Annotated in this window: 51 protein-coding genes and 2 pseudogenes (1 of these 53 running past the window's edge); 32 read left to right on the top strand and 21 right to left on the bottom strand. The window is 46.2% G+C overall.

What is annotated here, in order from left to right; genetic code table 11:
- The 4 genes from AB5Y92_RS16250 to AB5Y92_RS16235 all read right to left on the bottom strand — a co-directional run.
- Positions 1-112, bottom strand: the 5' end (the start) of a protein-coding gene (locus tag AB5Y92_RS16250; protein WP_368227143.1) for an ATP-binding protein. 1457 nt of this gene lie to the left of the window's left edge; the window shows 112 of its 1569 coding nt (coding positions 1-112); its start codon is at positions 110-112; its stop codon lies beyond the left edge, outside the window.
- Positions 113-129: 17 nt separating this feature from the next.
- Positions 130-1680, bottom strand: coding sequence for an NAD-dependent malic enzyme (locus AB5Y92_RS16245; RefSeq protein WP_368227142.1), 1551 nt, complete (start codon positions 1678-1680; stop codon positions 130-132).
- A gap of 23 nt (positions 1681-1703) precedes the next feature.
- Positions 1704-3020, bottom strand: a complete 1317-nt coding sequence (locus tag AB5Y92_RS16240) for a 2-hydroxycarboxylate transporter family protein (RefSeq protein WP_368227141.1) — start codon at positions 3018-3020, stop codon at positions 1704-1706.
- Between the two features lie 517 nt (positions 3021-3537).
- Entirely contained in the window at positions 3538-3708 is a 171-nt protein-coding gene (locus AB5Y92_RS16235) for a hypothetical protein (RefSeq protein ID WP_174218983.1), read from the bottom strand.
- A gap of 298 nt (positions 3709-4006) precedes the next feature.
- On the opposite strand from AB5Y92_RS16235, the gene AB5Y92_RS16230 reads away from it, so the two are divergent.
- The 5 genes from AB5Y92_RS16230 (at position 4007) to AB5Y92_RS16210 (ending at position 8099) form a co-directional block, all read left to right on the top strand.
- Positions 4007-4519 (top strand): MarR family transcriptional regulator, encoded by a 513-nt coding sequence (locus AB5Y92_RS16230; protein WP_005349886.1) that lies wholly within the window; start codon positions 4007-4009, stop codon positions 4517-4519.
- A gap of 1 nt (position 4520) precedes the next feature.
- On the top strand, positions 4521-5576 hold the full coding sequence (locus AB5Y92_RS16225; protein ID WP_005338431.1) for an HlyD family secretion protein: 1056 nt from the start codon (positions 4521-4523) through the stop codon (positions 5574-5576).
- Positions 5566-6663, top strand: a complete 1098-nt coding sequence (locus AB5Y92_RS16220; RefSeq protein WP_368227140.1) for a DUF2955 domain-containing protein — start codon at positions 5566-5568, stop codon at positions 6661-6663. Before AB5Y92_RS16225 ends, AB5Y92_RS16220 begins: the two co-directional genes overlap by 11 nt.
- A 208-nt stretch (positions 6664-6871) precedes the next feature.
- On the top strand, positions 6872-7600 hold the full coding sequence (locus AB5Y92_RS16215) for a transporter substrate-binding domain-containing protein (protein WP_338454184.1): 729 nt from the start codon (positions 6872-6874) through the stop codon (positions 7598-7600).
- A 142-nt stretch (positions 7601-7742) separates the two neighbouring features.
- A complete protein-coding gene (locus AB5Y92_RS16210; RefSeq protein ID WP_042055249.1) occupies positions 7743-8099 on the top strand; it encodes an MliC family protein in 357 nt (118 codons plus the stop codon).
- Positions 8100-8155: 56 nt separating this feature from the next.
- On the opposite strand, the gene AB5Y92_RS16205 is transcribed toward AB5Y92_RS16210, so the two are convergent.
- The 5 genes from AB5Y92_RS16205 to nrdD all read right to left on the bottom strand — a co-directional run bounded on the left by AB5Y92_RS16205 (position 8156) and on the right by nrdD (position 12476).
- The gene (locus tag AB5Y92_RS16205; protein WP_368227139.1) at positions 8156-8548 is read right to left on the bottom strand and encodes a TonB family protein; all 393 of its coding nucleotides are present in this window, start codon (positions 8546-8548) and stop codon (positions 8156-8158) included.
- A gap of 177 nt (positions 8549-8725) precedes the next feature.
- Positions 8726-8896, bottom strand: coding sequence for a YqaE/Pmp3 family membrane protein (locus tag AB5Y92_RS16200; protein ID WP_005338440.1), 171 nt, complete (start codon positions 8894-8896; stop codon positions 8726-8728).
- A gap of 64 nt (positions 8897-8960) precedes the next feature.
- Positions 8961-9470, bottom strand: coding sequence for an anaerobic ribonucleoside-triphosphate reductase-activating protein (gene nrdG / locus AB5Y92_RS16195; RefSeq protein ID WP_042055243.1), 510 nt, complete (start codon positions 9468-9470; stop codon positions 8961-8963).
- Positions 9471-9482: 12 nt separating this feature from the next.
- Positions 9483-10310, bottom strand: a complete 828-nt coding sequence (locus AB5Y92_RS16190; RefSeq protein ID WP_139732991.1) for a hypothetical protein — start codon at positions 10308-10310, stop codon at positions 9483-9485.
- A gap of 48 nt (positions 10311-10358) precedes the next feature.
- Positions 10359-12476, bottom strand: a complete 2118-nt coding sequence (gene nrdD, locus AB5Y92_RS16185; RefSeq protein ID WP_042079841.1) for an anaerobic ribonucleoside-triphosphate reductase — start codon at positions 12474-12476, stop codon at positions 10359-10361.
- Between the two features lie 444 nt (positions 12477-12920).
- Between nrdD and AB5Y92_RS16180 the strand changes: the two genes are divergently transcribed.
- Complete coding sequence (locus AB5Y92_RS16180; RefSeq protein ID WP_005338444.1) at positions 12921-13895, top strand: ABC transporter substrate-binding protein; 975 nt, start codon at positions 12921-12923, stop codon at positions 13893-13895.
- Between the two features lie 79 nt (positions 13896-13974).
- Here AB5Y92_RS16180 and ligA read toward each other — a convergent pair.
- Positions 13975-14841: pseudogene (gene ligA, locus AB5Y92_RS16175) on the bottom strand (NAD-dependent DNA ligase LigA); the annotation flags it as partial.
- A gap of 245 nt (positions 14842-15086) precedes the next feature.
- Between ligA and AB5Y92_RS16170 the strand changes: the two are divergent.
- The 4 genes from AB5Y92_RS16170 to AB5Y92_RS16155 are packed head-to-tail and all read left to right on the top strand — an operon-like array spanning position 15087 to position 21476.
- Positions 15087-17555, top strand: coding sequence for a hypothetical protein (locus tag AB5Y92_RS16170; RefSeq protein ID WP_323941367.1), 2469 nt, complete (start codon positions 15087-15089; stop codon positions 17553-17555).
- Positions 17556-19589 carry a hypothetical protein gene (locus AB5Y92_RS16165; RefSeq protein ID WP_368193056.1) on the top strand — a complete coding sequence of 678 codons (2034 nt, stop codon included), beginning with the start codon at positions 17556-17558 and terminating at the stop codon, positions 19587-19589.
- The gene (locus tag AB5Y92_RS16160; protein ID WP_323941365.1) at positions 19582-20112 is read left to right on the top strand and encodes a hypothetical protein; all 531 of its coding nucleotides are present in this window, start codon (positions 19582-19584) and stop codon (positions 20110-20112) included. The genes AB5Y92_RS16165 and AB5Y92_RS16160 overlap by 8 nt, the downstream gene beginning before the upstream one ends.
- Complete coding sequence (locus AB5Y92_RS16155; RefSeq protein ID WP_368227138.1) at positions 20112-21476, top strand: tyrosine-type recombinase/integrase; 1365 nt, start codon at positions 20112-20114, stop codon at positions 21474-21476. Before AB5Y92_RS16160 ends, AB5Y92_RS16155 begins: the two co-directional genes overlap by 1 nt.
- A 149-nt stretch (positions 21477-21625) precedes the next feature.
- Here AB5Y92_RS16155 and AB5Y92_RS16150 read toward each other — a convergent pair whose 3' ends face one another.
- Complete coding sequence (locus AB5Y92_RS16150; RefSeq protein WP_236279766.1) at positions 21626-22207, bottom strand: hypothetical protein; 582 nt, start codon at positions 22205-22207, stop codon at positions 21626-21628.
- Between the two features lie 118 nt (positions 22208-22325).
- Between AB5Y92_RS16150 and AB5Y92_RS16145 the strand changes: the two genes are divergently transcribed.
- From AB5Y92_RS16145 to AB5Y92_RS16130, 4 genes and pseudogenes are all read left to right on the top strand, one after another.
- A complete protein-coding gene (locus tag AB5Y92_RS16145; protein WP_080631368.1) occupies positions 22326-22532 on the top strand; it encodes a helix-turn-helix domain-containing protein in 207 nt (68 codons plus the stop codon).
- Between the two features lie 355 nt (positions 22533-22887).
- The gene (locus tag AB5Y92_RS16140; protein ID WP_368227137.1) at positions 22888-23880 is read left to right on the top strand and encodes a DUF3289 family protein; all 993 of its coding nucleotides are present in this window, start codon (positions 22888-22890) and stop codon (positions 23878-23880) included.
- A gap of 609 nt (positions 23881-24489) precedes the next feature.
- Positions 24490-24723: pseudogene (locus AB5Y92_RS16135) on the top strand (DUF4172 domain-containing protein); the annotation flags it as partial.
- Positions 24724-24789: 66 nt separating this feature from the next.
- Positions 24790-25617: a Fic family protein gene (locus AB5Y92_RS16130; RefSeq protein WP_368227154.1), complete on the top strand. Its 828-nt coding sequence runs from the start codon at positions 24790-24792 to the stop codon at positions 25615-25617.
- A gap of 75 nt (positions 25618-25692) precedes the next feature.
- Here AB5Y92_RS16130 and AB5Y92_RS16125 read toward each other — a convergent pair whose 3' ends face one another.
- From AB5Y92_RS16125 to AB5Y92_RS16110, 4 genes are all read right to left on the bottom strand, one after another.
- The gene (locus AB5Y92_RS16125; RefSeq protein WP_368227136.1) at positions 25693-25953 is read right to left on the bottom strand and encodes a hypothetical protein; all 261 of its coding nucleotides are present in this window, start codon (positions 25951-25953) and stop codon (positions 25693-25695) included.
- A 49-nt stretch (positions 25954-26002) separates the two neighbouring features.
- Entirely contained in the window at positions 26003-27883 is a 1881-nt protein-coding gene (locus AB5Y92_RS16120) for a hypothetical protein (RefSeq protein ID WP_368227135.1), read from the bottom strand.
- Positions 27884-27951: 68 nt separating this feature from the next.
- A complete protein-coding gene (locus AB5Y92_RS16115) occupies positions 27952-28362 on the bottom strand; it encodes an H-NS family nucleoid-associated regulatory protein (protein WP_241278963.1) in 411 nt (136 codons plus the stop codon).
- Between the two features lie 598 nt (positions 28363-28960).
- Positions 28961-29152 carry a hypothetical protein gene (locus tag AB5Y92_RS16110; RefSeq protein ID WP_368227134.1) on the bottom strand — a complete coding sequence of 64 codons (192 nt, stop codon included), beginning with the start codon at positions 29150-29152 and terminating at the stop codon, positions 28961-28963.
- Between the two features lie 476 nt (positions 29153-29628).
- On the opposite strand from AB5Y92_RS16110, the gene AB5Y92_RS16105 reads away from it, so the two are divergent.
- The 4 genes from AB5Y92_RS16105 to AB5Y92_RS16090 all read left to right on the top strand — a co-directional run bounded on the left by AB5Y92_RS16105 (position 29629) and on the right by AB5Y92_RS16090 (position 33765).
- Positions 29629-30072, top strand: coding sequence for an antitoxin Xre/MbcA/ParS toxin-binding domain-containing protein (locus tag AB5Y92_RS16105; RefSeq protein ID WP_081100790.1), 444 nt, complete (start codon positions 29629-29631; stop codon positions 30070-30072).
- A 666-nt stretch (positions 30073-30738) separates the two neighbouring features.
- Positions 30739-32229: a SulP family inorganic anion transporter gene (locus tag AB5Y92_RS16100; RefSeq protein ID WP_368227133.1), complete on the top strand. Its 1491-nt coding sequence runs from the start codon at positions 30739-30741 to the stop codon at positions 32227-32229.
- Between the two features lie 19 nt (positions 32230-32248).
- Positions 32249-33094, top strand: coding sequence for a universal stress protein (locus AB5Y92_RS16095; protein ID WP_042024862.1), 846 nt, complete (start codon positions 32249-32251; stop codon positions 33092-33094).
- A gap of 260 nt (positions 33095-33354) precedes the next feature.
- On the top strand, positions 33355-33765 hold the full coding sequence (locus tag AB5Y92_RS16090; protein WP_368227132.1) for a hypothetical protein: 411 nt from the start codon (positions 33355-33357) through the stop codon (positions 33763-33765).
- 314 nt (positions 33766-34079) lie between these two features.
- On the opposite strand, the gene AB5Y92_RS16085 is transcribed toward AB5Y92_RS16090, so the two are convergent.
- Positions 34080-34955 carry a LysR family transcriptional regulator gene (locus AB5Y92_RS16085; protein WP_080768715.1) on the bottom strand — a complete coding sequence of 292 codons (876 nt, stop codon included), beginning with the start codon at positions 34953-34955 and terminating at the stop codon, positions 34080-34082.
- Between the two features lie 99 nt (positions 34956-35054).
- On the opposite strand from AB5Y92_RS16085, the gene AB5Y92_RS16080 reads away from it, so the two are divergent.
- Positions 35055-36116, top strand: coding sequence for a YeiH family protein (locus tag AB5Y92_RS16080; protein WP_050070479.1), 1062 nt, complete (start codon positions 35055-35057; stop codon positions 36114-36116).
- 309 nt (positions 36117-36425) lie between these two features.
- A complete protein-coding gene (locus AB5Y92_RS16075) occupies positions 36426-36869 on the top strand; it encodes a CopD family protein (protein ID WP_042084603.1) in 444 nt (147 codons plus the stop codon).
- A 152-nt stretch (positions 36870-37021) separates the two neighbouring features.
- Here the strand turns inward: AB5Y92_RS16075 and AB5Y92_RS16070 are convergent, their stop codons facing one another.
- Positions 37022-37693 carry a response regulator gene (locus AB5Y92_RS16070; RefSeq protein ID WP_080768714.1) on the bottom strand — a complete coding sequence of 224 codons (672 nt, stop codon included), beginning with the start codon at positions 37691-37693 and terminating at the stop codon, positions 37022-37024.
- Positions 37694-37766: 73 nt separating this feature from the next.
- Complete coding sequence (gene norR / locus AB5Y92_RS16065) at positions 37767-39293, bottom strand: nitric oxide reductase transcriptional regulator NorR (RefSeq protein ID WP_082037433.1); 1527 nt, start codon at positions 39291-39293, stop codon at positions 37767-37769.
- A 170-nt stretch (positions 39294-39463) separates the two neighbouring features.
- On the opposite strand from norR, the gene norV reads away from it, so the two are divergent.
- The 4 genes from norV to AB5Y92_RS16045 all read left to right on the top strand — a co-directional run bounded on the left by norV (position 39464) and on the right by AB5Y92_RS16045 (position 43841).
- The gene (gene norV / locus AB5Y92_RS16060) at positions 39464-40945 is read left to right on the top strand and encodes an anaerobic nitric oxide reductase flavorubredoxin (protein WP_368227131.1); all 1482 of its coding nucleotides are present in this window, start codon (positions 39464-39466) and stop codon (positions 40943-40945) included.
- Entirely contained in the window at positions 40942-42111 is a 1170-nt protein-coding gene (gene norW / locus AB5Y92_RS16055; protein WP_042024864.1) for an NADH:flavorubredoxin reductase NorW, read from the top strand. Before norV ends, norW begins: the two co-directional genes overlap by 4 nt.
- A 62-nt stretch (positions 42112-42173) precedes the next feature.
- Positions 42174-42515, top strand: coding sequence for a DUF1971 domain-containing protein (locus AB5Y92_RS16050; protein ID WP_017408673.1), 342 nt, complete (start codon positions 42174-42176; stop codon positions 42513-42515).
- A 108-nt stretch (positions 42516-42623) separates the two neighbouring features.
- Positions 42624-43841 carry a 4Fe-4S binding protein gene (locus AB5Y92_RS16045; RefSeq protein ID WP_368227130.1) on the top strand — a complete coding sequence of 406 codons (1218 nt, stop codon included), beginning with the start codon at positions 42624-42626 and terminating at the stop codon, positions 43839-43841.
- Positions 43842-43919: 78 nt separating this feature from the next.
- On the opposite strand, the gene narL is transcribed toward AB5Y92_RS16045, so the two are convergent.
- Entirely contained in the window at positions 43920-44597 is a 678-nt protein-coding gene (narL, locus tag AB5Y92_RS16040; RefSeq protein ID WP_017408671.1) for a two-component system response regulator NarL, read from the bottom strand.
- Between the two features lie 9 nt (positions 44598-44606).
- Positions 44607-46229: a histidine kinase gene (locus AB5Y92_RS16035; RefSeq protein ID WP_159143394.1), complete on the bottom strand. Its 1623-nt coding sequence runs from the start codon at positions 46227-46229 to the stop codon at positions 44607-44609.
- Positions 46230-46676: 447 nt separating this feature from the next.
- Between AB5Y92_RS16035 and AB5Y92_RS16030 the strand changes: the two genes are divergently transcribed.
- Genes AB5Y92_RS16030 through narI form a run of 5 tightly spaced genes read left to right on the top strand, consistent with a single transcriptional unit; the run spans position 46677 to position 54814 of the window.
- Complete coding sequence (locus tag AB5Y92_RS16030) at positions 46677-48092, top strand: NarK family nitrate/nitrite MFS transporter (protein ID WP_058055685.1); 1416 nt, start codon at positions 46677-46679, stop codon at positions 48090-48092.
- A 38-nt stretch (positions 48093-48130) separates the two neighbouring features.
- Positions 48131-51895 (top strand): nitrate reductase subunit alpha, encoded by a 3765-nt coding sequence (locus AB5Y92_RS16025; RefSeq protein WP_042024866.1) that lies wholly within the window; start codon positions 48131-48133, stop codon positions 51893-51895.
- A gap of 2 nt (positions 51896-51897) precedes the next feature.
- Positions 51898-53436, top strand: a complete 1539-nt coding sequence (gene narH, locus AB5Y92_RS16020) for a nitrate reductase subunit beta (RefSeq protein ID WP_042084597.1) — start codon at positions 51898-51900, stop codon at positions 53434-53436.
- Positions 53433-54140, top strand: coding sequence for a nitrate reductase molybdenum cofactor assembly chaperone (gene narJ / locus AB5Y92_RS16015; RefSeq protein ID WP_224968194.1), 708 nt, complete (start codon positions 53433-53435; stop codon positions 54138-54140). The genes narH and narJ overlap by 4 nt, the downstream gene beginning before the upstream one ends.
- Positions 54137-54814 (top strand): respiratory nitrate reductase subunit gamma, encoded by a 678-nt coding sequence (narI, locus tag AB5Y92_RS16010; protein ID WP_050555280.1) that lies wholly within the window; start codon positions 54137-54139, stop codon positions 54812-54814. The genes narJ and narI overlap by 4 nt, the downstream gene beginning before the upstream one ends.
- 561 nt (positions 54815-55375) lie before the next feature.
- Here narI and AB5Y92_RS16005 read toward each other — a convergent pair.
- Complete coding sequence (locus tag AB5Y92_RS16005) at positions 55376-55798, bottom strand: MarR family winged helix-turn-helix transcriptional regulator (RefSeq protein WP_080768711.1); 423 nt, start codon at positions 55796-55798, stop codon at positions 55376-55378.
- A 102-nt stretch (positions 55799-55900) separates the two neighbouring features.
- Here AB5Y92_RS16005 and AB5Y92_RS16000 point away from each other — a divergent pair, with 102 nt between their 5' ends.
- The 3 genes from AB5Y92_RS16000 to AB5Y92_RS15990 form a co-directional block, all read left to right on the top strand.
- Complete coding sequence (locus AB5Y92_RS16000) at positions 55901-56482, top strand: flavin reductase family protein (protein ID WP_159143395.1); 582 nt, start codon at positions 55901-55903, stop codon at positions 56480-56482.
- Positions 56483-56545: 63 nt separating this feature from the next.
- Positions 56546-56908, top strand: coding sequence for a putative zinc-binding protein (locus AB5Y92_RS15995; protein ID WP_080768709.1), 363 nt, complete (start codon positions 56546-56548; stop codon positions 56906-56908).
- 170 nt (positions 56909-57078) lie between these two features.
- On the top strand, positions 57079-57671 hold a 593-nt coding region (locus AB5Y92_RS15990; protein ID WP_368227129.1), incomplete at its 3' end, for a GAF domain-containing protein.

Below are 57671 nucleotides of genomic sequence, written 5' to 3'. Positions count from 1 at the left end.
GATTGCTCTCCAGCAGATGGCGGATAAAGAGGGCCAGCAGACTGCCCAGAATGAGGATCAGCAGCAGGGAGAGCCCAAGAGAGAGGGTGACCAACTGGTGGCGAAGTTTCATGCACATACCTTAAAACGTCAGGACGCTGCCCAATAGTGCGGATGCCACCAGGTCTGGTCAATCAAAGGTGCCGGATCGCCGACAAAATCGGCCAATCCTTCCTCGCGGGCACAGAGTGCCACCGCTCTGGCGACGGCGCGGGCCACCTCCCCCACCTGTTCGATGGGGGGCAGCAGCCGACCCGCCAACAGCGGATAGGCACCGACCGCCCGTACCGCGGCCAGCAACATGCCATCGCTGATGCGGCGCGCCTTCACTGCGCAGGCACCAAGACCAATCCCCGGGAATACATAGACGTTATTGCACTGGGAGACCACCCGCCGCTCACCCGCCACCGTCACCGGCGCAAAAGGGCTGCCGGTGGCCAGCAGGGCGCGGCCATCTGTGGCGGCCCACACCTGCTCGGGGGTGGCCTCGGCGCTGCGGGTCGGGTTGGAGAGTGGCAGGATCACCGGCTGATCGCACACCTCCCCCATCGCCTGCAGCACCTCGCCAGTAAAGAGGCCACCCTGCCCGCTCACGCCAATCAAGACCGCCGGACGCACCTGCCGGATGGTCTCCAGCAGCGAACTGCTCCCCTCCTCCACGGCACGGGCAAACGGCTGTTGAGCGCGGGTCAGGTTGGGACGATCGGCGCAGACCACCCCGTCCTGATCAAACAGCCAGACGCCGTTGTGGCTCCCCGCCACCTGGGCCAGCATGGCGGCGATGCCGCAACCGGCAGAGCCCGCTCCGACGATCAGCACCGGGGCATCACTGAGGGTGGTCCCCGCCTGTTGCAACCCGGCCAGCACGCAAGCGGAGGCGACCGCCGCCGTGCCCTGAATATCGTCGTTGAACATGCAGAGCTCGTCCCGATAACGGGTCAGCAGGTTGGCGGCATGCTTGCCGGCAAAGTCTTCAAACTGCAGCACCACCTGCGGCCAGCGCTTGCGAATGGCGGCCACCACCTTGTCCATGAAGTGGTAGTAGCTCTCGCCGTCGATGCGCGGGGATTGCCAGCCGAGGTAGGAGTCATCCTCCAGCAGCTCGGGGTTGTTGGTGCCCACATCGACGCAGAGTGGCAGGGTGCGCGCCGGGTTGATGCCGCCAGCGGCGGAGTAGAGCGCCAGCTTGCCGATACAGATCCCCATGCCGCCGATACCGAGATCGCCAAGCCCCAGCACCCGCTCGCCGTCGGAGATGACGATCACGTCCACCTCCTGCTCCACCGACTCGAGGATGTCGTCGAGATCGTCCCTGTCATGCCAGGAGAGATAGAGACCGTGGCTGCGCAGATAGAGATCGCTGTGGCGCTGACACGCCTCCCCCACCACCGGGGTGTAGATGATCGGCAGCAGCTCCGGCAGGTGGTGACGCACCAGATCGTAGAAGAGAACAGGATTGTCCTCCTGCAGCTGACGCAGCAGCAGATGCTGGTCAAACGGACTCTGCATGGCGCTGACCAATCGGTAGATCCGGCGCCGCAGCTGGGAGAGGGACTCCTCCTTGTGGGGCATGCGACCCCGCACCCCCTGACGCTTGCGCTCGGCATAGGGCAGGCTGGTGCCCATCATGATGTCGTTCATTTTGTTTGTTCCTCAATCCGGTATCAGGCGAGCAGGGAGATAAGGGCGGTGGCCAAAATCAGCATCACGGCGCCGCCAAGGCGAGAGGAGATCTGGGCAAAGGGCATCAGCTTCATCCGCTGGGCCGCCGAGAGCACGGCTACGTCGCCGGTGCCGCCCATGTTGGCCATACAGAGCCCGCCGGTGATGGCCGCCTCGATGGGGTAGAAGCCGATCATCCGGCCCACCAGCGCCGCGCCGAGGGCGCCACCGATTACGGTGACCATGACCAGCACGAAGTAGCTGATGGAGAAGGCACTGATCAGCTCCGGAATACTGGTATAGGCGACGCCGATCCCCACCAGCAGGGAGGGAGTGAGGTTGCTCACCACAAACTGATACCAGTCGGCCGCCGCCTGCTCATAACGGCGCGGCAGCAGGCCGCTCACCTTGATAAAAGCGACCGCCAAAATCATCAGGGCAAAGGGGTGCATGGGGATAAAGTTGCCAAGCAGGGAGCCCAGCACAAACATGCTGGAGCTGATGAAAAGGCCCATACCCAGACTCTGCAGGGTCGGCGATTCGGCCTGCTCGTCAGCAATGTTCTGGCTATTCTCTTTGACCATTAGCTTGCCGTTGCCGGTCAGGGAGGGGTAACGGCGACCGAGCCGCGCCAGCAGGGAGCCCACCAAAATGGCCAGGGTATTGGCGATCACCACCGCCGGTACCATGCGCGACAATAGATCCGCACTGGACATCTGCATCGGGCCGGAGAGGATCTCCACCAAGGGCACCGCACCAGCCCCCATGCCACCGCCCATGATCGGCAGGCCGATCAGCAGCACCGCATTCTTGAAGCCATACCCCATCAGGGAGCCGACCAGACCAACGCTCAGCAGTGCCAGTGCGACGCCACCAAGAATGACCGGCAGGTAGCGCATGGCGGCATTTTTCAGCAAAGCGCCGCTCATACCGAACACCGAACCGGTCACCAGACTGGCGATAAAGAAGTTGAGAAAGCCTCCCTCCTTCATGAAGTTGGTGATGACCTGCCCCGCCTGCACCGGCAGCAGCTGGTATTCGAACAGGGCGGCGCCGCCAAAGATGGCGAGGATGGTGCCACCCCCTAGGTATTCGCGGATCGGCATGATCCGCTCCCCCAGCTCGGTCAGCAGGGTGCCCAGTACAAACATCAGTGCCAGCGCACCGACCATGCCCAGCGGCAACGAGCCGTTCCAGCCGGAAAAGAGAACACAGGTCGCCAACCCGAGAAATATAAAGAGCGGCATACCGGCAATTTGTTGGCCGCCCATAAAGGCGGCCTTTTCTTGTGTGGTTTGTAGGGGTGAGAGGTTTTTCATTGTTATGTACTCTGCGTGTGATTGTGGCCGCTACTTTATTGTTCCCTCTCTCCCCTGTCGGTTAGCCAGACTGCAAAGCCATATAAAAACATTAAAAACTTAAACATCATGGTGCCACCAACGTGCGCAGCACAATAGAACACCAGACATCCGATACCCGACCAAGTCAGGAAATAGGGTGATAAAACGAGCGACCATAATGGCGGATATTTGGGTGATCAGCAGTAATAACAATGCGATGATCTCCCCCCTTCGGGGAAATAACAGAGCCAGATGACAAGCTCTGCGACCATTTATCGCCACAGCTCCTGTGAGTGATAATCAGCGGGCAATGTCATCGCCATAACGCGAGTGCCACGGAGTGCCACATCAGGGTTTGAGTCGGCGTGCAGGAAGCACGCACGATGAAAAAGGGTGAGGAGAAAGATGCAAAAAGGGGAGATTAAAATAGTGATGAGCCAAGCCAGCGAATACCAGAGCACTGGCTTGAACTCACAAGGATCACACACGGTCAGGTCTATTCTGCCAACAGCAATGGAATATTGGCGGGGTCAAAATCATGACTGATATCGGTACTTCTGATAACGCCTTCCCGATTCACGCCATGGTGTGACTCTGCACCATATTCCCCATCACTCAACAGCGCTTCAATTGCCAGATACACACATCCACTGTCATATCCATCCACAACCCGTTTCCCCCTTGTTTTATAACCCCATCAATATTAGCGGATAAAAAAAGAGCTGCTCGCTGAAGCTGAAAATTTCATGAAAATAATCGCCGGATATCCTCCATTCACGGCGCAATATCCGAATCGGCAAGAGAGCCTCGAGTGGATCAGCCCCGAGAATAATATCAGGGGCTCGAATGCTGCTAACTCGCACCAGCGAAAGATCCGACCAGAAACATGATCCGCACCACACTATTTACTTAGCCTGCTAAACAAGTATGATACTTAGCAGGCTAAGTACATTGAGGATGAGAAGATGACGGATCTGGAAAGGTTGCGCGAGCTGTCGCTCGCCGAGCAGATAGCGCGGATGCACCGGCTATGGCGTACTGCCGCCGATCTGGAGCTGGCTCCCCTTGGCCTCACCCATCCCCGCTGGACCGCGTTGTGGAAGCTCTCCCGCATGGGGAACCATGTCAGCCAGAAGACCCTGGCCGAAGCCCTCGAGATAGAGCTCCCCTCCCTGATGCGCACCCTGGGCCAGCTGGAAGAGCAGGGACTGATTGAGCGTCACTGCTGCAGTCAGGACAAGCGGGCCCGCATCGTCTGCGTGACCCCGGCTGGCCAGACCCTGCTCGATCAGATCGCCGACCGCATCATGAATATCCGCCGGGAGCTGCTGGGGGGCATCGACGAGCAGACCCTGCAGCTGTTCGAAGCCACGGTGCAGCGGATCTCGGCCAACGCCCTCAGCAAGATTGAACAACACCACGACCGACAAGCCGGAGGCGATACAAGTCCTCCCGAGACCGACACAGAGAGAGAATAAGATGACCCCGGATCAACAATTTACCCGCTGGATCAAATGGTCCATGGCGGGCTTTGCCACCCTGTTTGCCTATTTTCTGATAGCCGACCTGCTGATGCCCCTCACCCCTCAGGCGATGGCGACCCGGGTGGTCACCAAGCTGGCCCCGCAAGTGAGCGGCAAGGTGATCGAGGTCGCCGTTCACAACAACCAGCAAGTCAAGAAAGGAGAGCTGCTGTTCAGGCTGGATCCGGCCCCTTTTGAACTGGCAGTGGAGCAGGCCCGCCTTGCGCTGGCGCAGGCAGAGCAGCAGAACAGTGAACTGGATGCCGCCCTGACCGCCGCCGTTGCCGAGATCAACGCCAAAGAGACCCTGGCCAGCCAGAAGTGGCGCGAGGCTGAGCGGATCGATGCGCTGTACCAACGTCACATGGTTTCGCTGCAACAAAAAGATGAGGCTGACAGCGCCCTGCGCAGCGCCCAGGCCAACCTGCGCGCCAGTCAGGCCAAACTGGCCCAGATCAAGGCCAGTCGTGGCGTGACCGGTGAGGACAATCTGTTGCTGCGCCAGGCCCGCAACAAGCTGGCGCAAGCGCAGCTGGCCCTCTCTTACAGCCAGGTTCACGCGGATCAGGATGGCACCATCACCAACCTGCAGCTCAAGCCGGGCAGCATCGCCAGCGCGGGCAGCCCGCTGCTGGCGCTGGTGTCGGAACAGGTGGACGTCATTGCCGATTTTCGGGAGAAGAGCCTGCGCCATGTCGGCGAGCAAACCCGTGCACTGGTCGCCTTCGATGGCGAGCCAGGTCAGCTCTATCCTGCTCGGGTGAGCAGTCTGGATGCCGGAGTGAGCGCCGGTCAGTTTGATGCCAATGGTCGACTGGCCGCGCCGGTGGAGTCTGATCGCTGGGTACGGGATGCCCAGCGGATGCGGCTGCACCTCGAGCTGGAGCAGCTCCCCGACCATCTGCCAGCCGGGGCTCGGGCCACGGTGCAACTGCTGCCGGACAATGCCCTGACCGCCATGCTGGCACGGGGCCAGATCCACCTGCTCAGCCTGCTCCATTATGTCTACTAACCACGCCACTCACCCGTTGGCCAATACTGCCCCAGCCCACCCCGCCGGTGTTGCTGCCACCCACCTCTGGTATCGGCCCCTCACCGGCAACGAGCTGCGCCAGTGCCTGCGCATCGCCTTTGGCTGCACCAAGGGCTTTCTGCTCTGCAAGCTGTTTGGCTGGAATTACGGGGTCTTCTATACGGTCACGCCTGTGCTGCTGCTGGGGATGGTGCCGGTGATGAATGGCCATGCCGCACGCCAGCTGATAGCGGCGGCGGTGGTCTGTGGGGTGGAGGTCGGGCTGCTGGGGGGGCTGTTTGGCAGCCATCCGGCGCTGATGACCCCCATCGCCTTTCTGCTGTTTCTCTACCGCTTCGCCGCCATGTCGCGGGGCAGCCTGTTTCTGTTCGGGGCCAACGGGGTACTGAGCCTCAGCATCATGCTGCACTTTGCCAGCTATCCGCAGACCGACCTCAACGACCTGATCCTCAACAATATCTGGGCGAGCGTGCTGTCGGTGCTGATCGCCTATCTGATGACCATGCTGATCCCGGATGTGGAGGCCAGACCCAAGCCCGCCTCGGCCCCCAAGGCACCGCACCGGATGCGCCATGAAGCCCTGCTGGGTGCCACTGTGGCCACCCTGTCGTTTCTGGTATTTCAGGTGTTTGACCTGCGCGACTCCATGTCTGCCCAGGCCACAACCCTGCTGGTGCTGTTCCCCATGCACTGGAACGGTGCGCTGAGTTATGCCCGCAAACGGGCGATGGGTACCTTGCTGGGGGTCACCTTCGGCCTGCTCGGCCAACTGCTGCTCTATGACTGGTCAGGGCAACTGCTGCTTGTCGCTCCACTGCTGTGGCTCGGCGCCATGCTGTTCAGCCATGCCCACGTCAAGGAGGCAGGCGGCTCCGGGGTTGGCTTTGGCGCCCTCACCACCCTCGGCATCCTGTTTGGCCAGTACCTCACTCCGGGCAACGATCTGGTGTTCAGCGCCCTCTACCGGGTGAGCAGCATACTGTTTGCCATCGTGGTCACCCTGCTGGCCTGCTACCTCGTCCATCGGCTGCTCAATCGCTTCGAGGCGACCCGCTTCGGTTATTGATTTCCTGTTGTAAGCACTGTTGTCAGCCCATGGATGAGCTCTCTTTCGCCCCGTCGCCTGCCGGGGCGTTTTTTCTCTCCCTCGTGTGCCTCCCTTGTCATCCCCCCCCCCACCACAGCTCAGCGCAGAAGTACGGCTATGCTTGTAAGGCTGCTGTCGATGAGGTGTACCTATGGTCGCGTTGTTAAAAAAATGGCTGGTTTGTCTGATGCTGTTGGCTACCAGCCCGCTCGGGGCCACCCCGCTTGTCATTGGTGCCGAAGATGACTGGGCCCCCTACTGCGAGCGCGACAAGGACAATGAGGATGACCAGCCCCACGGACTGGCGCCTGAGCTGGTCAAGGCGGTGTTCGCCGCCGAAGGGATCGAGATTGTCTTTCGCACCCTCCCCTTCGCCCGCTGCATGCACGATGCGAAAAGCGGCAAACTTGCGGGGTGCTTCAACGCCACCATCACCGAAGAGAACCGCTACCAGTACCATTGGCACGATACCCCCATGTTCGAGGAGGATCTCGCCATCTTCGCCCTCGCCAGCGAACCGCAACGGGATCTCAAACTCACCTCGCTGGAGGGCAAGCGGGTGGGCATCACCCTAGGCTACACCTATCCCACCGATTTTATGGAGAACCCCAGAATCACCCGCTTTCAGGCCAAGTCCGATGCCCAGATCCTCGAGATGCTGGTGCGCGGCCGGGTCGACTACATCCTGATGAACGGCATGCCGGGCTACCTCAAGATCCAGCAGAAGCAGCTGACCGGCAAGGTGGTCAAGGTTGGCAAACTCTCCACTGATGGATTCTGGCTCGCCTTTTCCCGCCACCACCCGCAAGGGGAAGCGCTGGCCAAACAGTTCGAACAGGGGCTGCAGAAGATCAAGAACAACGGCATCTATGAGACGCTGATCCGCCAGTTTGAAACCAGACTTGGCATCTACTGATTGACGATTCCTTCCTGATAGCGCCACCTCATACTCGCGCGGTATGCCGGACAGCCAGCGACGCACCGAATGGCCCCGCTGATTGCACAATAACGGCAACCTGTTAGGCTCACGCCCGTATGACACCAATGGAGCTGTAATCATGAATAAGGCACATATGATGGCCGCTGGTGCGCTGGCCCTCGGCCTGCTCGCTGGCTGCAATCAGGGCAATACCCTCTCAGTCACTGGTGGCGAACCGGTCAGTTACCAGTGCGAACAGGGCAAGAAGGTGCAGGTGCGCTACTTCTCCCTCTCCGACGAGAGCCTCAACTTTATCAAGCTGTCTCTGCCGGACGGCAAGGATTACACCCTGCCCCAAGCCATCTCGGCCTCCGGTGCCCGCTATACAGACGAACACGAGGCCGTCTGGTGGAACAAGGGGGATGAGGGCTTTGTCGAGCTGCGGGATCAAGATGGCGAGTGGCAGACCGCCTACAACGACTGCAAACAGCAATAAACGTGACCCCGGCCTGGCCGGGGTCTCTCTTTCTCTGGCATCAGAGTGGTGGGGGATCAATTGATCTCGATTTCGAAGCGGTTGGTCACCTCGACCGGAATGGCATCCGGGTTGCCCTCTGCCGGGCTGTAGCGGATCCGCGAGAGGGTCGCCAGCGCGCTCTGTTCCAGCTCGCCGGGGGGCTCGGCCGCCACCACTTCCGGCTTGACTGGCGTGCCGCTGGCGTCAATTTGATAGCGAACGTCCACATACCCCTTGACCGGTTTGGCCGGCAGGGCGGGCTCGTCATTGCCAAGCCATGACCACTGCTTCTCCTGAACCCAGTAGCTGGACAACTGCTCGAAAGGGATAGCGATCGGAGCGCGCTCGTGCGCTACCTCCTGACGGGATGAGCACCCCAGCAACAGTGTCACTGCCAGACCTGACCATACTGCGACTTTCCACTTCATGTAACGCTCCTTGTTCTCTGCCGGTGCTTGTTGCCGGACTGCGGGCCGCTCAACACGCGCCCTTTTGGTCAGTCACCCATCCTAACGAAAAAGTATTCGTATGAACATGAACAAAAGGGCCAACCCCGAGAGGTTGGCCCTTTTATCGTCAATAAGCTCACTAACCATCCGCTGGCATCAGCCGCGCTTGTCGCTCACCACCAGCCAGAGCGCATGGACCATGCCCGGCAGACCGCCCATCAGGGTCAGCACGATGTTGATTAAAAAGTGCAGGCTAAAGCCCACCTGGATAAACGCGCACACCGGGGGCAGGAAAATGGCCAGCAGGATCTTGAGCAGATTGTTCATCTCGGCTCTCCTTTTCAAAAATGTCGTCAGGATTGGAATGGGCTAACCATAAACATCCCGGACTTCAACTGCAAACCAGACAGGGAATTCGCTCACCCGCATCACGCCAGGCATTGAGATCGTGGATCTGCTGATTGCTGCTGCCACGCCATAGCAGGCCCGGGTCTGCCAACGCCTTTTCAAACTTGCCATCCACCAGCACATCCAGCAAAGCCACCAGCTCGCGCTGGGCCTCTGACAGTTCGCCGAGCAGATAGCCGGTCCAGCACCAGATATCCTTGCCCGGACACTCGGCGCGTACCCGTTTCACCAGTGCCAGCACGTGGGGCACGTTGGCCGGGTGGAGCGGATCGCCGCCGGAGAGCGACAGACCTCGCCGTTTGATGCGGCTGTCGTTGAGATCCGCAATGATGCGATCGCTCATCGCCTCATCGAACGGCTGGCCGCCATCGAGCCGCCAGGTGCTCTGGTTGTAGCAACCCGGGCACTGGTGCTCACAACCGGAGACAAACAGGGTGGCACGGGTGCCGGGGCCGTTGATCACATCGACCGGGTAGTATTGGTGGTATTTCATAGATATATCCATTTATTGGGATATTCTTTTTATATTTATTTCTTTTTCAATTCTATCTCCAGCAGTTTTTATACTGTGGTCTATAGCATATTTATCGTTGATAAAATATGCGAACTGAATAATAGTAAACACTATAGCTGCAAATCCTAATATTTTAGCCGCTGTACTATCTAAAACAAAATTAATCCTACGTATAAACCTATTGTTTTTCGTATTCAACTTGTTAGCTAAGGAAAGTGCTAAGGCATGATTAAACCAATACACTTTCTGCATTGTTGAATTGTGTAACTTTATATACTCTTTGCTTTCAAAAGCAGCCACTTCCTCAGCACCAGTCAATAAATCTTTATGATTTCCGTCATTGAGTTCCATAAGTTTCTTCATTCTTGGATGCTCAACACACCTATCACCATAAAGCGCTGATATTAAGGAGGATAAGTTTATTTTCTTGGAATCTGGAATCTTTGAAGGGTTTATTCCAGATAAGACTTTATATCTATGATAGAGAGTTTCAAAACCATAGTTTATATTACTCATATTCCAATGGACCCAAATCGCATCAGGAATAGAAGATACAAACTTAAAAAAATAACAAAGCATCTTCTCCTCAAGGAGATCATAATGCTCATGAATATTTTCTCTTTTTATTTTTTCTATCTCTGCAATCAAATGTATAGAAAAGCTATGCATAGTCGAGCTGTCTCGGTGCAATACAGCTATTGATGTAATCCTTGGAGAATAATTCTCATTGTTATCTCCAAGGTTTTGGCAGGAGTAATGAATAATATGAACATTTTGTGAGTTTTCTTTTAAATACTTCACTTTGATTTGAGCGTTCAAATTTTACTCCTGCACACATCTATCAACTATGAACAATAGCGAACCTAGTCACATATGTTTGACGCGGCGCTTCACCTCTTCCTGCTTGCCCGCATTGAAGGGGCGCGCATCCGGGCTGCCGAGGTAGCCGCAGACACGGCGGGTCACCGACACCTTGGCCGGGTCGTGGTTGCCGCAGCGCGGGCAGGTAAAGCCCTTGGAGGTGCACTCGAACTCGCCGGTAAAGCCGCAGTCGTAGCACTCGTCGATGGGGGTGTTGGTACCGTAGTAGGGCACCTTGTCATAGCTGTAGTCCCAGACGTTTTCGAGTGCTTCCAGATTGTGCTGGATGTTGGGGTACTCGCCGTAGCAGATGAAGCCGCCGCTGGCGATGGGCGGATAGGGCGCCTCGAAGTCCAGCTTGTCGTACGGGTTGACCTGCTTCTCCACATCGAGATGGAAGCTGTTGGTGTAGTAACCCTTGTCGGTCACGCCGGATACCACGCCAAACTCCTTGGCATCGATGCGGCAGAAACGGGTGCAGAGGTTCTCGCTCGGGGTGGAGTAGAGGCTGAAGCCGTAGCCAGTCTCCTCTTTCCACTCGTCGATGGCTGCCCTGAGACGGGCGATGATGGCGATGGCCTTCTGTTGCAGCTCGGCGCTGTCAAACAGGTGCACCTTGTCACCAAACAGGGCGTTGATGGTCTCGTGAACCCCGATATAACCGAGGGAAATGGAGGCACGACCGTTCTTGAAGATCTCGCTGACGTTGTCGTCCGCCTTCAGCCGCACACCGCAAGCCCCTTCCATATAGAGGATCGGAGCAACCCGCGCTTTCACCCCGTCCAGACGGGTGATGCGGTACATCAGCGCCTTCTTGGCGACCCGCAGGGAGGCATCGAGACGATCCCAGAAATCCGCTTCGTCACGGGATTTCAGGGCAATGCGCGGCAGGTTGAGGCTCACCACACCCAGGTTGTTGCGACCTTCGTGGATCAGCTCGCCATTCTCCTCGTAGGCACCGAGGAAGGAGCGGCAACCCATGGGGGTCTTGAAGGAGCCGGTCACTTTCACGACCTGGTCGTAGTTGAGGATGTCCGGATACATCCGCTTGGAGGCACACTCCAGCGCCAGCTGCTTGATGTCGTAGTTGGGATCGCCCTGCTTGTGGTTGAGGCCATCCTTGATGGCAAACACCAGTTTCGGGAACACGGCGGTCTTCTTGTTCTTGCCAAGGCCGGCGATGCGGTTGCTGAGGATGGCACGCTGGATCATCCGCGACTCCCAGCTGTCCCCCAAGCCAAAGCCGAAGGTGACGAAGGGCGTCTGACCGTTGGCGGTGTGCAGGGTGTTGACTTCGTACTCCAGCGACTGGAAGGCGTCGTAGCACTCTTTCTCGGTGCGAGCCATGGCGTAGGCTTCCACATCGGCAATACCCCACTCTTCGGCCACTTCACGGTGTTTCTGCCAGCTGATGGTTACATAGGGAGCCAGCACTTCGTCGATGCGGTTGATGGTGGTGCCACCATAGATGTGGCTCGCCACCTGGGCGATGATCTGGGCTGTGACGGCGGTGGCGGTGCTGATGGATTTCGGGGTATCGATCTCCGCATTGCCCATCTTGAAGCCGTGGGTCAGCATCCCTTTCAGATCGATCAACATGCAGTTGAACATCGGGAAGAACGGCGAGTAGTCGAGATCGTGGAAATGCAGATCACCGCTCTCATGAGCCTGAACCACATCACGGGGCAACATGTGGCTGGTGGCATAGTGCTTGGCGACGATACCGGCCAGCAGGTCGCGCTGTGTCGGGATCACCTTGGAGTCTTTGTTGGCATTCTCGTTGAGCAGGGCGGCGTTGGTCTGCTCGACCAGACCGCGGATCTCCTGCGCCAGACGGCCGCGCGCCTCGCGAGCCTGATCCCTGTCGTGGCGATATTCGATATAGGCACGGGCGATGGCCTTGTCGTCGGAAGCCATCAGGTGGTTTTCGACCCGGTTCTGGATCTCGTGGATATCAACTTCACCACGCCCTTCCAGCTCCTGACTCACCGCATTGGCAATGCGGGAGGCGAGTGCCGGATTGGCCTGATTGACCGCTTCCGCCGCTCGGCTGACCGCCTCTGCAATCAGCTGGGCATTGAATGGTGCGCGACATCCGTCACGTTTGATCACAACCGGTTTCATGAATTTTCCCCGTTAAAAGGCCAGGCATTTGCCTCTGGCTCACCCTTGTTGGGCCCCCCTCCCGGCATCTCGTCCTGGACGCAAATAAATTCAGCCGAGGCTTGACAAGCCTGGGCTGAAGATAGGAAGGGAACAGCTTATACACAGCTTAATAACACAACATATAGGGATTAAAAACGAATGCGTCCCTATATGTGGTGTCTATTAGGCACCAAAGCGCAGCCTCATTTCTTGATCCAGAACAGGTTTTTCAGCGAGCGGGACAGTTCACGACCAACCAAAAATAGCCCCATTCAAATCCAACCTCAAGCAGGGTGCGGGCTGGCGTCCGATCTATCAACCCGAAAAAAATCGCCCCCCCGCAGCACCGGTTTCGAGATGACAGCACCAACCAAAACCGCCCATACTGAACAAGAACTCTCTCCCCTCGACAAGGGACAACCCATGCGCACCTCCCTGCTGTTGCTACTGCTATCCACCCTCTCTCTGCCGCTCTGGGCCGCCAACATTCTGGTGATCAGCAGCTACCATCCCGAATACCTGTGGGACCAAAGCTACAACAAAGGGCTGCTCGATGGCTTGCAGGGGGAGCACAAGATCACCCACTTCTATATGGACACCAAACGCCATCCACGGGAGAAGTTCGACGAAATAGCCCAGCAAGCCATCGCCTTTTATCTGAAGAGCAAACCGGATCTGGTAGTACTGGGGGATGACAACGCCATCAACTATCTGGCCAACGAGATAGCCTCGCTGGGTACCCCGGTGGTATTTCTTGGCATGAACGAGAATCCGCGCCTCAAGGGCTTTGTCGGCCACCCCAAGATCACCGGCGTGCTGGAGCGCCCCCTGCTCAAGCGCAACATCAGCGAAATAAGCCAGATGATGGGGGGGCTCGACAAGGCGCTGGTGCTGTTTGATTCCAGCAATGTGGCCCTCACTGCCATTGAGGATGAATTCAAGACCCAGACCGAGCTGCGGGTCGGCCAGACCAGGATCAACAGCCAGCTGATGGGGGATTACAGCCTCTGGCAGGAGGCAGTGCTCAACGCCAAGAAGAACGGCTATCAGGCGATCTTCCTCGGCCTCTACCACACGCTGGTCGATGACAATGGCAAGCATGTGAGCGAAAAGACGGTGCTGGAGTGGACCAGCGCCAACACGCCGGTGCCGCTCTTCTGTTTCTGGGAATTTACCGTCGGCAAGGGGATGGCCATCGGCGGGCTGGTGCTGGACGGCCACGATCAGGGGATACAGGCAGCCAGCCTCATCAACACCATACTGGCGGGCACCCTGCCCCGTACCATCTCCCCGCGCGCGGCCCTGCGCGGCGAATATGTCTTCAGCAAGAGCGAGCTGGCCCGCTGGCAGCTCACCGTGCCCGACAAATGGCGCCACAAGATCCTCTGGCGTGAGTGACCGCCGAAACAAAAAAAGAGAATCCGGCCATGCCGGGTTCTCTTTTATCAGGAGCTGCGGTTAGGATTGGTGAGGGCTATCAGCCCTGCAACGCCTGTTGCAGCTCCTCTTCGGTCCAGATGGTGATACCCAGCTCTTGTGCTTTGGTCAGCTTGGAACCGGCCGCTTCCCCCGCGACCAGCACATCGGTCTTGGCAGATACCGAACCCGCCACCTTGGCCCCCAGCGCCTGCAGCGCCGCCTTGGCGTCGTTGCGCGACAAGGTGGTCAGGGTGCCGGTCAGCACGAAGGTCTTGCCGGCAAAGGGTTGCTCCGCGGCCTCTTTCTTCTCGATGGCCGGCCAGTGGATGCCGGCAGCCAGCAGAGCCTCCAACACCTCCACGTTGTGGGGCTGACGCAGGAAGTAGTAGACATGCTTGGCCACCACATCGCCCACATCGGCCACTTCGAGCAGCTGCTCCACCGAAGCTGCGCGCAGGGCATCCAGGGTGAGGAAGTGGTTGGCAAGGTTGAGCGCAGTCGCCTCCCCCACTTCGCGGATCCCCAGAGCAAACAGGAAGCGCGGCAAGGTGGTACTACGCGCAGCATCGATTGCGGCTACCAGATTGAGGGCCGATTTTTGCCCCATCCGCTCAAGACCGGCCAGCTGGATGGCGTTGAGGCTAAACAGATCGGCGGGAGTCTTCACTAGCCCTTTGTCTACCAGCTGCTCGACAATCTTGTCGCCAAGGCCGTCCACATCCATGGCACGACGGGCAGCGAAGTGCTTGATCGCCTCCTTGCGCTGCGCCTCGCAGAACAGGCCACCGGAGCAGCGGGCAACAGCCTCTCCTTCCAGCCGCTCCACCGCAGAGCCACAGACCGGACACTCGGTCGGGAACAGGATCGCGCGGGCGTCGCTTGGGCGCTGCGCCTCCACCACGGCGACGATCTGCGGGATCACGTCTAAGTGTCACCTCACACTTTTCATTTCATTTAGAAAAAATCAGCATTTTCGGGCTTGCAGAGCCAAAAAAGGACTACGCTTTCTATGTGAAACTTTCAACTAGGGCAGTATTCATCGTGTCGAGCAAGCGAATCGAGGCTATCTACACACACTTGGGGACGCATCTTAGCGATGAAATTATTTTATGGCTTAAAACGTTCAACAGCACAGCATCAAATGAGTACGCCAATAGGCTACTACGAGTCATGTTGGTATCCGTTACGGGTTATGGAGATGCGTTGAACTCAAAAAACACCATTCACATTAATGAGTTCATAGAACTATATTGCGTTATTGCAAGCCACAAGTATAATTTTAGGGTTGCTAATAACTATATTCTTGCATTGAAAAAATTCATTCTTTTCATGAAGAAAAATGAAGCATTTTCAGGGCAGCCTCTTAATGAACTAGAGTCAACGCTAGAAAGAACAATCACAGAGGATATATTTCAAAATTACAGAGCGCAGAGTCTCCCCTCCCATCAATTAGAACGCTTCAACTTTGACATTAAACTACCATCTAGCACGGATGGAAAAATTTATCCTGGGCTACCTACTCATCTAGAAACAATTCGCCCTCACCTCAATCATGATATATATGATCTAATTTCCTTATTCTTATACTCATGCAATTTACCACATCAACAAGTGCTATCAATAAACCTAGCCAGATATATAATCCCTTTAAAGAGCATATTCAACGAAAGGAATTTATCAGAACTAACGGAAACTCTTAGTTATATTATTGCGCACACTACGACTTACACAAAATCCTTACAGGTCTTTAATTTATTGCTTTTCACATATTCAAATTTATTTAAATATTTAGTTGACAGTAACTATTTTCAAGGGAATATTCTTTCCGCTATAACGCCAATTCTCAAAAAGAAGGATGAAGCTCAGTATGCCTTATGCAAAAGTAAAGTGTTACCGTCATCATTCTTAAGCCAAGCGACAAAAAAACAAGGCTCCGATGATGAGTTCAATGACATATTGTCTTCTACCTGCCCTCCTGACATTGCACAACGAGTCAAAGAACACGTAAATTCATTCAAGATTGTAAAACATCATAGAGAGCCTATTGGAGCATTTCTTAAACACATATCATCAATAAGTAGTAAGTGGTATCAACAACCCAACTTAATACAGGGTGAACTGTCTACCTTTAGGGGAGATTTGCTTAACCGCCTTCAAAGAAACACTGCGTATATGAAATTTCAACATGTTAAAAACTGTATCTCCGTCTTAATTAAACATGGTTTATTACCAAATAGCATTGATCTTCCAAACAACTTACGCAGGGATACTAATACAGAAAAAATAAGAGATGACAATCCAATAATTTCAAAAACCAACATATATGAAGAAGACTTATTGGAACATGTCATTGATTCAAAATCTTTTCTAGAACAGATAGAGAAAGAAATTAAAAACAATATTCAAGCGCTCTTATCATACGCAAAAAACATTGTTTATGAGTCATACAAAAAATTTTGTGACGCTCCAAGTTTAATCGCTATAAGCAACTATGGGAAAGAAACTCAAAGTAATACTCAATCTGCACGAGCTAAAAATAACTCATTCAGTCAACACAACGCTCTAAGGTTAGAAAACACTGTTGCATATTTCACTCAAAACTATCATAAGTTAATCCAAGGCACAAAAGGAAATGAAACAAACGAGGTTATTCTTCAAGAAGATGCGTTGCAATACCTAGGTCTAACTATCATTACAGCATCAGCTATGCAGATTATCATTACAGAAGAGCTGGGTATTAATCCTTACTCTCTCTACACCATGAAAGCATTTGCTACTAGTTATGGAGTAGAGTTTATGCAGGTAGATGATGACGGTAGTGTTAGAGTCAGGACAATAAAACCACGGGCTAGATATGCACGAACTAGAAAAGCAATTGGTGATTTAACTCCTATAGCTAAAGTTAAAGCTCAAGATATTGACGCATCCATTTGTCTTAAAATGGCTATGGAAATGACTGAAAATGCGCGTAATGTTGCGCTTGATCACAACCTGTGGCTATGCATGACAATTAGAGGAATATCAAAGTGTAGAGCTGATGATTTTCAACGTGGCTTCAAGCAGATTCGAAACCATGTTACAAGTGAAAGCAATATAGATGTAATTAATGATGCAACCTTAAAAAAAGTAAGAGTATCTAAAGGAATACTAATCTACCTACAGTCACATGGTGATGCACTGCGCACCGCGACATATTTTGGCAATACTGTTAAAACAACTTTAAATAGATACATACCAAAGTATCTAACAGAGTTAATTTACAGGGTGAAGATCCGTTCATTCCAAAGAATATTATTGTTTATGGCTATAGCTAATAATTCCCCCCCCTTCGAATCAGTCCACCTCAGCGAGAGTAAATTCAAGGCTCAGCTTGCAAGTGCATTTTCTAACCCTGAAATGGGCGGGGAATTGTTCAATAGCCTGACAGTAAAACCTAGTAATGATGAACGTGAACAATCAGTATATTTCTGTGTTTCAGAAAAAAATCTAAAGTTAGCGATTGTTTATGCTAAAGAAGGAGAGGATGAGCACCTAAAGAAATTATGCTCAGATGTTATAAATATGGTGTCCACCTCTAATACACCTTTAAAAATCATGTTGCGAAATGCTCATAAGTCAATAGAGCAAGAGAGTTCATAAATGAACAGAAAAATATCACCAATAAAAGAATTGGTAGACCCAGAAAAAATTCAAGCTATGGCTGCTGACTCAACATATCCTAGACCAAGATGGATGCTGAATGAATCAGCAAACGATCGCCAATGGTTGTTAGCCTCAAATGGTATTGAGCGTAGGTTTTATGATAACAATAACATTAGAAGTCATAGTTTAAATTTTGAAACCATGGAGACGGCACCAAATGAGCGCCTGGGAGATAAGGTAAATCAATCATTACTGACCGATATTCAACATAGTATTTTATACTTAGATATAAATGGTAAAATAACAAGTTCCAACACTGTTAAAACCATTGTTAAGACTGCTATACATCTCATATACCATACGAACGAACGGAGAATTATTGATGGTGAGCCTTTTATTCGCACCTTAGGTGAAATTAAATACGATGACCTAAAGGGTTTCTTATTAGCATATGGGGTTAATGCACAAGTTTTTGAAAAAACTATAGAAATAATTACTGAAAAATACAACAGTATCAAGGACATTGATTGGAACCACATAAAAGCATGTATTTTTCTCACTAAGCGAGAATTTCTCAGCCTTAAAGACAAAGTAAACAAATACTTAAATGAAGATGATAAATTTAGTGCAGAAAAAGAACCAGAGAATAGCTACAAGCGGAAATACAAGAATGCATGTGAAAAGCCATTAGAGTTAGACGAGATACTTCTGCCGACCGAAAGTATTATAAGTAATGCGATATCATCCATCGAGGCTTTATATAGTTCTAGAGCTGCACAGAAGTATCAATTTCAACATAGCCCTATGACTCTATTCAAGAGTGGAAGAGAGATATTTGATATACTAATCGCCAAGGAAAAAACTGCATTAATTCCTGTTCATGTTGCACTTCATACAATTTCATCTGCACTTGGATTTCTTAGGGAGTATGGTAAACCTCTGAACGTATTCATTGAAAACATTTACAAGACTGAAAGGGATATAATTAAAAATCTAAATGTTGCAAATACGACCGCATATGCTCGCTATAACTCTGAAATTAGAACACTTGCGTTTAATAACACACTGATGCCTGAAAAATTAAAAGATTTAAAAATCACATCATGGGAACGCACTAAAGATGAACTAAAAACAATATCCTTTGATAACGCCGATTATAGTATATCCTTAGGCTTAGCAGTAAGGCTATATATTGCTGCAATGTGGATTGCAATTTGTAGTTTTGTTGCTGCTCGTACAACCTCATTACGTACATTGAAAAGAAACTGTTTTGTTCAATCTCCTATAGATGAATTTTACGATATCATATTAAAAATCCCCAAAAGCTCTGAACGATATGAGCTAGAGGATGTGCACAGACCGATTCCAGACCTAATATATGATTACGGATTACAATTTTCTTCTTTAGCATGCTTGATTGAAGATCGACGAAGTTTGGTTGCCGATGAAAATGAACTCTATTTGTTTAGTAACTCAATCAGCTACAGAGCTATATCATCTGGTAGATTGGATGATGGTGCAGGTGATTATCTCAAAACACCTTTAGGTTTTGACTACATAAAATTCTGCTTAGATATGTTCCAGGATTGGTGTAACTCCCCACTTATCGATGGGAAAAGATGGTATTGTACAACTCATCAATTTAGACGCTTTTTTGCTGTCTTATATTTCAACTTTTCAGATGACCAAGGTCTTGAGGAACTGTCATGGTTTATGGGGCATTCAAACTTAGATCAAACATTCTATTATGCAGAAATATCTCCCAATGATGAGTGGATTGAAGAGGCTGAGAATACAATAGCAAGGATCGGTGCGACTCTAAACAAGATTATCCATGGCGATAACACTATTCAAGATATTGTTAATCGAGCCAGAAAGTCATCTACTATTTATACTGTGCTAGAGGGCTTGGTTCATGACCTAATCACAGAACACAAAAATAGAACAGGTCAAGTAGTTCGCTTCTATAAAATTGATAACAATGAAGTTTTCTTTTATTTTAAAAATAATGATGGTGAAACGGATGGCTAAGTTTAAAAAGGGCGAGACATCACAAAGCGTCATCGACAAAAAGAATGTTATAACCCAGGCTATGCTGACTAAATCTATGCTATTAAGTCAGATAAATAATTATGACGACATTCCAAAATCATTAGAAATTAAAACAGAGACAATATCAGAGACATCTGTTCATCAGTGGGAGGATCCAGAACTTGGTATCATTAAGTATTCATGGAATACAGCTCATAAGGAGCATAACGCTAAAGAACTAGCGACATTAATTGACTCCATTGCCAAAGCAAATAAAAGGCTGCTCTCAAATAAGCCCACTCTCGGTAATGAGAATTTAAAATCAGGACTAACCTGGGAAGAGGTTAACCAGATTAAAGAAGAAAATGAAGAGTTACGTGTTGCCCTTGCTGAGGTGTACAGAGCATATATGCAACTTTTAGATGAGTGGAGAGAGGACAAGCAAATTGATGATGTCTATAGACGGTTGATTATCGAACAGGCAAATATCCTCGGGAAAAATAGAGCATGGGAGGTAAAATAATGTCAAAGGTAGTTATAGCTAAAAACACTAATCTCAGATTTCTCGCAACAAGCAGGAAAATTGGAGGTAGTCGTGAATTGCCACTCCCCATGATTATGAAAAAAGGAGGATCGTTTGACTGGGCCGCAAATGCATATTTAACAGAGATAGGTGGCGGTGCGCGATCTTATAATGTCAAGTTATCAGCATCCACCGTTATCAAGAAGGCTTATAGTCTAAACCTCTTTTGTTCCTTTCTTGAAGAACTAGATATAGAGCTAAATAATATCAATGATAGCACTTTGTATAGTTTTATTTCCCATCTAAAGGAAAGAGATATAAATGATGACACGCTCTTATCCCATGGAAAAACAGCTTTAAACTATATAATATTCCTAACCAACCGGAATGCTGATTGGAATTTATCTACGAATCAAAAAGATCCTGAAAAGCAGTTTAAAGTTCATTACTCTATCAAAACGTACAAGAAAGGAACCTTCGAAACAAAGTATAACCACCATGACTCATTTAGTGGATTGATTCATATTTCATATGATATGGAATATGTACGAGACCATGAATTATTAATGTGGTATGAAGCCATTGAAACCTCAAACTACCATCCTCAATTATCCGAATTTCTTACTTCTAGATGGCAAGCCTTAACTACGGCATTAAATATCACAGGTTCTAGGATTAGTGAAGTTCATCAAATAAAGCGCTCCATGATAAAAGATGCTGCCAAGTCATTATTTACCCCCAATCAAAAAATAGTCATCAGAAACATTCCTGTCAGCAAGGGAAAATATAGCGGTAAATTTCGACAGGTGCAAACCACGAGTGAGGACTTACAAATTCTACTCTGGCACGTTCAGTTAATAGAGGCAACCTTCAAGTCTCTTGACCATGATGCTATTTTCGTTGACTCAAGGACAGGAAAAGCACTAACAGCTGCATACTTAAAAAATTATACGAAAAAAGTAATAAACACGAGTAAGTACAGACACCAGCTAAGCCATCTAACAAATCACTCCTTTCGTCACAGATTTATTACGCTGTTAATCGCAAGGGAAATAAAAAAGTTAACTGCATCGGGGAGTTTCTCCAACATTTTGAGCGTGGCTAGCACTGCGTGCAGAAAAGTTACGCTACATGCATCCAACCAAACGCTTTCTCACTATATCCACTTAGCTACAGAGTATAATAGAGAAGATAGTGGTGACACTCTCGGTTTAGAGAATGAGGCAACCCCATTGAGAATAAGAGTCCAAAAAATGCTAACAACTGTAAAACTGTTACGTCAGGAACAAATAGGTGATAAACAGGCTCTTGAAGAACTTGTTCACTCACTGGATAGTTTAAGCCCATTTTTTGAAAGAAATTAGCATACTGAAGCAAGCTTGCTTGAGCAACAAACAAGCCTCGAAATAAAGAAGCTTGCTTGTGCAAAAAAACAGGCAAGGGAGCTGAGCTGCTTTCAGCCAGCGGGGTTATCTCGACAGTTGAAATCAATTTAGATGTAGGAGAGGTAACATTAGCGTGCTAACTCGGTGCTCCCCAAAGCCCTCATCACCCCCTCCACAGCAGCTAACCTGCCACGTAGGTCACTATATTCCTTACATCTATCGCTGAGAGCATTCTCAATAGCCATATCCAGAGCCGGGTAGTCTGCTTGCAGCTTATTGTATTCAGCAATTGCAGCCTGGCACTCCTGAATTTCAATGCGGTAGAGGCTCGCTTTTTCGTTTAACTCATCTAAGAGAGCATTATTCGATTCCTCTTTGTATTCCTGTTTCTGAACTTTCTGAACTTCCTGCTCCCCCTGAGTCTCTGGGTCACTCAATTCCTCTTGAAAGTTCACATCATGAAATAGAGGGGTTTTAACGAAACTTGGATACGATCGGACATCATCAACATTTCTCCGTTCCAGGAAACCCGCGTCAACCAACTTCATCAGATTACGATAAACGAGGCCATATCGCCTCTTATGGGCCTGATTGTACTCTGATTCACCAAAGACTGCGTTCAAGCACTCCGTTGTAGTGAAATCATCCATCTGCAAACGCATGAGTGCGGTGTAGAGCGCGGTTGGTAACCACACAGTCTGGGAGCTCATAAGCAATCCTTAGTCTCGAACGAAAACATTTAGTGGAAATCTAAACTCGATTGCGGATTATAATCCGTGGTCGTTAGCCAAACAACCAGAGATAGTGCTCGCCAGTGAGAGGCGAGACATGCAAGATCTAGCAAAAAAATTTGGTGATGCTGTACGTGATAGACGGCTTCAATTGGGCGTATCGCAAGATGCACTCGCATATGCGGCCGAAATTGATAGAAGCTACGTAGGACGAATTGAGCGTGGTGAGGTTAATATCACCCTGGAAAAGGCTTATCGTCTTGCTAGGGTAATGGGGTGTGACATTCGCGAATTGCTGCCATAGATATATTTGCCAAATAATTATCTCTTCACCCAGATAAAACTATATTCCCCTATTATTCACAGTGATGGCAATTAACATCATTGCCAGCTTTAGCATTTGCCTATTAGCTATTAAGCCCCTCCCCCTATTGCCTATCTATAGAAAGCGTCACAAACTGCCGTTTTCAGAAAATGCCTACATGGTCTCGATTGGCGCATTGATGATAAAGTGACCCTTTCACCACTCTTTATCGAGCCCTCTATACATGCAGAGACCAGACCTCAGAGACATCCACCAACTTACCAAGGACGAGTTCAAGCGCATTCTAGGCCCTGTGGCTGGAAGCCTTGATGACGGATCGAAGGTGGTATTGGGGATGCAATCTGATGTGTTTGCTTGCTGTAGTATCCAAGGAGACCAAATCTCGGTGAGGGGGACGCCCAGGTTTGAGCAGGCCATCAAGTCGGCATATGCTCAAGCCAAGCCGACAATGTGGTTTGGTTCGGCAGAGAAAGAGCGTCCGAAAACAGAAACCATACCTCCTGCTCTCAAGCCAAAAACCGATACAACGTCAGCCACAACCTATCGTGTGCCTGTGCTCATTTACAAGTCGAAGCGTGAGCCAGGTAAGAACGTTGATGGTAGCCCTGCCGAAGATATGACCTATGGCACGATGACGGCTGAGCAGATCAAGGCTATCCCCATGTTCGTAGGGAAGATGGGAGATGACGGCTTTATTGGCGATCTCGAAAAGAGTGACCCCAAGGTGTTCTTTAGTAGCTTCCGCAACATGACCACATTGTTTGCAACTGGTGACTTGAAGATGAACATTCTGGCCATGATCGCCAAGTTCGAAAAATCTGAGGGGGGTGAATACCGGAACCAAGCATTGACGAGAGCAGCGCGAGCTCACCCGACCACGATCAAGTTCTCAGATACCCTTATCAAGGAAGTGAAGGCAAAGCTGGCCGAAGTTGATGGTGATGTGAATAAGCTTGTTCTGAGTGACTTGATGCAGCAATACAGCAAGACCTCCGGCTTTCGGTTACCCATCTTCAACTCTGCGGTAGATAAGGTGCAAGGCCTCACAATTGCGGTGAATGATGTCTGGGCAGGCAAGGCGGAAATCACGACATATGAAAAGTTTGGCGATTTCTACAAGGGCACGATCAAAGTAACGCTATATGACCACTTCGGTCTCGATTATCCTGACATTGGCCCTGACCCCACGACCGGAAGAGTCAAGTTCTACGGCCTGGCGTCCGGTTTCAGAAGCTGGTTTGTTCTTCAACACTACAAGCGCTTTGCCTACAAGCCGTTTTTGACCGTCATTGAACTCAGCTATCCATTCCAAGGGGAACTAAAGTGAGCGCAGCCGTGAAGACAGAGAGAACATGGGTATTCGTGTTGTTCATGCTCTATCACCTCTTGAATGCATCGATCCTGTTCATTCAGCCTGTCTATGACTGGTTTAACGATGAATACTCACTGACTGGCCTATATGTACTGCTCATGCCCTATCTCTGGGGTTTGATAACAATACTGGGTGCGATTTTGTTCTTGTCAGATCGCTCTTGGAAATACCTGGCAGGTAATCTACTCGGTGGTTCAATTCTTCTCTTTTGGTGGCTTAGATTGGCATCCCAATATTAGTGAGTATCGTCAGGCATATGAATGAGTAGACCGAACGGCATTTTCTTGGGCGTGGCTTCATGCAGCGCAAGCTGCAAGCTCACAAGAACCATTCGAAACGAAAACGAGCTCCCGCCTTGTCTATCAACTGGTTGCAGTAGCTCCACCCAGCAGCAATAAATCCAGTTTTTCATCAGCTCCGGTCTGAGATTTTCAGCCTGTATCTCCATCCTCATTACCAGCTCTGCTGATCTGCTGCATGTGTTATATTCGGCTCAAACATTGAGCTGAATGATGGGCGGGGTCGGCTCATTATTGAGACCTTAGCACGTTGGATGAGGAAATAATGGAACCATTTTGGATTTGGCAACAAGCCGACTGGCCCCATTTTCGTTGGCAGGATAGCGAGATATTGCCCAGATTACGGCATGCTCAACGCTGGCTGGGAATGCTAATAGGTAGTCATTCCAGATTGGGGAACTCCGATCAAACGTTGGATACGTTACTGGCTAACATCATCTCCTCATCCGCTATTGAGGGTGAGCGTCTCAATGCCCAATCCGTGCGTTCCTCCTTGGCTAGGCGGTTAGGGGGATCAGAAACTCCGTCCTATCCCGTGTCAGATCGCTCAGAGGGGCTCGCGGCAATGATGCTGGATGCCATCGACAACCATGAACAACCACTGACAATTGAACGACTTTACCAATGGCATCGTTGGCTGTTCCCCGCCAACGAATGGTCGGTGCAGCCAGTGAACGTAGGGCAGTTGCGAGGAGATGAGCCGATGCAGGTTGTCTCTGGGCGTGTAGATCGCCCCACCGTGCATTTTGAGGCACCGCCCAGAGCAACTCTGGACGATCAACTGGCCGAGTTCATCCCCTGGTTTAACCAGACTCAGCATGACCCCACGATGGATCCCCTCCTTCGTGCGGCAATCAGCCATCTCTGGTTTCTGACCCTGCATCCCGTTGATGATGGCAATGGGCGGTTAGCGCGGGCACTGACCGATCTCGCGCTGTCACAGGCTGACAGCCACAGCATCCGGCTGTATGCCATGTCAGTTGCCATTCTAGAGCTGCGGGGTGACTACTATCGAGCGCTTGAGTCAGCGCAGAGGGGCTCGCTGGATATTACCTCCTGGCTATGTTGGTTCCTCGACACACTGGATTACTCCATAGAGCTGGCATTACAGGTTATTGATCGTTCTCTTGCCAAAAAACATTTCTGGTTGCAGCACTGTCATGATGGTCTGAGTCCAGAGCAAACCAAGGTTATTAACCGTTTATTGGATGGCGGCCAACAAGGTTTTGAAAATGGCATCAACGCCAGCCAATATCAAAAAGTCGCCGGAGTCAGCAAGGCTACTTCTACACGCCATCTGGCTGAACTGGTGGAAAAGGGATGCATTGAGAAATTACCTGGTGGCGGACGCAGTACACGCTATCAGATCCGCTTGCACACCGAGCGAGTTTGAAACAGCATCGCCATGGGGCGTTAATTTCATTTGGTAGATGAGACCTGCGATTGACGTACCAATGAAGCTCTTTAATTAAATATTGACGCCATGATTAGTTCCGTCAGGCATATGAACGAATAAACTTAGCCGACAGTCATTACTCTCAACAGACCTTTTGAGCGACAATAAACCATCGAGAACATCGGGATCTATTTCAGGAACATCACCAGCCATGAGATTTGAAAGCAATTTGGTCAGAGCGATACGGACTCTCAGCACTTCGGCAAGCTCCTTTGTGCTCTGAGCTACCTCAAATGGTTGTGATTCGATTAAATCTTCCAATTTTTTACTCATAGACATCAGATACCTTATAATAAATGGCTAGGCCATTTGGCAGAAAATGCTATCCATTAACAGTAGAAAAGGCATCTCTTACATGTTTCACTATCACAGCATCTTGAGAAACCAGATGATTTAGACTCGATAACTTAATATATACCGGATTGTTTATTAAGTCAGAGTTGCGAGTATACACTTCAAGTGCTTTAATCGCCCATCCACCCAGTGATATATAGCCAGCCCCCATAACATTTGAGTATTCCATTACAGCCCCAGCAGCTGCGGGAATAAATGCACCAGCAAAATCCAGAGATGCTACTCTCGTTTGATTTTTTTCAATCCTTTGTATTTCTTTGTTTAAGCAGTAGAGCTTTTCTGTTCTTTGTTCCTCACTAAGCCTAGAAAATTCACCTATTATTTTTGGTAGAGTTCTAATAAGACTGCGTGATAATGCATCATCGAGTTCCAGTACGCTCATGTCATTATTAACTGCAAACACTTTACTCAAAATTGTCGATATCTCAGACTCTCGTATGGTTTGTGATGTACTAACAACTCCGTTATATAAGCCACTAATTATTTGGCAAGCATTAACCTCTGAGTAGCCACTAGAGTCGAATGGAAAGTGATGGGCTTTTAATCCTTGGGAAAACTCGTAGCTAGAGCTCGCACTAGATAATTCTATAGTATAGTCTTTTCCTTTTTCTTTAAATCCCATTATGGCCATTTCAGATAGGCCCAAATAATGTGTACCTACTGCGCCTTCTTTATTTACAATATACTCTCCGAATTGCCATTGTGCCGAAAGCATATCCGCTAATCGCTGCAATCCTAGATTTCCAGAACGAGAGCAGTGGTGAACAAAATTATATTGCTCATCACTCGAAAAAGTAGTCCCAACAACACCACTCTTTTCTTGGATACCTTGAATGGTTGCTGCGGCTAAACGTCTAGAGAAAATAATAGAATTAGGATTAACTGAAATAATGTCAAGGAGCAAAGATTGAGAATACCTAGCTAGATTTTGTGGGACAACAAATAATAATCGCCCACGAAAAATCAATTCACGCAACTCAAACCTATTAATTTTAAACATTTCATAGAAATGCTCATTGGACTGCTCAAGCGGCAATGCGATAACCACCTGTTCATATAGCGTCAAATAGACCCTAATATTTAGACGAGAGAAAACTGATGCATCAACAAAACAGCGTGTTCCGATTTTATCAAAACCAGGCAATAAGTAACTCGCTGCTGAATCAGAATGATTCCCACTAAAAATAAAATGTCGATTCTCAAGCCAAAAATCTTCATCTTCTTCATAGCATGCAAGTAATTCTTTTGGGAATTGCTTATGAATCAGTCCGCTAGCAGCCAATAATAAGTTGCCATTTTGATTTGGTTTATAGTGAACTTCGCCAGGGTAGTCCTTTATTCTATCATTGTGTATAAATACGTAATCATACCCTTGATAACCAAGAGACTCACATATCAACTGAATTTCTTCCTTGTCACTTTCTGTAAAATTACATTTTAAGGTAATCTGGAACTTGTTAGTCCCATACTTAAAATCAACGTAGAATGGATGATATTTTTTAGGAATATGCAAATTCAGTTCATTAATTGTTTCGTGCATATTCATAGGATGACCATGAAGATGACTTTTCTCAATTGAATTTCGCAGCGCTATAGGCTTATAGCTATCTAAGATCTCCCCAACAATTTTTGCGGCTGGAATTCCGGCTGTTTTAAAATGATGATACTGCTGACTTAGCTCCTCTAGAAGCTCCTTGTTACTGTTTACTTCTAGTATCACAGCAAATAATAAATCACCATCTGTAAACAATCCCTTATGTGTATATTTATGAGTGTCAAACCTAAATCTCTCATAGTCATGACGGATCACATCCATTATTGGAAGACTATAAGGAAAGCTATCACTCATAATTAACCTCTACACATATCTATGGTAGCTAGAAAGAGCCCATGCCACACAGGCATGGGCTCTCAGCACTAGATCAAGAACTCTTCCAATGCTCGACCACTCGCAACAGCTTCTGCGATGGCCTTGGGCATACGACCTTGGCCAGTCCAGGTTTTCTCCTGACCGTCCTCGTTATACTTGTATTTGGCAGGACGAGGAGCGCGTTTGGCTTTGTTGGCTGAACCATCAGCTTTCGCTGGAGCCGCAGTGCCAACCAGCTCGCTCGGATCGATGCCTGCTTCTTTCAACATCTCGGTGAACTCAGCCAATTTTTGCAGGCGCTCGGCAGATTCCTCTCTCAATTTGGTTTCTTGCTGCTCACGCTCAGCAAAAACCTCATCCAATTTTTCTTTAACTTCGACCAGTTGCTCAAATGACAACTCACGCAATGCAGCTCGCAGACTACGGATATTCAACAAAGTTTTCAAAAAATCGTTCATTTTTATCCTCATGTATCACACTTTTATATCAGTGAAATTATCTCTCAACCCCAGCATTAGCACCACTGTTTTTGGCACCAAGACGATTGTAGAAGTAGCATTATTCAAAAAGACGTGAGCGAAATCGCGTTCGGATCTGTTTAGTGGCCTAGCTCCAATCTGCTATGAAAATATGTAGCTAAAAATTAAATCCAAGTGGTAGTGAGCGTTGAGACCACCTCACCAGATGAGCCGATGAAGGATCTTGTTCGGCTCACGAAATGAGCCGATAGGACAATATCATTGGCTCACAGAATGAGTCGATGATAAGAAATTTTAGATTTGCCCCTTGAGGATCCAGACACTTCGCCCCTCTTAACTTAAGAGGAAGTCTTGGATGACTAGGCCACTACACATCCATGTCTCCAGAAAGCAAAAAACCCCGCAACGAGGCAGGGTTTCAGCATTTTTTCAACTTCGCACTCAGGGTAGCGACTCTCCCTTGTTTCAACTTCGCACTTAGGGTAGCGAATCTCCCTGTGCCTTGATTCTATGAAAGGTGAAGCCGCTAGTCAACATTATTACTGGCATAACCAGCATTGAGCACTTATTTGATATGTTATTTTTGGATGTCTTTGCACTCAAATTTTGGAGGTGTTTTCCAACCTGTAACGCGCCCGCTGCGTTTGTTGATCCTGCGGTATTCATTACCCAACAGGATTTCCCATTCAGAGCCGTTCTCCGATAGAACCAGAAAAGTAGTCCCAAGCTCAATACCTATGCCAGGCTCAGTACAGATCAGCTCAGTCATCGACTCTCCTCGGTGCTAGGACATATCACCATTTTTTTCCGATTGTTCAAGAACGGAAGCCATCGCGTCTAGTGACCGAGCAAGGGCACGACACTCGTCTGCGGACATTAAAGCGGATGTGAATGCGGCAGCATTCTCATTGTGAACATCTATTTCACTGACTCTGATGTAGCCACCATATGGGCTGGAATAGACGCTTACCTCTACTTGATGGGGTGGTGTCCCGATTGGTTTATCCAACTTTAAAACACTTGTATAAATAGGCATAGTCCCTATTCCTAATCGAACTCTTCGAAACTATAGAATATTGCTCGGGGTTGCTCATGATGTCCATCAATAAATCAAGACACTAACCTAGTTGGTTGGAAACCAAGTGTCAGCCCTGCAACATGTGCAAACTTTGTTGAGCACTGGGCACGACAGTGTGGGGTGAGATAGGGCATGATAAAGAGCACATGTAGACAGAGGAATGTAACATGACACCCGATGCAGTCCATAATCCGAGCCTTAGAGCAACACTCCTTGACCCCTTGGGTGTTCCTCGTGACGCACTTAGTGCTCACCTGTGGATTGTGGCAGGAGTTCCTGCGGACATCATCCATCAGCTAGCTGCGCTTGTTAGAACTAATGTTGGTGTGATATGTAAGCTGGCTGGTATTAGCCAGAGCACTGTTACTCGCAGGCTCAGAGCAGATACCCCTCTATCAATATCACAAGGTGTCAGGGTGTATGGAGTAGTGCTCGCCCTTGATGCCGCACTGTCCCTTCAGGAAAACGATGCCGTCATGGCATTGTCGTGGTTACACCGTCCTGCATGGAGCCTTGGTGGCGTAGCACCTGCCGATCTATTGACTACTCCGATGGGTGTTCAGGCGGTTGTCGATCTTGTGGGACAGGTTGAGCATGGGGTTTGCCAATAAGCAATAAGTCGGGGGCTGAGAGGATAAAATCATCTAAGTTGGTTAAACTTCCACCAAACAGAATGATTTTCAAAAGTTTTTCACCCCCCCCACTTGAAAAATTCGAAAAACTGTCCATTTACTAATTATGAGAGCTTGAATTAAATTTCAGCGTTTGAACATTCCGCTGCTTCGCAGCGAAGAGAGCCCAGTTTTACAACCCCTCACACGATTTTATTGAAAATAACAAATAAAAATCGCTCTTATAAACCAAGACTAATTGGATTGATATAATAAATTAATGCTCTATTACTTGGTAATGGCTTGAAAACTCATACACAGAGAGAAAACAGAAAACAGAACCTCAGTAAGTATGTGGTTATATTCGCCCTGTAGGGCGGAAAATTAAAAAGGCGTTTTTGCAAAGCATGATAACCCTACCTGTGCAAGCGCTTCTCTGCTATCATCCGCAGCCCATGAACAAATCGCATACTGGCGTGACTGTAACGCCGCCCTAACCCCTCCCTCTGCGGCTCCTGCCGCCTGACTCTGGTTGTCACAACCGGAGCGCTTTTTTACACCCATTAGATCCCAATACAACAATCTGATCCTGCCCGAACTCCATCTGACCCCCAAGTCGATGGGTGCGTTGTGCTATGGATCCTAAACAAGCGAGAAAATCCCCCCATGCTAGAACGTGCAAGACAAGAATGGTTCTCCAACATCCGTGGTGACCTGTTAGCCGGAATCGTGGTCGCCCTGGCGCTGATCCCAGAAGCCATCGCCTTCTCCATTATTGCTGGTGTAGACCCCAAAGTCGGCCTCTATGCCTCCTTCTGTATCGCCGTGGTCATAGCCTTTGTTGGCGGTCGTCCAGGCATGATCTCGGCAGCCACAGGCGCAATGGCACTCCTGATGGTGACCCTGGTCAAAGAGCATGGTCTGCAATATCTGCTGGCGGCCACCCTGCTCACCGGAATACTCCAGATCGCGGCGGGTTACTTGAAGCTCGGCAGCCTGATGCGGTTTGTCTCTCGCTCGGTGGTGACCGGCTTCGTCAATGCGTTGGCGATCCTCATCTTTATGGCCCAGCTACCAGAGCTTACCAACGTCACCTGGCAGGTCTACGCCATGACGGCGGCAGGCCTTGGCATCATCTATCTGTTCCCGCTTATTCCGGTGGTAGGCAAGCTAGTGCCTTCTCCGCTGCTCTGCATCGTCATCCTGACGGCAGTCGCCATCACCATGGGCATCGATATCCGTACTGTAGGCGATATGGGCGAGCTGCCCGATACTCTGCCCATCTTCCTGTGGCCCGAAGTGCCGCTCAATCTGGAGACGTTGGCGATCATCTTCCCATATTCCGCAGGTCTGGCTGTGGTCGGTCTGCTCGAATCCATGATGACGGCAGCCATTGTCGATGACCTGACGGATACCAGCAGCGACCGCAATCGCGAGTGCAAGGGCCAAGGAATTGCCAATATCGGCGCGGGCCTGATGGGTGGCATGGCGGGCTGCGCCATGATTGGTCAGTCCATCATCAACATCAAATCCGGTGGCCGTGGCCGCCTCTCCACCTTTGTCGCTGGCACCCTGCTCATCCTGATGGTGGTCTTCATGGATGAGTGGATCCGCCAGATCCCCATGGCAGCCCTGGTAGCCGTGATGATCATGGTCTCTATCGGGACGTTTTCCTGGGAGTCGGTTCGTAATCTCAAGAAGCACCCGCTCTCCACTAATATCGTGATGATCGCAACAGTGGCAGTGGTCGTCGCTACCCATAACCTAGCGCTCGGGGTATTTGTCGGGGTACTGCTCGCCTCCTTGTTCTTTGCCAACAAGGTTGCTCGCTTCATGCTGGTCAAGAGTGACAGTGAGCGTCATGGCGAGGTACGCACCTATCAGGTTCGGGGCCAGGTGTTTTTCGCCAGTGCCGAACAGTTTTTTGCCGGATTTGATTTCAAGGAAGTGGTAGAAAAAGTGGTGATCGACCTCACCCACGCCCACTTCTGGGATATCACCGCTGTCACCGCACTGGACAAGGTGGTCATCAAGTTCCGCCGTGAGGGCACAGACGTTGAGCTGATTGGCTTGAACGAGGCGAGTACCACTATCGTTGACCGCTTTGGCGTTCACGATAAACCGGAAGAAGTTGAAAAGCTGCTGGCTGGACACTGATCACAAGAAGGAATTTACCATGACAAACATTTTTGCCTGTATCGATGGTTCACCTGCCATGACAGCTGTGTGTGATGCTGCGGCATGGGCCGCAGCCAACACTGGGTTACCTGTCACTCTACTGCACGTATTGGAAAAAAATGAGTTTGAAGGACAAGCAGATCTCTCCGGCAACATCGGCCTGGGCAGCCGCGAGCATTTGCTCAAGGAGCTCGCCGAGCTGGATCACCAACGCAGCCGTCTCGCCCATGAACAGGGGCGCATTCTGCTGGACAGTGGCAAGGAATATCTGGCTGGTTTGGGGGTGTCAGGGGTCGAGGCCCTGCAACGCCACGGCCAGTTGGTCGAGACGACCCTGGAACTCTCATCCGGTATGCGGATGTTGATCATGGGCAAGCAGGGCACCGCCCATGCCCACGAACTGATTGGCAGCAATATCGAGAACGTCATCCGTACCTTGGCTAATCCCATCATGGTAGTGCAGCCGGGCTTTCAGGCCCCAAGCCGCTTCCTGTTTGCCTATGACGCCAGCCCGACCACCAAGAAGGTGCTGGAATTGATCGCAAGCAGTCCTCTGCTCAAGGGGCTGGAGTGTGACTTGGTGATGGTCGGCGAACCGAGTGATGAGCACGAGCGCCAGCTGGCACAAGCCAAACAGTTGTTGAAGAGTGCGGGTATCAGGGTTGAAGCAATGCTGCTGCAAGGAGAGGTGGTGCCAGTTGTTTGCCAGCATGCAGAAGAGGTAGGCTGCGACCTTATTGTGATGGGGGCTTACGGTCACTCGCGCATTAGGCAATTTATTGTTGGAAGTACGACAACGGCCATTTTAAAAATGGCGGAAAGAAGCATACTGCTGTTAAGATAGTTAGTCGTGCGCTAAATACAAAAAGGATGAGTGGAACAACCACTCATCTCTTACATTACGGATATTATAAATAATTCCTATTCTATATGGATTCCTAATAGTACATATTTACCATACTAGCACGAGATCAGGATATGCTATCTTTGACTGTTGTACCTAACAATTTGATAAGTATCGCATGTCCCCTCTTAATAACCGTTTGCAAATGCAATTACTTAGTGTAAAACTCATAAAGTGGTGTTTCATGCATTGGAGATATTATGTCTAAAAAACTCGAACACGGACGTTATTCAATAGAGCTTCATGCTGATTGTATCGTCATATGTGAGTTAATAGGTACATTCAATAAGGAGGGTGTGGCAGCATGGATTTTAGAAATGCATTCGACTATTGAAACAATAAAAGAAAAACCATTTGGCCTACTTATTGATGTAAGACATGATGCTGGTGCGACAGAAGACGCCCTTGAAGCGGCAGATAGTTTTCATCAATGGTTGGGAAATAGCATGCTAGTGTGCCAAGCGCATGTAATATCCTCACCAACGTTGTACTCAATTTCGATAAGTAGGCTCCCGTCACTTAAGCTGCATGAAGTAAAAAGTTTTTTAAGAATTGATGAAGCCTGCGCATGGATTGTAGAGAAACTAAAAAAACAAAATAATATAGTGTGATTAAGTGCGGTGATACTGAATTTAAGGCATGGAATTAGTCTAGAAATGCAAGCTATAGAAAATTAGTATCTATAAGCAGCTTTCCAATAAGTATACATATCTACTTATATCATATTAGATGTTACAGTCCGCATGAAGCTAAAAAACCACCTAAAAGATCTTGAAATAGCAGTAATGACTATATATTCCGGCTCAAATCACACCTTGGATTGAAATATGGATTTCTTTATGCGATAGATTATTTCTTTTAGAAAAATCGTCAACGCAGATAGAGTAGGAAATTCTACAACGCTTATTAGCTTGAAGATTACATATCAACTTTGACTCATCAAGATATTATAACATTTTTCTACAAGAGGAGAAATCGGCCTGTCTTTCAATAAAACGATAAATAATGGGCGAAATCTAATAGAAATAGGCATAACAGAAACATCATCAGCATATCCTGATTCACGCACCACCCGAGAAGACACCAGCGAAACTCCTAGTCCCTCAGCAACAGCTCTGACTATTCCTTCAGTACTACCATATTCAATGCACCGTATAGGGATAATGCCTTGATTTTCTAACCATAACTCTGTTGCTTCTCTCGTTCCTGAACCAGGTTCTCTTAACAACCAAGTGTGTTGTGCCCAATCATGTTCATATGTATCTGATGTTAGGGATGTAATAAGACAAAGCTCATCATCATGCCAATGACATGATAAGAGGCGAGGATCACTCAGTGTTCCTTCGACCAATCCGATATCGATTTGACAGTCTAATAACTGCTGTCCTATATACTGCGTATTTCCCGTAGTTATTTTTAGGTCAATATCAGGAAAACGTTGTATAAGTTTTGATAAATATGGTCGAAACCAATACCCAGCAATTGTGCTACTTGCTCCAATTGTCAAGCGCCCTTTCTTCATTCCAATTCTGGCTTGCATATCATCAATGGCAGCACGCTCTAACATGTATATTGCATGCGCATGGTCAAATAGCACTTGCCCATGCTCAGTCAAATGAATCCCTTTTCGGCTTCTACCTGAACCTCTTTCTAGTAATGGAAGTCCTATCTGACGCTCTAACTCACTAACTGCTTTTGATACCGCTGGCTGGCTAATACAAAGATGTGTGGCTGCATTGGAAAAACCGCCCTCACTTGAAACCGTATAAAAAATGCGCAAAAGGTGTAGGTTTATAACCATAACTGTAGGTTATCCATTGTTAATTATTATGTATTTTTATTATCAATTATCAAGGCATATAATGCTATAACACAGTAAATAAGTATAGAAGACCACTCAATGCCTCATTCGTCTGTTGTACATGATAATAATTCGTTTTTGAAAAGTAGCCTAAAAAGCTACCAGTGGTGGCTAGGCATCATACTCGTAGCGATAATTGCCGCAATGAGTATTTTAGCTAGTAAACTGGATGTTGCAACTCATATGGGCCTTAGTGCGCTTACTTTGGCTATTGTATTTGGGATTTTTATTGGAAACACCTTCTTCCCTCGTGTAGCAAATCATACTGCTATAGGTGTAGATTATGCTAAAAATAAATTACTTAGAGTTGGCATTGTTCTTTATGGCTTCAGAATAACCTTCCAGCAAATAGAGGGGATAGGCTGGGCAGGAATTATCATAGACATATTAATGATCAGCTGTACGTTTATCTTGGCTTATTATATTGGAACAAAACTATTAAGACTTGATAAACAGACAACAATGCTAATTGGTGCAGGAAGTTCCATTTGTGGTGCAGCTGCGATAATGGCTGCTGAACCTGTGATCAAGGGCCAAGCTCATAAGGTTTCAGTTGCTGTTGCTACGGTGGTTGTATTTGGAACTATTGCTATGTTTCTATACCCACTAATTTATCCCTATTTAGATATAAGTGCTGAACAATACGGCATGTTTGCTGGTTCAACAATTCATGAAGTCGCACAGGTAGTGGCAGCAGGCCGTAGTGTCAGCGAGGATGCAGCAAATACGGCCGTGATTGTTAAGATGATTCGTGTCATGATGCTCGCACCATTTTTAATAGTATTATCTACATGCATCGGTAAAGAGACTCATGATACGTCCCATAAAAGCAATAGCATTACTATACCATGGTTTGCGGTATTATTTATTGTCGCCAGTGGAATAAATTCCCTTAACATTATACCTCCACACATTGTCAATTACTTGATTGATATCGACAGTATATTGCTTGCAATGGCTATGGCCGCTCTTGGATTACGTACTCACATTGGTGCAATACATCAAGCGGGTGTAAAACCTTTGATTCTTGCTGCCATACTATTTCTATTCCTTTGTGTAGGTGGTTTTTTTATAAATCTAGCCGTATTAATTTTATTTTGAATATTAAAAGAAAATGGCAAAGATCTCATTTGATAATGTAATCCCACTTTAATATAAAAATTTTTTTCCATCATATAAAAATATAAATCAAGAGTGCAATTAAATACATTGCATCCAAATGCAAGATGTATCTTTCAGAGACATCTTGCATTGTGATGTAGAGCATCAATAATAATGCATCACACTTACTGTGATTTTAATTAAATCAGTTACTAACTACTGAATTTTTTTAGTAGAAATCATTAGCAAAAAGTGCTTTAATGAACATCCTGAATGCCAATTTAATGTGTAACATCGAAGGTGTTTGACATGCATGGAGTTGCGTTATTTTTGCATATTTTAGGTGCAACAATCTGGACTGGCGGGCATATTATACTCGCTCTAATAGTTCTCCCTAAAGCACTAAAGGAATCGTCAACGAAAATATTACTAGACTTTGAATCTGTATACGAGAGAATTGGAATGCCTGCCTTAATAACGCAGATAGTCACGGGTATTTACCTGGCATTGAACATTGAGAGTGATGTACTAAATTGGTTTAACATTGATAACAGGGTTACAAATGTTATTCTCATTAAATTGGCATTACTTACACTCACTACCTGTTTTGCAATAAATGCTAGATTTCGTGTAATTCCTAATTTAAATGAGTCTAATTTAGCTTTAATGGGATGGCACATTCGAGCAGTGACGATCATATCTATCCTATTCGTTTTTGTAGGCGTTTCATTCAGAACAGGATGGTTGTATTAAAGTTATAATGAAACTAATAAAAGCAATGTTAGATAAATCATCACTTGGTGCATAATATTATGTATGCCAAGTGGTGATTTCTTCTTAACCCAATACAAGGCATACATATGATGTGATATTTTATAGGAAATATAGGGGGCTATCCGATACACCTAGTTTATAGTTCGATTATGTGCCCACACTGCCACTTCCACTCTTGATTTCAAGCTTAATTTTTTTAGTATATTTTTCACGTGAATTTTGACTGTTCCTACAGATATAAATAATTCTTGAGCGATTAGCTTGTTTGAAAAGCCGTTTGACATAAGCTTTAGCACATCTATCTCTCTATGGCTTAAAGAATTTATCGAGTTAGCTGCTTTTTTTGATTGCTTAATATAATGATCTGAATTACAAATCTTTAATATTGAAGGGCTCGCCACAAATGAAATAGAATAAATTGATCTTATTGACATTATAAAATCAGATGGCTCTATGTCTTTGAGCAAATATCCATCTGCTCCTGCCCTGAAAGTCTCAATTACATCCATTTCAAGGTCGGAACATGTGAAAATTATGACTTTGCATTTCAGCCCATGTGCCTTTATTTTTTTTAACGTTTCAAGACCGTTCAGTATGGGCATATCAAGATCTAATATTATTACATCCGGCTCGTAAGTAATAGCCAGCTCTAGCCCTTGTTGGCCATCACCTGCTTCTGCAACGACTTTAATGTCAGGATCTGTAGATAAAAGCTCTTTTATTCCACTGCGTAGAATGGAATGATCATCAATCAATAAAGTTTTTAGTGGCGATGGTGGTCTGTTTGATTCAATGTTGTCCATAACTAGGGCTCTATTATATTATTAATGCTCTGATTTCAAATCGAAATTTCAAAAATGTAAAAAATACTGATATTTACTTCAGTCCCAACCGCTTGGCTAGGCGGTGTAAATTACCACAATCAATATCTAAGGCTCGTGCTGTTGCAGCCCAATTATCATTATGATCTGCTAGCACCTTCGTAATTAGCGCAGACTGAAATGCATCAGTTGATGCTCTCAAACCCATTTGGTTAGTGGTGAAGCCATCAATATTTTCGGCAGGGCTTATACTAGATTGAGGCATTGGTGGCATAGCTATACTGAAATGATGGGTTGCAAGCGTCAGAACCGGACTTCGTTGCTCTGCTCTAGCCAATACGGCACCACGATGAATGGCATGCTCCAGTTCGCGCACATTACCAGGCCAGTCATAGCCCTTCAAAAGATGCAGTGCTTGAGGTTGGATCCGCAGTTGCTCTAACCCCATACTCACTCGACAGCACTCGCAAAAGTAGCCAGCCAACAAGGAGATATCATCCTCTCTATCTCTCAAGGCTGGTACATGTATAGGGAAAACACTCAGGCGATGATAGAGGTCTGCTCGAAACTTGCCATCGATGACTGCTTTCTTCAAGTCTCGGTTCGTTGCAGCAAGCACACGTACATTGACTTTCAGTGGGGTATCATCACCAATGCGCTGCAAGTCTCCATATTGAATGACACGTAGCAATTTTGCCTGCAATGATAAGGATAATTCACCAACTTCATCCAGGAACAACGTGCCCTTATCCGCTAATTCAAATTTACCCGCACGATTATGAATAGCGCCTGTAAACGCTCCCTTTACATGCCCAAATAGTTCACTCTCTGCTACGGATTCCGGTAGGGCTGCGCAATTGAGATATACCAATTTGCGATCTGCACGTGGCGAGCCAAGATGTACAGCTTTTGCTATTAACTCCTTACCTACACCCGTTTCGCCCAAAATCAGGACGTTTAAATCAGTATTAGCAACTATATCTACCTCATGCTTTAGCTGCTGCATCGCCTGAGAATGCCCGATTATCTCGAACCTATCTGCACCTGTTGGTGTTGAAGGTATTAATGGCTCACTGCTCTGGCGAGCTAAACGCTCTAGTAGTAATGAGTTACTTAACGCCGCTGCCGCTAGCGCACCAATTAAACGCAACTCTTCATCGCTAATGTCATCAAACTGAGCAGGATTCATTCCATCTATGGTCAATGCACCAATCAAGACTTGATCGGAGAACAGAGGCAAACCAACACAAGCATGCACCTTAAATTCTGCATGATCAGGGATCAAGCCATCATAGGGGTCTGGCAAGCTACTATCTGCCGGAAAGCGTACTACGTCACCAGCACGGGCAATTGCCTCCATGCGTGGGTGCTCCTTGATGGCGAAACGGCGTCCTAATACGTCCTGCATTAAGCCATCGATGGCGAGCGGGATGAACTGGCCTCCTTCGTATCGTAGCAAGGCTGACGCATCTGAGTTCAGTAGGCTGCGAATACTCTGGATAAGGCGGTGGAATCTGTCTTGATGTGAAATCCCCAGCTGTATGTCTATAGCAATACGAGCCAAACTGTCTGTCGAAATCATTGTTAGTGTCCAAATGACATTAATGCTGTCATTTAAACAATATCAATACTATGTCATTTTAACAAGAAAATAAACTAAGCCTCATAAAAACAATGAGTTATGAGTTGGCATGTTAGCTGCAATAGTTGATATCAAGAAATACCAACTATTACATACTGAGGAATTGCCAGATGACCATTCATGTCAAAAACAACATTCACTGGGTCGGCCAACGGGACTGGGAAGTTCGAGATTTTCATGGTACTGAGTACAAGACAAACAAGGGGACGAGCTACAACAGCTATCTCATCCGTGAAGGGAAGAACGTGCTGATTGATACAGTCGATCATAAGTTCAGCCGAGAGTTCGTTCAAAACCTTGCAGCAGAGATCGACCTTAACCTTATCGATTATGTGGTGATCAACCATGCTGAGGAAGATCACGCAGGGGCACTGACCGAATTGATGGCTCGTATCCCAGGCACTCCGATTTACTGCACTCACAACGCTATCGACTCAATCACGGGACACCATCATCATCCTGAATGGAACTTCCATCCAGTCAAAACAGGCGACAGTCTCGACATCGGTAATGGCAAGCAGCTGGTGTTCATTGAAACACCTATGCTGCACTGGCCCGACAGCATGATGACCTACATGACTGAGGACGCAGTGTTGTTTTCTAACGATGCCTTCGGTCAACACTATTGTGATGAGCATCTGTTCAATGACGAAGTAGATCAAACCGAATTGATGGAGCAGTGCCAACGGTACTACGCAAATATCCTCACCCCATTCAGCCCACTTGTGACAGCTAAAATCAAAGAGGTGCTTGGATTCAACCTGCCAGTAAGCATGGTGGCAACCTCCCACGGTATTGCCTGGCGTGAGGATCCGACCCAAATTATTCTCAAGTATCTGGAGTGGGCAGACCACTACCAAGAAGATCGTATCACCCTGTTCTATGACTCGATGTCAAACAACACCCGTATGATGGCCGATGCCATCGCACAGGGTATTCACGAAGTTGACCCTGGGGTCGCAGTCAAGATCTACAACGTAGCCCGCCACGATAAGAACGAGATCCTGACACAAGTGTTCCGCTCCAAGGGAATACTCGTGGGCTCATCCACAATGAACAACGTCATGATGCCTAAGGTGGCAGGCATGCTGGAGGAGATAACTGGCCTGCGCTTTAGAAACAAGCGTGCTTCTGCATTCGGCAGTTACGGCTGGACTGGTGGTGCAGTAGATCGTATCCAGACCCGATTGATGGATGCAGGCTTTGATATCAGCATTTCTCTGAAAGCCAAATGGCGACCAGATGGTTCTGCACTGGCAGAGTGCCGAGAGCATGGACGCCAGCTCGCTCGTCAATGGGCGTTACATCCTATTGAGGTGCCTCGCCCAGAAAAAGCAGCCCATCAAGTGCCATTCACTGTTGATATCTCCCCTGTAGAGGAGACCACCCAGTCAGTTGTAGCCGGAGTAGACGATGAGCAAGCAATGCTTTGCACAGTCTGCCAGTGGGTTTATGACCCCGCCTTAGGTGAACCGGATCAATTGGTTGCGGTTGGCACTCCCTGGAGCCTTGTACCGGAGAGTTTCCTTTGCCCTGGCTGCGGCATCGGCAAGGAGGTATTCGAACCATGCGCAGTGGAGGCATGTGTATGAGCGCATTAAATGAGCATTATGCTGGTTCCAGCCAGGATATAGTCATCATCGGTAGCGGCTTTGCCGCTCAGCAGTTGGTAAAAAGCTTGCGTAAATTAGATGGTGAAAGACCGATCCGTCTTATTACCGCTGATAATGGCAATGAATATAACAAACCGGACTTGAGTCATGTGGTCAGTCGTGGTTACACCGCCAGCGCAATGACAAAGTTGACGGGGGCTCAATTTGCTGAACAGCAACGTATCATTCTGTCACCTAATACGATTGTGCATAGCATTAGTCCGAATAACAAAATGGTACACACAAATAATGGCGATTTTTCTTATGGCCAGCTAGTGCTGGCAACTGGGGCCAGTTCTATACTGCCTCCCGTTCCCAACTCGGATAAAATGGTAACCCTCAATAGCCAAAATGATTATGCCAATGCCGAACAATTAATTAAGAATGCAAAACGCATTATGGTACTCGGAGCAGGTTTGATCGGCTGTGAGTTGGCTATGGATATGGTGGGCCAAGACCGAATTGTGACGCTTGTAGATCTGGCGGACAGCCCCCTAAGTACATTAATGCCAGCTGCATTGAGTCAACCGTTACTGCAAGCCTTACGGGAGCAGGGGGTTGACCTAAAACTTGGTCGAGGTATCAAGTCGATACAAAGAGGAGATGCCAACGAATCCTTTACGATAGAGCTCACTGACAGCAGTTTCAGTGAACAGGATCTTGTCATTTCAGCTATAGGTCTACAACCGAATCTATCCTTAGCGATGAATGCGGGACTGGCTGTAAGGCGTGGAATTGTAGTGGATGAATACCTGAGAACATCGAGTGAGCACATTTATGCGCTTGGCGATTGCGTTGAGTGGAAAGGTGAATTACGCCCCTTTTTGCAGCCAATTGTTCTCGGTGCCAATGCATTATCTAAAACTCTGATTGGTAAGCCAACACCACTAACGCTTCCTCCAATGCTAGTGAAGGTAAAAACACTTCAATATCCTTTGCAGTTAGCTGGTAGAACAAAAGGTACAGACCTTTCATGGCAGTTTAAGTGGAATAAAAATGGAATGGTCGCAGAAGCTCGCAGCGAGGATGGTGAAATGTGCGGCTTTGTCGTAGGTGGAGACCAAATGGGAGCTGCATTCCCACTTCTACGCCTTCTTTCTAGATGAATAATTGCTGGCTGAGCATATGCTCAGCCTTACTTAATTTCATAGATTATTAAGGATAAAACATGTCGCTACTGCATAGTATACCAGCTCATTGGGTTGTTCGCCGTTCAACCCCATTCTTTACAAATGAAAACGTACCACAGGCTCTATTAACCCATCACAATACAGCTGCTGGCGTATTCGGTCAGTTATGTGTAATGGAGGGGACGGTAACATATTACGGTTTTGCTGATGAAACAGCGGAGATACCTGAAATTACGCTTGTAATCCGAGCCGGAGAGTTTGCAACCAGCCCACCTCAGTATTGGCACAGGGTTGAACTGTCTGAAGATGCTAGATTCAATATCCATTTTTGGGCTGAAAACGTAAGCTCAGACACCCCACTCATTAAGACAAGAGAATAAATTACAATCTGGTCATCGCCACAAACTAGGCCAACTGCCCATCCAGATCAAAATGAATAACTGTAATGTTGTTTATGATTGGCTGTTTTTGCGATGGGAGTTGGCTAGATGAGTGGGATTGAAACCATAACCATGCTGAGTGGCTTGGTGTATCTGTTGTTGTTCCAGTGGCATGAGCGTTCAGGCTGGTCTTGGCAGCTGTTCATGATGCTAACCGCTGCTGTATGGTTGACGGTAGCAGCCAAGCCACCACTAAGTAGTTTAATCGTGTTTGCTGTCGCTATTGGTATGCTTTATAGATATAAATTAATATCCGCATTTTATGATTCAAGTGATCAACAACTTCGTAGTTTAGTTAGATATTTCTTAGTTATATCGTGGGGATTTGTAACAATACAGTATGGCGTTTATATTTTTCAACTCCACCAGGGTGACCTACCTTGGCTGTCTAGACCTGATATCGTAGATGGCTTTCTACCTATAGCGGGCGGTCTTGGCTTGCGGGCGTTGTTGAGTTTGGGCATTACTGATTACCACCATCCAGCTGCAACAATCACAGTCTTGGTTATTTCCTTATCTGGACTCATTTTAGGTCGTGCCTTCTGCTCATGGTTTTGCCCTCTTGGGGTTGTCGGTGAATGGCTGTATCATTTTCGAAATTTGCTGCTACCTGGTGAGTGGACTCCGCCAAAATGGTTAGACCTACTGCTCAGGTCTCAGAAATGTCTAGTTCTATCATTTCTGATGTTCATAGTTATTCTTGCTGTTCCAAATGTTGCACTGCCAGGGTACTTGATGAGCCAGTATCACCAAGCTGCTGACATGAAAATGGGAGCCTTCTTTTTCAACTTAAACTTCATATCAGGCATTTTTGTTGCCTGGGTATTATGTATCACGATGTTTTTCAAGCAAGGCTTCTGTAGATACCTATGCCCTTATGGTGGATGGCTTGCCTTGTTAGGACTTCTGACACCATTACGTATTCGCAGGTCTTCCAGCAGCTGTTTACGAAGCAAGGGATACGATTGTGATAAATGCAGTAGAGCATGTCCATCAAGGATACAGGTTCATGAACTTATATCTGTCAGAAATATTGAGTGTACAAACTGTTTAACTTGTATCTCTGCATGCCCAAAACAAGCTAATGCGATTCATTTTGGTACTGCGAATAAAAAGGTTTCAGCAAAGAAACTGCTTGCAATGTTGTGTGTTTTACTTCTCTTAATGCCATTGCTAGCTCATGTGATTTTCGATTTTTGGACAAGCAACACACCATTAGAACAGCGCCGTTATCTATTGGAAATCCTTCCTGGCCTTTCACATTAGAGTGATAGCTATTAAAGCGCCACTTTTCGGTGACGCTTTATTTCTGCAAATGATTAAATAACGCAATAGTTATCACTACTAGTCGAAAATAATCTTCTCATTATGAACCCACACTGCAACTTCAATTCTTGAATGAAGATTTAATTTTTTAAGAATGTTTTTTACATGAACTTTAACTGTTCCTTCAGAAATAAATAAACGTCTTGATATAACCTTATTAGGCAAGCCTTGAGCAATAAATTTCAAAACATCTATTTCGCGATGGCTTAACACTTGGAGATTTTTGTCTTTAAGGCGGTTTTTTCTTCTTGACTGCATACTTTCAATAAGGATTGCAGTTAGTTTTGGGCTTATCACAAGCTTTCCCATGCACGCCTGTTCAATCGAGCTAATCAGGTCTTCAGGTTCCATGTCTTTGAGTAGATAACCATCTGCTCCAGCAAGTATAGCATCCGAAACATCATCTTCATAATCTGATACTGTGAAGATTACGATTCTGCTAGATACATTATGCGCTCGTAATGACTTTAATGTGTCTATACCACTAAACTCAGGCATATTAAGATCTAACAAAATTAAGTCAGGTTCATAATCTAATGCTAGCTGAACACCATCTTGTCCTGTACTGGCTTCAGCTACAATAGTTAAAAAGGGATTTGTACGTAAAAGTTGCTTAATCCCGCTCCGTAGGACAGGATGATCATCAATTAGTAAAATTGAAAAAACATCTGCGTTGGTTGTTAAAGCTTTTTCCATGTGTGTTCCTCAAACTACGTGAAGATCAATTTTCACTTGCGTCCGTTCATTAATGAATGAAATATTTTCTGATTTTAGAAAAACAACTAAGCTCGATATTGAATCCTCGAACTCAGCTTCACCCTTCAGGATGATAATGACATATTCAGCTAGGGATTTTATATGCAGCTCAATCCGTGATGGAGGCATACTTATCCTTAAACATTCGAATAATTTATTGAAGAAGTTCAGTATGAGTATTTCCTGCTCATGCGAATAGTCTTCATAAAAATCTTTATATTCCAACCTAATGTTAAAACCATATGTGTCATTAAATATTGCTATCGCATCTTTTAATAAAATTAACGTTTCGATTTTCTTATATGGAATTCTAAAAGTAGAAATTAGTTTTCTGATGTTTGAGTAAGCTTCATTTAACTCACACCTCATCTCTGAAACATTATCAACCTGAGAAGAACTAATGATGATTGGATCCCTTTGAAGAAGGCTAATCTTTATCTTTAAGTATGATAAAGACTGTGCTATCGAATCATGAAGTGTTTGAGCAATTGTGTTTCTTTCTTTAAATAATAATAGTTGTTGTTGTTGTTGCTCTTTGTAGTAAAGAGATAAGGATTGAGACAGCAAGTTGCAAAATGCAAATATTAATTGTTCTGTATCATGTAATATAGTGACTTCATTTGAAAAGAAAAATTCTATGTAACCATAATCATTATGCGCATCTCCAATGTTCCATAACCTATTATTATATTCACTCTCAATAGGGGATGTGACATCTGCATTATTAATACATAATGAGCAACGCATAGAGGCACAATGTAATGGCCTCACGTTCTCACCAAAGGTGTATAAATGTTTGACCGAATTTTTATGTGGATCATGAATATATACTTTTATTTTTCCAGCCCCAGTGTATCCGATTAATTCTTTCATGAAAGGAGCTAAAACTTTGCAGTTGAATTCTTGATTTTGAAATAATCTACAACTGCGATAAAGGAATTCTAAATGCAAATTCTGCAAGTTAAGTTTATGCGTTTTTTCAGCTACCATCTGTTCCAGATCGCTGTAGGTATGCTTAACAACCTCTGACATATTGTTTAATGCATTGCCAAGCTGCCACATCTCATCGCGGTAATCATGTGATTCAGAATCAAATTTTGAACTAAAATCACCATGCTGAATGTTTTTAGCCATTAACAATAATTTTGACCACGGTCTAAAGAAACGCTTATTTAAGCTATAAATTGCGATGAAGGAAAACAATATAACAATTAAAGAAGATGCTTTTTGAAGGCCATTAATCACTACGATCTTAGATTCTGTTTTGTTCTCAATGCTTTTGATTATCTTCTGTAGCAAACTAATAAACTCTTTAGAGCGGTTAATGCTTAATGGTGTTGCTACATCACCAGATTTTAAGTGGGAAAGAATGTTTTTTAATTTTGGATCCCACAAACTGTTGAGTTGTATGTATTCTTTATTAAGGTTGTGCTTTTCAGCCGTGTTAATAAAAAAAGGATCATGCAGAATTGATTCAACGCTATTAACCGCTTGCACTTTTTCATCAACAGACAGTGTTCCTGAGAGGAGTGCATAGACTTTCATTCTAATTGAACCAATACTATTTATCACATATGCATTCCCTTGGATGCTTGATGACAAATAAATCGATGCACTCATATTAAATATAGATATGAGGCATAGTGTACATATAATTGACGTTATAGAAATTGTAATAGAAAGTTTCTTCCAATACTTCAATAGTATGTTCACGAATTTGACACTTCCTAAGATTGTCACTACTGATGTTTATACCTTTTAGATACCCTAATAAAAATACCTCAAAGTAAATACCTACAATATTCCAGACATTAGCCAGCTCATGATAAAGAAAGTCTTGTTGAAGCTAAGTGCATGATTTTGTTGTGGTTAATTTCAACCCGCCCCCCCCTGTAGTAGGTAGTTATCGAAATATTCATCATTTGTAATACATATGTTCAGTTGATCTAAGTCAATAAAAAATATCCATTTAAATTGTTTATTGGAAATTGTGTACCCCAACACTAACCGGTGAGCAAAATGTCCATATATCAAAAATACAAAGATGGATGTGAAGACAGTCACACAAATAAAAGAAATAACAGCAAAACGCTCGTTGACTGGAATCCTGATGACAAGTGCTTTTGGATTGAGAATGGTTCTCATATTGCCAGAAGAAACCTACTGATATCTATCCCTTGTCTACTGATCTCATTCTCTGTGTGGATGATATTCAGCGTAGTAGCAATGAACTTGCCTTTAGCTGGTTTCACCTTTACAACAGACCAGCTGTTTCTGCTGACTGCACTCCCGTCACTTACTGGAGCTTTAGGACGGATTCCTTACTCATTTGTGATCCCAGTTTTTGGTGGCCGGAGATGGACAGCATTCAGTACCTTGTTGCTTATGATACCTATGTCATGGTTGACCATTGCAGTGCAAGACACCACAACGCCGTATTCAACATTTCTAATAATCTCTTTGTTATGTGGGTTTGGTGGTGCCAACTTTGCATCTAGTATGGCTAACATCAGCTTGTTTTATCCAAAAACTCAACAAGGAAAGGCTCTTGGTTTAAATGGGGGGCTAGGTAACTTGGGTGTCAGTGTCATGCAGATGCTTGTACCTATCGTAATTTCTGTAAATATCTTTGGCCCTTTCGGTTTAGGTCAAGGAAATCCTGATGCATCAATATGGCTCAGCAATGCACCCTTAATATGGATGCCAGTAATATTGATATTGAGTATTGCAGCGTGGCATTTTATGAATGATATTGCAGCACCCAAAGCCTCGTTTAAAGAGCAATGGGTAGTGTTAAAACAAAAACATCTTTGGATTATGAGTGTTTTATATTTGGCTGCCTTTGGTTCATTCATTGGATTCTCTGCGGGGTTTGCAATGCTCGCTAAAACTCAATTCCCTGATATTGAAATAATGAAATATGCTTTCATAGGGCCATTATTCGGCGCATTGATGAGGCCAGTTGGTGGCGTTTTATCAGATAAGCTGGGCGGTGTTAAAGTCACCTTTGTTAGCTTTTGCTTAATGGCTACGTTAGTTGCGGTTTTGTTTTCAACTCTTCCATCAGATGCAGGGCATGGCAACTTCACCTATTTTCTAGCTGTCTTTATGGCTTTGTTCTCATGCGCAGGAGTTGGGAGTGGTTCTACATTTCAAATGATCGCCGTTTTGTTTAGGGGGATGATGATAAAAAGGAATCTACAGCGATATGATTCAGAAGCTCAAGCCTTAAAAAAATCAGCAAATGATACAGCAACAGCATTAGGGTTCATCTCAGCAATAGGTGCAATTGGTGGTTTCTTTATTCCAAACGCATTCGGCTTATCAATAGCTCTCAGCGGAACACCAATTAATGCGATGAAAGCTTTTTTAGTCTTCTATGTTATTTGTGGGCTAATAACATGGTTTGTATATGGAAAAGAACTCAATAAATAGAATGTTACTATTAATGCATATGCATATGGAGCAGTAAAATGAGCAAGTTTCTTGACAGGTTTAACTATTTAAAGACATTAGGTGAAAAGTTTTCTGGTGAACACGGCCAAACGTACAATACGAACAGAGATTGGGAAGATGGTTACAGAGACCGCTGGCAACATGACAAAATTGTACGCTCAACACATGGCGTGAACTGTACTGGTTCATGTAGTTGGAAAATCTATGTAAAAAACGGCTTGGTTACATGGGAAACGCAGCAAACTGATTACCCTAGGACAAGGCCAGATCTCCCAAACCATGAGCCTCGCGGCTGCCCAAGAGGGGCAAGCTACTCGTGGTATCTGTACAGCGCCAATCGACTGAAGTACCCAATGGTCAGGAAAGCGTTGATTGAGCTTTGGCGAGACGCAAAAAGTAAGCACAAAGACCCTGTTCTAGCATGGGGTGCGATTGCTTCCGATCAGAATGTATCCAAAAAGTATAAGGCTGCCCGAGGTAGAGGCGGTTTTGTTCGTAGCACCTGGAATGAAGTTAATGAGATCATTGGAGCGGCAAACGTTTACACCGTAAAAGAGCACGGCCCAGATCGCGTTGTTGGCTTCTCACCAATTCCAGCGATGTCTATGGTTTCCTATGCCGCAGGTGCAAGATATTTATCGCTCATCGGTGGCTCTTGCCTTAGCTTCTATGACTGGTATTGTGATCTTCCTCCCGCATCACCGATGACTTGGGGAGAGCAAACAGACGTACCAGAGTCAGCAGATTGGTACAACTCCTCATACATCATAGCCTGGGGCTCAAATATTCCTCAGACTCGTACTCCTGATGCTCACTTCTTTACTGAAGTTAGATACAAAGGCACCAAAACTGTCGCCATAACTCCAGATTATGCTGAAGTAGCTAAGCTTTGTGATCACTGGCTTAACCCCAAACAAGGTACAGACAGCGCGTTAGCATTGGCTATGGGCCATGTCATTTTGAACGAGTTCCACGTTCAACATAAAAATGAATATTTTGTTAGTTACGCAAGGAAATATACCGATTTTCCGATGTTGGTCAGATTGACCAAACGACCAGATGGTAGCTATGAAGCAGGACGCTTCCTGAGAGCATCAGATTTGGTCAATAACATAGGTGAACAGAACAACCCTGAATGGAAGACCATAGCGATTGATGAGGTTTCTGGTGATCTGGTCGCGCCACAAGGGTCGATTGGCTATAGATGGGGAGAGGATGGAAAGTGGAATCTTGAAGAGACCGCTGGGCAGTCCAAGACACCAGTCACTTTGTCTGTTGGAATAAAGGAACCTCAACATTTAGTTGAGGTGGCTTTCCCATATTTTGGTGGATTGGAAAGTGAGCATTTCACACCTGTTGAATTAGAAGAAGTTATCAGAAGAAAAATTCCAGCTAAATCCATCGTGTTGGCAGATGGAAGCCAAGAATTTGTGACCACCGTCTACGATCTCACCGTGGCTAACTATGGTGTAGAAAGAGGGTTTGATGACCCTAGCAGCGCACATACCTATAAGGAAGTGAAGGCATATTCACCCGCTTGGGCAGAAAAAATAACGGGTGTACCACAAGATGAGATTATCCGCATCGCTCGTGAGTTTGCTGACAATGCAGCCAAAACACATGGGCGCTCAATGATCATCGTTGGTGCAGGCATGAACCACTGGTATCACATGGATATGAATTACCGTGGTTTGATTAACATGCTGGTATTCTGTGGTTGCGTAGGACAGAGCGGTGGTGGATGGGCTCACTACGTAGGGCAAGAGAAGCTTCGTCCCCAGACGGGCTGGCAACCGTTGGCATTTGGCCTAGATTGGCAAAAGCCTCCACGCCACATGAATGGGACGTCTTTCTTCTATAACCACTCTAGTCAATGGCGATATGAGAAGTTAGATGCCCAAGAATTGCTTTCACCTTTAGCTGATGCAAGTAAATATAGTAAGCATCTCATTGATATGAACGTGAAAGCAGAGCGGCTGGGTTGGCTTCCTTCAAGCCCTCAGCTGAATACTAATCCACTGAGTATTGCTGAACAGGCAAAAGCGCTTGGGGTAAGCCCTGTAGAGTTCACGGTTAACTCGCTGAAGGACGGCAGTATTCGTTTTGCTGCTGAGTGTCCCGAAGATCATTATCCACGCAATATGTTTATTTGGAGATCAAATCTTCTTGGGTCTTCAGGTAAAGGTCATGAATACATGCTCAAGTACCTGTTGGGCACAGAACATGGCATTCAAGGAAAAGATCTCGGCTCATTCAGTGATAGCAAACCATCTGAAGTTGATTGGAAAGATACCCCAACCCAAGGCAAGCTTGATCTCGTTGTGACTCTAGATTTTCGGATGTCGAGTACCTGTCTGTTTTCAGACATCGTGTTGCCTACTGCAACCTGGTATGAAAAAGATGATATGAATACCTCGGATATGCATCCATTCATCCATCCATTGTCAGCAGCTGTAGATCCAGCCTGGGAAGCAAAATCCGACTGGGAAATTTATAAGGCAATTGCAAAAGCGTTTTCTGAGCTCTGTAAAGGACATCTTGGCGTTGAAACCGATGTGGTTACATTGCCAATGCAGCATGACTCTCCAGCAGAAATAGCCCAAGCGTTTGAAGTAAAAGACTGGAAATTGGGTGAATGTGATCTCATTCCAGGAAAAACTGCACCACATATAATGACCGTTGAGCGCGATTATCCTAACACCTACGCAAGATTTACATCGTTAGGTCCACTCCTTGATAAGCAAGGAAATGGTGGCAAGGGTATTAATTGGAACACAGAAACCGAAGTAGACCTTCTTAAAAAACTTAACTACACACACCATGATGGCGCGAATGCTGGGCGGCCAAAGATTGACACTGCAATTGATGCGGCTGAAGTAATTCTTACTTTAGCCCCAGAGACTAATGGTCATGTGGCTGTTAAGGCTTGGAATGCATTAAGTAAGCTGACTGGCCGAGAACATGCACATCTTGCTATCAACAAGGAAGAGGAAAAAATTCGTTTCCGTGACATTCAGGCTCAGCCGAGAAAAATCATATCTAGCCCAACATGGTCTGGTTTGGAAGACGAGCATGTCTCGTATAACGCAGGTTATACAAACGTTCATGAGCTAATTCCATGGCGAACCATTACTGGTCGTCAACAGCTGTATCAGGATCACCAATGGATGCGTGATTTTGGCGAAAGTCTCATTTCATATCGACCACCAATCAATACCCAGACTATTAAAAATATTATGGGTAAGAAGGGTAACGGTAACAAAGAGAAAGCTCTGAACTGGATCACTCCGCACCAGAAATGGGGTATCCACTCAACATACAGCGAAAACTTGTTGATGCTTACACTGTCTCGGGGTGGGCCAATTGTTTGGATAAGTGAAGATGATGCTAAAGATCTAAAAATTGAGGATAACGACTGGATAGAGGCATTTAATATCAATGGTTCATTAACTGCTCGTGCAGTGGTGAGTCAGCGCGTCCCTGCTGGAATGGTAATGATGTATCACGCTCAAGAGCGCCTGGTGAATATTCCAGGCTCCGAAATAACAGGACAACGTGGTGGGATTCATAACTCCGTTACTCGTGTCTGCCCTAAACCAACTCATATGATTGGCGGATATGCACATCAGGCTTATGGGTTCAACTATTATGGCACAGTGGGCTCTAACCGTGATGAGTTTGTTGTCGTCCGCCGCATGAATCAGGTTAAATGGCTTGATGACGAAAATAATGACTATACACAGGCTGACAATATGTACAGTAACAAGGCAGGGGAGAAGTAAAAATGAAAATTCGTGCGCAAATTGGAATGGTGCTAAACCTCGATAAATGCATCGGATGTCATACTTGCTCTGTTACTTGTAAGAACGTATGGACAAGTCGCGAGGGAATGGAATACGCCTGGTTTAATAACGTAGAAAGCAAGCCAGGCGTGGGCTATCCAAACGATTGGGAAAATCAGGATAAATGGAAGGGTGGCTGGGTTCGAAATATCAATGGAAAAATCGTTCCAAGAATGGGTAACCGGATTGGCGTTTTAGCCAAGATTTTTAACAACCCTGACATGCCGACTATTGATGACTATTATGAGCCTTTCACCTTTGACTATGAGCATTTACATAATGCTAAACAAGGTGCGCATCAGCCAATAGCACGTCCACGTTCACTGATTACTGGTCAACGTATGGACAAGATCAACAATGGCCCAAACTGGGAAGAAATCTTGGGCGGGGAATTCACTAAGCGTTCACAAGACTACAATTTCAACCACATCCAAAAGGAGATGTATGGACAGTTTGAAAATACGTTCATGATGTATCTCCCTCGGCTTTGTGAGCATTGCTTGAATCCTGCATGTGTGGCTACTTGCCCTAGTGGGGCAATATATAAACGTGAAGAAGATGGCATTGTCCTTATTGACCAAGACAAATGTCGTGGTTGGCGTATGTGTCTTACTGGTTGCCCCTACAAGAAGATTTACTTTAACTGGAAAAGTGGTAAATCTGAAAAATGTATCTTCTGCTACCCCAGAATTGAGTCTGGTCAACCAACCGTCTGCTCTGAAACATGTGTTGGACGAATTAGATATCTGGGAGTAATCCTTTATGATGCAGATCGTATTGAGCAAGCAGCATCAACTGAAAATGACAAGGATTTATACAACAAGCAGTTGGAGATTTTCTTAAATCCACATGATCCTGCTATCATTGAAGAAGCCTTAAAGCAAGGCATCACTCAAAATGTTCTAGATGCTGCTCAGAAGTCACCTGTGTACAAGATGGCGATGGAATGGAAGCTTGCACTCCCATTACACCCAGAGTATCGCACGTTACCGATGGTATGGTATGTACCACCTCTTTCCCCTATCCAATCAGCCAAAGATGCAGGCTATTTAGGTGATGATGGTGTTCTACCAGATATTTCTAGCTTGCGAATTCCTTTACAGTATTTGGCGAATCTGTTGACCGCTGGCGATATAGCACCTGTTAAGAGTGCACTGAATCGTATGTTGGCAATGCGTCATTATAAGCGAGCTGAAACTGTAGATAAAAAGGTGGATACCAGCGCATTAGAGCAGGTTGGTTTAACTGAACACCAAGCGCAGGAAATGTACCGTTATTTGGCTATAGCTAACTATGAAGACCGCTTTGTAGTTCCTTCCAGTCATCGCGAGCTAGCACGAGAAGCATTTCCTGAAGCTAAAGGGTGTGGCTTTAGCTTTGGTGATGGTTGTAAAGGTAGCGACACTAAGTACAACCTGTTTAATAGCCAGAGAATTAATGCCATTAATGTATCTACAAATCCAAGTGAGGATAAAAAATGAAATCTTTAAAGATCATATCAATCCTCTTGGACTACCCAGATATTGATCTGTGGGAAAACAAGGATGAAATCTTTGATTGCATAGCTGAATGTAATGAGCTGACATCGGCACAAAAATCATCAATATGTGATTTTGTAACATATGCGTTTGATCGTTCTCTACTTTCATTCCAAGAAATATATTGTGATATCTTCGACCGTGGCCGTTCCACCTCTCTGCTTCTTTTTGAGCATGTTCATGGTGAGTCGCGTGATCGCGGACAAGCAATGGTAGACCTGCTTAAGCAATATGAAGATGCAGGATTTTCTCTTAACAAAAGAGAATTACCGGATTTTCTTCCTGTTTACTTGGAATACCTTTCAACAAGAAATAACGCTGAAATTATAGATGGGTTGTGTTTTATCACTCCGATCTTGGGGTTGCTTAAAGAGAGGCTACTCAAAAGAGAAAGCAAATATCATGTTCTATTTGGGGTTCTAATTGATCTATCCATGACAGAGTACGATAGCGCTCTTATAAGCACACAAGTTATGAAAGAGGCTGATGATGCAACACCCGCTGCGTTAGATGCTGTTTGGGAGGAAGAGCAGGTGAAGTTTTTAGGAGGAGAATCATGTCCCAGTTCAATTCAATCGATTCATAGCAACCGATTTAAGAATGCAGTCGTACCACAGTACCTTGAAATTGGTGAGGCAAACAAATGAACTATATTCATAGCTTCTTCTTTGATATATACCCATATATTGCAGTTACCATTTTTCTACTTGGTAGTTGGGTTCGTTACGATTATGGGCAGTACACTTGGCGAGCAGGATCAAGCCAGTTGCTTGATAACTCGAATATGAGGCTGGCATCTGGACTGTTCCACATTGGCATTCTTGGTATCATCTTCGGCCACTTTTTTGGCTTGCTGACACCTCACTGGGTATATGAGTCATTCTTATCATTGCAAGCAAAACAACTCATAGCGATGTGTGCTGGCGGTATCTTTGGTGCAATGACGTTGTACGGTGGTTATCTGCTCTTAAAGCGGCGTCTGACAAACGTAAGGATCAGAGCAACATCATCGACTGCGGATATTTTGATTTTAGTGCTATTAGTTTCCCAGGCAGCGCTTGGTCTTCTGACAATTCCATTTTCTGCTTTCCATCTTGATGGAAGTGTCATGATGAAGCTCGTAAGTTGGGCACAAGATGTTGTAACGTTCCAAACAGGGGCATCTAAAAATTTAGAAGGGGTATCGCTTATCTACAAAATTCATATGATTTTAGGTATGACTTTGTTTGTTGTCTTTCCATTCTGTCGATTGGTACACGTTTGGAGTGTACCGCTCGAATATTTAACTAGACGCATCCAGATCGTAAGGTCTCGTCGGTAACATGATTAGGGTAGTAGTCGCAGTGTAAACTGCGACTACTATTTATCAGGTGTAGTATGGTATATCATGTATCTAATAAAAAGTTTTTGACTAAGTTAGTTGAACCTTTCTTTGTTGCAGTTTTCTGGCCAACACTGCTGTTGTTGGTATCCGAAGTGACCGGTTTGCCAATAACTGAAGAGTTATATCGCAATACTATTTTATTTTCATTGCTAATATTCATTATTACTGCATTTATAGATATAAGATACATTTGTATAGCAAGGAAAGTAAAACTGGAATTGAACTTCAGCGGCATTGAGTTTCATTGCCATAAAAAACATCTATTTTTCTCATGGCACCAAATAACTTTAATTAAGTTGGTTGAAAGCAAGCCTGGCTCTAGAGTACTAAATATACTTCCTGATAATGAAACTATTGACTTAATTCTTTTTGAAGACCACGATAAGATTTGTTCACAAGTTATATTTTATTGTAAGCAGTTTAATGTCGAGTATAGTTAGAGTCTTTGTATGATTAAGTATGAGCAATTAGCTTGCTCATACTTTTCATGGTTGTCTTTCACTTATCAGGAACATGATATTCGTTCAGTGCTGTAATTCGTGCTACTTGGAATGTATTTTGTAGCGATTGTAATTCTGCCTTATGTTGTTGTGCCAATTGTTGTAAATAGTCTCTTCCTTTATTTGTCAAATGTACATCAACTCTGCGCTTGTCATTTTCACTTTTACGTCGTTCCACGAGATCTAGTTCCTCACATCGCGTTAGTAAAGCCACTGTAGCGTGATGACTCATTTGCAGTCTCTCAGCTAGCTCACCCACGCTTGCCCAGTCACGCCCTGGGTATCCTTGTATATGTAGGAGGGATAAATACTGTAATGGAGTGAGTCCGAGCTCCTTGGCTGCGGTTTCACTGAAGTGAAGGAAACGCTTTAACTGATAGCGAAACTCAGAAAGTGCCTCAAATTGAGCTTTTGTTAGCATAGCTTACTCGGTTGTTGACTTCTCAGGTGAAATACAATAGGTTCAATTATATCACATTGTGATATATTATTTTGTAGTGTTTTTGTTACAAAGGAGATGGCAATGCATAAGCAAATTCACCCAAAATCACTTTATTGGGGAAATACTGTAATTCTACTTAGTACCATCGATAATACTGATACAACTAACATTACGCCAATATCATCAAGTTGGTCTCTTTCGAACAATATTGTCATCGGCCTTAGTCTAAATTCAAAGGCTATCGAAAATATTGAGACATGTCCAGAAGTCGTATTGAATATTGCATCAGACAACCTTGCGGATAGAATTGAATCTATTGCCAAATTTACCGGAAAGGATCCTGTTCCATCTGAAAAGATAGGTTTCAATTATTGTGGTGATAAATTTAGTCTTGGTAGATTTACAGAGTTGGCGTCTTGTACTGTTAAACCATCTCGTATCCAGGAATGTTTAATTCAGGTCGAGTGTTTAGTTGAACATATAACAAAACGCAATAATTTTGCTATCGTTGAATTGCGAGCCACTCATGTGCATGCAGATGCATCTTTACTTAAAAAATATGACGTTATTGACGCGGATTTGTGGAGCCCTCTAATTTATAGTTTCAGGAGTTACCACGGAATTACCAACACTATTGGTAGAAACTTTAAATTTGATAATTGATTTCGCTGATGCCCTATTTATTAAGGGCATCTTTATAGGACTATGATATTTAAAGGATGATTTATGAGTGAATGTTTACGTTCTTTACCATTGGTTTATTCATGCTCTGGTTGTTCAAGTGCAGCGCAGATGGCAAACTATATGGCTATTCAGCTAGATAAACGAGGCGACGCAGAAATGTCCTGCATTGCTGGTGTTGGTGGAAATGTAAAGCATCTAGTCCGAATAGCTAAGTCGGGTAGATCTATCATTGCTATCGATGGATGCCCTCTACAGTGTGTAAAAAGTTGCTTATCAATTCACAATATCATCCCTGAACATCATATTTTACTTAATGAGTACGGTGTAAAAAAAATTCAGAAAACAGATTTTGATTATGATGAAGCTGATAGGCTTACTCTGGATATTTCAAATTCATTAATATAAGATGGTGACCTGATATTACAAAGTGTTGCCGCTTATTTTGGTGTGTTTTCATTCATTTTGAATAAATTTTTATTCAATCAATCTCTCCCATACAAATTAAGGTTTCCACCATAGCGTTCTACTATATAAACTAACATCATCATGTCGTCAAACGCGGTAAGGAGATGTTGATGCAAAGCCCTGTAGTGCCAGATAACGAGAAGCAGCGGTTAGATGCGCTACGCCGTCTTGCTGTACTTGATAGCCCAGCAGAAGAGCGTTTTGACCGCATAACCAGGATGGCTCGTAATATGTTTGATGTACCCATTGCGCTGGTTTCGTTAGTTGATGAAAACAGACAGTGGTTCAAATCGTGCTGTGGATTGCCTGTCCTGGAAACACCACGAGAGATTTCATTTTGTGGTCACGCGATCCTCGGCGAGGAGCTATTCGTAGTCGAAGATGCAACTCAAGACCCCAGATTCTTTGACAACCCCTTAGTCACTGGGGAGCCTCACATCCGATTTTATGCGGGCCATCCATTGGAAGTGGGAGATGGCCTGAAACTGGGCACCCTCTGTATTATAGACAGAAAGCCCAGGTCATTGAGTGATAAAGACCAAGCCATGCTAGCAGATTTGGCATCAATGGTCGAAAGTGAGCTAAGAGCCGTCCAGATGGCCACAATCGATGAATTGACGGGGATTACCAACCGCCGTGGATTCATGCTCCTTGCCGACAAAAGTTTGAAATATGCATTTCGCGTAAAAAATCCAGTCACGCT

It is taken from the genome of Aeromonas sp. R1-1 (genome assembly GCF_040908495.1).
GTDB classification, from domain to species: Bacteria; Pseudomonadota; Gammaproteobacteria; order Enterobacterales; family Aeromonadaceae; genus Aeromonas; species Aeromonas veronii.
The sequence above is the reverse complement of the archived record's forward strand: the minus strand, read 5'-3'. Positions and strand labels throughout refer to the sequence as shown.

Coding starts and splice junctions, on each gene's coding strand:
- AB5Y92_RS16100 (WP_368227133.1), top strand. CDS start 30,739: ATGCTAGAACGTGCAAGACAAGAATGGTTCTCCAACATCCGTGGTGAC.
- AB5Y92_RS16145 (WP_080631368.1), top strand. CDS start 22,326: ATGCAAGATCTAGCAAAAAAATTTGGTGATGCTGTACGTGATAGACGG.
- nrdD (WP_042079841.1), bottom strand. CDS start 12,476: ATGAAACCGGTTGTGATCAAACGTGACGGATGTCGCGCACCATTCAAT.
- AB5Y92_RS16225 (WP_005338431.1), top strand. CDS start 4,521: ATGACCCCGGATCAACAATTTACCCGCTGGATCAAATGGTCCATGGCG.
- AB5Y92_RS16245 (WP_368227142.1), bottom strand. CDS start 1,680: ATGAACGACATCATGATGGGCACCAGCCTGCCCTATGCCGAGCGCAAG.
- AB5Y92_RS16125 (WP_368227136.1), bottom strand. CDS start 25,953: ATGAGTAAAAAATTGGAAGATTTAATCGAATCACAACCATTTGAGGTA.
- AB5Y92_RS16230 (WP_005349886.1), top strand. CDS start 4,007: ATGACGGATCTGGAAAGGTTGCGCGAGCTGTCGCTCGCCGAGCAGATA.
- AB5Y92_RS16000 (WP_159143395.1), top strand. CDS start 55,901: ATGCATAAGCAAATTCACCCAAAATCACTTTATTGGGGAAATACTGTA.
- narH (WP_042084597.1), top strand. CDS start 51,898: ATGAAAATTCGTGCGCAAATTGGAATGGTGCTAAACCTCGATAAATGC.
- AB5Y92_RS16030 (WP_058055685.1), top strand. CDS start 46,677: ATGTCCATATATCAAAAATACAAAGATGGATGTGAAGACAGTCACACA.
- AB5Y92_RS16130 (WP_368227154.1), top strand. CDS start 24,790: ATGATGCTGGATGCCATCGACAACCATGAACAACCACTGACAATTGAA.
- AB5Y92_RS16170 (WP_323941367.1), top strand. CDS start 15,087: ATGTTGGTATCCGTTACGGGTTATGGAGATGCGTTGAACTCAAAAAAC.
- norW (WP_042024864.1), top strand. CDS start 40,942: ATGAGCGCATTAAATGAGCATTATGCTGGTTCCAGCCAGGATATAGTC.
- AB5Y92_RS16165 (WP_368193056.1), top strand. CDS start 17,556: ATGAACAGAAAAATATCACCAATAAAAGAATTGGTAGACCCAGAAAAA.
- AB5Y92_RS16025 (WP_042024866.1), top strand. CDS start 48,131: ATGAGCAAGTTTCTTGACAGGTTTAACTATTTAAAGACATTAGGTGAA.
- narL (WP_017408671.1), bottom strand. CDS start 44,597: ATGGAAAAAGCTTTAACAACCAACGCAGATGTTTTTTCAATTTTACTA.
- AB5Y92_RS16160 (WP_323941365.1), top strand. CDS start 19,582: ATGGCTAAGTTTAAAAAGGGCGAGACATCACAAAGCGTCATCGACAAA.
- AB5Y92_RS16070 (WP_080768714.1), bottom strand. CDS start 37,693: ATGGACAACATTGAATCAAACAGACCACCATCGCCACTAAAAACTTTA.
- AB5Y92_RS16005 (WP_080768711.1), bottom strand. CDS start 55,798: ATGCTAACAAAAGCTCAATTTGAGGCACTTTCTGAGTTTCGCTATCAG.
- AB5Y92_RS16180 (WP_005338444.1), top strand. CDS start 12,921: ATGCGCACCTCCCTGCTGTTGCTACTGCTATCCACCCTCTCTCTGCCG.
- AB5Y92_RS16115 (WP_241278963.1), bottom strand. CDS start 28,362: ATGAACGATTTTTTGAAAACTTTGTTGAATATCCGTAGTCTGCGAGCT.
- AB5Y92_RS16080 (WP_050070479.1), top strand. CDS start 35,055: ATGCCTCATTCGTCTGTTGTACATGATAATAATTCGTTTTTGAAAAGT.
- AB5Y92_RS16205 (WP_368227139.1), bottom strand. CDS start 8,548: ATGAAGTGGAAAGTCGCAGTATGGTCAGGTCTGGCAGTGACACTGTTG.
- AB5Y92_RS16200 (WP_005338440.1), bottom strand. CDS start 8,896: ATGAACAATCTGCTCAAGATCCTGCTGGCCATTTTCCTGCCCCCGGTG.
- norR (WP_082037433.1), bottom strand. CDS start 39,293: ATGATTTCGACAGACAGTTTGGCTCGTATTGCTATAGACATACAGCTG.
- AB5Y92_RS16215 (WP_338454184.1), top strand. CDS start 6,872: ATGCTGTTGGCTACCAGCCCGCTCGGGGCCACCCCGCTTGTCATTGGT.
- AB5Y92_RS16045 (WP_368227130.1), top strand. CDS start 42,624: ATGAGTGGGATTGAAACCATAACCATGCTGAGTGGCTTGGTGTATCTG.
- AB5Y92_RS16150 (WP_236279766.1), bottom strand. CDS start 22,207: ATGAGCTCCCAGACTGTGTGGTTACCAACCGCGCTCTACACCGCACTC.
- AB5Y92_RS16240 (WP_368227141.1), bottom strand. CDS start 3,020: ATGAAAAACCTCTCACCCCTACAAACCACACAAGAAAAGGCCGCCTTT.
- nrdG (WP_042055243.1), bottom strand. CDS start 9,470: ATGAAATACCACCAATACTACCCGGTCGATGTGATCAACGGCCCCGGC.
- AB5Y92_RS16210 (WP_042055249.1), top strand. CDS start 7,743: ATGAATAAGGCACATATGATGGCCGCTGGTGCGCTGGCCCTCGGCCTG.
- AB5Y92_RS16075 (WP_042084603.1), top strand. CDS start 36,426: ATGCATGGAGTTGCGTTATTTTTGCATATTTTAGGTGCAACAATCTGG.
- AB5Y92_RS16220 (WP_368227140.1), top strand. CDS start 5,566: ATGTCTACTAACCACGCCACTCACCCGTTGGCCAATACTGCCCCAGCC.
- AB5Y92_RS16090 (WP_368227132.1), top strand. CDS start 33,355: ATGTCTAAAAAACTCGAACACGGACGTTATTCAATAGAGCTTCATGCT.
- AB5Y92_RS16110 (WP_368227134.1), bottom strand. CDS start 29,152: ATGACTGAGCTGATCTGTACTGAGCCTGGCATAGGTATTGAGCTTGGG.
- narJ (WP_224968194.1), top strand. CDS start 53,433: ATGAAATCTTTAAAGATCATATCAATCCTCTTGGACTACCCAGATATT.
- AB5Y92_RS16050 (WP_017408673.1), top strand. CDS start 42,174: ATGTCGCTACTGCATAGTATACCAGCTCATTGGGTTGTTCGCCGTTCA.
- narI (WP_050555280.1), top strand. CDS start 54,137: ATGAACTATATTCATAGCTTCTTCTTTGATATATACCCATATATTGCA.
- AB5Y92_RS16085 (WP_080768715.1), bottom strand. CDS start 34,955: ATGGTTATAAACCTACACCTTTTGCGCATTTTTTATACGGTTTCAAGT.
- norV (WP_368227131.1), top strand. CDS start 39,464: ATGACCATTCATGTCAAAAACAACATTCACTGGGTCGGCCAACGGGAC.
- AB5Y92_RS16140 (WP_368227137.1), top strand. CDS start 22,888: ATGCAATCTGATGTGTTTGCTTGCTGTAGTATCCAAGGAGACCAAATC.
- AB5Y92_RS16095 (WP_042024862.1), top strand. CDS start 32,249: ATGACAAACATTTTTGCCTGTATCGATGGTTCACCTGCCATGACAGCT.
- AB5Y92_RS16155 (WP_368227138.1), top strand. CDS start 20,112: ATGTCAAAGGTAGTTATAGCTAAAAACACTAATCTCAGATTTCTCGCA.
- AB5Y92_RS15995 (WP_080768709.1), top strand. CDS start 56,546: ATGAGTGAATGTTTACGTTCTTTACCATTGGTTTATTCATGCTCTGGT.
- AB5Y92_RS16105 (WP_081100790.1), top strand. CDS start 29,629: ATGACACCCGATGCAGTCCATAATCCGAGCCTTAGAGCAACACTCCTT.
- AB5Y92_RS16120 (WP_368227135.1), bottom strand. CDS start 27,883: ATGAGTGATAGCTTTCCTTATAGTCTTCCAATAATGGATGTGATCCGT.